This window comes from Rhodopirellula sp. J20-39 (assembly GCF_057365095.1).
In genome coordinates this window covers 115,343-160,000 of sequence record NZ_CP195123.1, presented here as the reverse complement: position 1 = coordinate 160,000, position 44,658 = coordinate 115,343, and the positions used below count along the sequence as shown (strand labels likewise).

Below are 44,658 nucleotides of genomic sequence, written 5' to 3'. Positions count from 1 at the left end.
GTAGAACGCATCCTATTGTTGTGTAGATTAGGGAGTCACGAGCGTCCTCAGTTTGATGCACGCCTCGATTTTTCGCTTTGTTTTACTAGATAGTGGTGGGTTTGTTATGGCTAAGATTCCGGCAAAGTTTGTGCCTGGAAAGTTCTCAATTGCTTCCTGGCCGGCGTGGATCCAGATGATTGTGGCTTGCTTCGCAGGCGCCTTGTTTGGGGGGTGGGCCGCTTCATCAACGGCAATCACCAAACAGGAAGAGATGTTGAATCGACAATTGGTGGTCGATTCGATGGATCACTTCATTCATTTGGGTGGCGAAATTATTCGTCAGCCTGGTGGGGTTTCGCAAGATGGAGTTCCTGTCGTGCGGCGACTTGGGTTTTATGCGATTGACGACCGAGAGGATCTTCAAAAGGCAATTTTTTGCGGGGGCACATTTTCCCATGTCAAAGAAGTTGATTTCGCACCCATCGGAGTGAACTCGGTTGGCCGGGGACTGATGGATGGAACCGTTCTTCGGGTTGTGGCACGAAACTTTCCCGAGCTGGAGTACCTTGATGTCTCGCATTGCCGCGTAGAAAATCTGGCGGCGATTCAGAATATGCCCAATCTGCGGACCCTGAAGATCGCTAATAATCCGCTGGAATATGCCGAGCTTCAGTCGTTTAAGCAGCTAAAGAATGTTTCCGAGTTGTGGTTAGGATGGCCGGATGACAAGCTCGATAAGGACAGTCTTTACCGTAATTCGGAGGTGATGAAAGTAATGCTAAAAGCACTTTCAGAAATGCCGAACCTGAAGAAGCTGCATCTTTACAACGTGCGGGTCCGCGAATCCGAACGGAAGATGCTTGAGGGCATCGAGATCGTTAATGTTCGGATGAGCTGAATAGCTCTCGCTTCATAAGCGGTCATCGCATCTCCATGTGGCTCCGCATATTGGATAGTCGCACGGTCATGAGTCGGTGCACCGTGACTTGAAAACGCAATATGTTGTGGAACGCGTGTCCATCCATTGTGTCGCTTGCGTTACGTCAAATGACCAACTGGCTGGTCGTTCGTTAGTTCACGGTTGGTGATGGGTTGATACTGTAGAGTTTCCATCTGCGCAAAGAAAAACTCGGGCGTTGAAGCCCGAGTTTGATTGTGACGCCGACAGGTGAAGATTCGCCTGAAACTGCTATCTAAGGACGTGGTGCAGATGCGGCGAGTTCGACCAGTTTTTCTTCGCCCACGCGAGTACAGAAAGCACCCAGGCTTTCAGAGTCTTCACGGTGAGCTTTGAAAGCGGCGAAAATTCCGATCATTTCATCTACAACAACCTCGTCTTTGACTTGGTCTTTGTAGATGTATGCCATTCGGTTCCCGAGCCATCCGCCACCTACGAACATGGTGTATTTGCCCACTGCTCGACCGACCAAAGCTAGGTCGGCGTTGTAAGGTCGGGCACATCCGTTGGGGCACCCGGTCATTCGGATGGTGAACCGTTCATTGGATAGACCCAACTTGGCGAGTGGTTCTTCAATTGCATCGATGATGCTCGGCAAACGTCGTTCGCTTTCGGTAATCGCCAGTCCGCATGTGGGGAGTGCCACGCAGGTCATCGACCATCGCCGTGCCGTGCTGGTTTGCTCAGTTGTGGGAATGCCGTGTTCTTTGATGATCGCGATCAGTTGATCTTTTTCGCTCTCCTCAATGTCACAGAAAATGATGCTTTGGTGCCCCGTGAATCGCATTTCCCGGCCAAAAACATCGCAAATCTTGCGGAACGCAGCCTTGAACTGAGTTTTTTCGGTATCCATCAACCGGCCGTTCTCGACATTCAGTCCATACGACCATTTTCCGTCGCCTTGTTCTTGCCAGCCCATGTGATCATCGAACCCATGGACGTCGTCTTCGGTGCAATCGGCGAGTTTTTCACCGAAGACCTTTTCGACTTCTGCGCGGAATTTTTCGATTCCCCAATCGGCAATCAGGTACTTCAGCCGAGCGACTTTTCGGTCACTGCGATTTCCATTGTCCCGTTGGACGATCACAACCGCTTTCGCAACATCGATTGCTTGTTCCGGAGTGACGAATGCCATTCGCACGGCGAGTGCTGGGAAAGTTTTCTTGGCACTTGGGGTACGGCCCATGCCGCCGCCAACGATCACGTTGTAACCGATGATCTTTTCGTCTCGAACAACGGCGATGAAACCCAAATCTTGGGTGTAGATATCGATACAGTTGTCTTCAGGCAGGGCAATGCCGCACTTGAATTTCCGAGGCAAGTAGGTTGGCCCGTACAACGGTTCTTCGATTGGCGATTTGCTGGCCGATTCGGGTTCACCACCACCGACCAAAGATTTCTCTCCCGTTTCGGGGTCGGTTAGCCACAATTCGTGGTAAGCCGTGGTTTGAGGAGCCAAGGCAACAACCAAATCGTCGGTGAATTGCTGCATTTGTGCATGGACGGGACCCACTCGCTTGGCGGGGCAGCACATCACGTTTCGGTTAACGTCACCGCAAGCAGCCAGGGTAGAAAGGCCAATCTTGTTGATGCGATTGATCGATTCGCGGAGATTCTCTTTCAGAATACCGTGCAATTGAAGCGTTTGACGCGTGGTGATCTTGAGGGTGGAGTTCCCCAATTCGTCGCAGATATCTAAATGAGCAACCAATTGCTCAGGCGTGATTCGGCCGCCGGGAATTCGGCAGCGAAGCATCATCGAGTAAGCTTTTCCGCCGCCGGTCTTTTTCAATTCGGCTCGTCGGTCACGATCGTCTTGCTGGTAGGTTCCATGAAACTTCAACAACTGTAGATTGTCGTTATTGAAGTGATCGACGGGATCCACCAGCTCGTCATCGATCGTGCCCATCAAGAAGTCGCTGGCTTGCTTGATTTTTTCGACAGCGCTGAGCTTGATTTCTTTCGGCTTGTTTTCGCCGGCAGGGTTCTTAGCTTCGCCGGCACCAAGGTTGGCGTTGGTCGAATCGGGAGCGTCGGTAGACATCGAGTGAAAAATCCTGTGTATTTGCGTGCGGTTGAACCCTGGCAGCTATGCCTCGGGCGACCGCGTATTGACAGATCGTTGGTTAGTTATACCGATTAAGCGGTATTTTCACTATGTCGAAGCGATCGACCCAGTTTCTTTTCTCACCAAGGACACCCTATGACCGCCAGACGATTGGATGGTAAAGCGATTGCTTTGCAGATTCGTGCGGAAATCACTGAACAAGTCGGTCAATTTGTGGCGGCCGGAAATGCACCTCCAAAATTAGCTGCGGTGCTGGTGGGGGATGATCCGGCCAGTCAGGTTTATGTTCGCAACAAGGAACGGGCCTGCGAAAAGGCGGGGATCGAAAGCTTGCTCGACCGAATGCCAGTGGACACGACCCAGGAAAAGCTCCTTGGTAGAATCGCGGAGCTGAACGCAGATCCGTCCGTGAGTGGCATCCTGGTTCAATTACCGCTGCCGACCAAAGACCAGGGCGGTGCGGGATTGGATGAGCGAGCCGTTTTGGACGCCGTCGATCCGGCGAAGGATGTGGATGCGTTTTCGCCGGTCAATGTCGGTTTGTTGATGCAGGGGCGAGCTCGATTTTTACCCTGTACCCCGCATGGCATCATTCAGCTACTGCATCGATGCGATATCGAGACCAGCGGGAAACATGTCGTGGTCGTTGGACGCAGTGATATCGTCGGCAAGCCGATGGCGATGATGCTGGCACAAAAAGACAGCACTTGTGGACCTCAGACCGCCAACGCGACGGTGACACTGGCTCATAGTCGAACGAAAAATCTTGCCGAAGTGTGTCGATCGGCGGATATTTTGATCGCAGCGGTGGGACGCCCGGAGATGATCCGCGGCGACATGATTCGTGAGGGCGCGGTGGTCATCGATGTTGGAATCAACCGAGTGGAAGATCGTTTGGTCGGCGATGTCGCTTTTGATGAGGCTGAAACGGTAGCTTCCGCAATTACCCCAGTTCCGGGGGGCGTTGGTCCGCTGACCATTGCGATGCTGCTGCACAATACACTGATGGCAGCCAAGTGGCAGACTCAAGGATAAGTTGAAGTCCAGTCTTCGACGTCACACGCGCCGGGCGAAACGACGAATGTTAAATTTGTGGGGAGTGGGTGAGAAACTGAACTCCACAGCTATCTTCGGGGCTATTCTTTCATGGATGGCAATCGGTAGACCGCGTAGGTGTGGTTGTGTTCGTCATCGAGCGGGTAGACCTGAACCAGCGGAAGGTGTGGTCCGACGACTCGGCGGTCCACGACCATCCATTCGACGCCATATCGTTTTCGAAAATGTCTCAGCTTGTCGTAGCGAATGGTGACTCGCATGGTCGACAATTCCGTCGGGAAAATTTCGACGAATCGACGAGCCCATTCGCGTAAGCTTGGCGCATCTTGTGGAATGTCCTTCCAGTTCACGACTTCGGCTCGATGCGCGTACCATTTGAAAGTTTGTTGATGCCGAGGCGTCAACAAGACCGCGTCTTCGCCGGTGTTGGCCCGCACGAATCGGCAAACCTTGATCCAGTCAGATGCCGTTCGCCGCTGTTCGGCATAGTCGGCGTTGGAGTGAAGGCCGAGCAGCCGATTGCTGAGCGAAATTGGGACACCGCCCGAAACGTTTTCCCATGTCGTCAGTCCCACCAAGATCACGGCAAGGGCAGCGATACCACGTGAAATCCAGACTGGATTGAATCGCCTGTTGTGTGACGAGTATTTGCGTCCAGAGTGAAGCCAGCAGGCGACCGCGCAGGCGAGGCCTAGCGGAGTGACCGCGTCGGCAAGCCGAAACCAATAGAAACGCAGAAGTCTCGCACCCCAATCGGGTGAGATCGCGGGCAAAATTCCAACGATTAGTCCGACGGCTGCAATCACGAAGACGCCACAAGCGAAAGCCGCTACCGCACCAACGGGAATCGATTTTCCAGGTTGGCGATTGTTAAGTAACGCAAACAAAAGGGCGGCGGTCGTCAGCGTTAATACTGCGTGGCGGACATACCAATCGAAATGGAACGCCGATGGCAACAGGTGATGCGAGATGCGAAAGTAAGCATAGATCTTGGCAGCCGAAATGGACTCGGCGGAGCTAACGCCTGATGACATCGCCAGCGCCGGAATCAATCCCAACAGCGAGATCGCTCCGCCGGCGAACAACGCAGGCGTGAAAAACTTGGCTTTGGATGAAGACTGGCCAAACGACGTTCTCTCTATAATGACAAACGCAATCGTCCCTGCGACGACGGACCAACCCCCCGTCAAAACATGGAACGCGGAAGCCGTTCCAAAGTAGAGCCATACTCGGTTCCAACGTCGCTGTACCAGTTCCGCGATTCCCATTAGGACCAAACCGTACGCGGGAACTTTCGCTTCGATTCCACCGATCACCCATTCGCCGGCAAGGTTTCCATGGTGAATACCGGCCAGCCAAACAGCGGCAATCACCAGGGTGTAGGCACGCGGGATTTGCAAGCTTTGAGTTAACCGCACCAACCCCCAAGCAATCATGGCCCAGCCTACCAAGCGACCCAACCAAGCGGTCGCCGTCAACGACATGTATTGCGTCGGCCAGCCAAAGACCCAATAGAAAAAAGCGTGTGCTTTTCCCGATCGGACAAATAGGTCTTCGTGGCACCAACTGGGATCCCAGAAGTTCTTGGCTTTGACCAGATAGTGAGCTTCGTTGACACCGGGCGGAGCATCACCGGCGTAGACAAAAAACAGAGAAATCGTTGCCAGCCAGACAATGCCCGGATGATGCCACCACTGATCCGGCACTGGCGATTCGGAGGAGTCGGTAATTTGATGCAAGGGGCGGGCTGTCATGGCTTACTCACCAGTTCGGCTGCCAACTGAATTGCCGCTAAAAGACTGGTGCTCGAAGCAGTGCCTTTCCAGGCCAAGTCCATCGCCGTTCCGTGATCCACACTGGTGCGGACGATCGGAAGTCCGAGCGTCACGTTCACAGCGTCGTCGAATGACAAAGCCTTCAGCGGAATCAGTCCCTGATCGTGATAGAGACAGACGTAAACATCGATTCTCTTTCGCATTGCTGGCGTAAAGGCGGTATCCGGCGGCAATGGACCGATCACTTCCCAGCCATCCGCTTGCGCCGATTCGATGGCGGGGATGACAATCCGTTCCTCTTCGTGATAGCTGAACAAACCATGCTCGCCCGCATGCGGATTCAATCCGCAAACACCGATTCGCGGTGGCCGATCACTGCCGCGCCGGTTGAGCCGCCGTTGCAATGTTTCGCCTGCGAGCCGGATCGTTCTGGAAAGCGATTCGGTATTGAGTAGTTTGGGAACATCGGCCAGCGGTACATGGATGGTTTCCAAGACGCATGCGATCGTGTTGCTGGCGAGCATCATCCGCACATCCGCCGGAGTGGTCTTGCCCAGTTGTTCGCTTGATCGGTGGGCCAAGAGTTCGGTATGGCCGGGAAATGGAATGTTGGCCAGCGACCAGGCTTCCTTTTGGATCGGGCCAGTGACAATCGCATCAACTTGGTTGCGAATCGTTGCGTCAATCGCTTCGCAAACGGTTTGGTAGGAAGCCAATCCGGTTTGCTGAGTGAAACTTCCAGGCGAAATTTGGTCGGCGTCGAGCTTACCGCAATCCACGATCACGCCATTGCCCAGAATCGCCCGATCGTTGAGATCATCGAAGGATCGAACGGGCGGCGACGAAATTCCAAGCTGTTTGGCAACCCGTTGGTAGACGCCTGCGTCCCCCAGAAGAATCGGGATGCACTGGGCTTGTACCTGCGGCTCTTGCCATACGCGGATAGCGAGTTCGGGACCGACGCCGGCCGCATCGCCCATGGTGATCGCCAGTTTCGGTTTGGACGCTGTCATAAGTTGGTGGTCAAGTCAGTCAGAGCTTCACGACGTTTCGGAACGGACGCCCTCGAAGGGGATTGTTTGCGAGGGAAGAATCCAATCGCTTTGAATCGTGATGGAGTTCATCATCCGTCGGGGTACGGATTCGATCGTGAAAACGCGATCTTGTCCAGGCAGCAAGCCCACCAAGGACTCATTCGCTCGCACACCGCCGACGGCGAAATACGCATCACGGTAGATTGGGGCCACGCCATCGTTGGTGGCGGTGATCACAATTTCAGCGGTCTGGCTGTCGGGATGTTTGAGAATTGCCTGAGCACGGATGATTCGAAAGCGGTATCCGATCGCCATTCCCGCCGCTTGGATCCGATCGAGCGACTGATACTTCGGTTGGTCGTTACCGATCATATAAGTGATGTGAAATCGCTTGGCTGCGGTTTCGAATGATTCACCGTGCGGCCCGTCGGGTGACAAAGCAAGCTTTTGGTCTCGATGAGTGTAGTAGCTGAACTCCCCTCCGCCCGGCGTCTGTTTCCATCGATCGATACCCATCGATTTCCAGTTCGCTTCGTTGTACTTCGGATGTTCCTCGCATAGGAACGAATCGTCGAAGACACCAAAGTCGATTTCTAATAGGTCAGGATTCTTTTTCAGCGGCGAGTATTGGGGATCGACCGTATCCACACTGACAGACCAAGGAAGCACATCAAAAGAAGCTTCCATGTGCTTGAAGAATTCAGTCTGGAACTCCTTGTCAGGGAATGTTTTGCTGAGCAATCGAGGACCACTGTAGATGTGGTACTCAGCCCATAACCCAAACCCGGTCTGCAGGTATGCAATTCGTCTATCGCGGTCATACTGTTTTGCGAACCGTCGATAGAATTCCAGTGTGAAGTTTTTAAGGCCTTCGTGACTCCAATCACAAAAGGACGTCGTTTTGCCTTCGCTGAGAGCTACGGTCTCCTGGTAGTTCGGAAGCGATCGAATGGATTGCGGGACCGTTGTCGGTTTACCTGGATAGACAAAGTAAAATCGAAGGACGGCTTGATGGTTTCGAGCGGCAATTTGATCCAAGAGTTGGTCAATGAAGGTGAAGTCATAGGTGCCATCTGGCTGAACGACTTCGTCATAGCCGCAATAGCGAAATTCCAAAGTTACCGCATCAGTTGCGACGTGGGGACTATCGCTCCATAGCACCACACCGCTCATCGGAGCAGTCTTTGTGATGGTTGATTTAACGGGCAACTCCAAAGCGATTTGGCCGTAAGCTTTGTTCGCACGCGAGGTTGCGTTTACAAGCAAAGTTACCAAGCAAACGATTGCCAGAAAGTGGCGAGAATAGAGACGGATCATGGAAATCAATCGGCGAGGTGATAGTCCGCGAATGAATCGTCTTCTGTTGATTCAGCCAAGTTGGACGATGAAAATAGTTAATGACAAAAGCATCTGGTCGATGCTTACTCGCCGACGCCTTCCAAGTGCGCGGACAATTCGAATAGCTTGTTTTGAGCTGATTGGCGTTTCGATGTGGCTTCGTCACGCTGATCTTCAAGCTCGATAAGGCGGGTTTGGTAGCGTTCCCGCAATGCGTTGGGTAACGCGATCCCCTTTTCATTTCGAAGCTGACCGCTGACCCGTTGGATTTCGGTGGTCAAGCGAGTCCGTTCGTCGTTGAGTTCAGTAGACAAGCGAACCAATGCTTGGATCTCCATTTTGTTTCGTTTGAGTTCCTGCAAATGATCGATCACGTCATCATCGAGATCCGATTCGCGTAACCACGCATCAAGCTTGGCAATGGTAACTTCCATATAGTTCTGAACTTCTTTAATTTCAGCTTCCTCATTCACTTCGATGGTGGCTGATTCACCCGCAGCGATCTCTTTCGCCACTCGAATGTTGTTTTGAGTCTCTGAAAACTTGTCCGATCGACCCTTGGAATCTTTCACAGGGACTTTCGTTTCTTCCGCTTTGTCCACCAGCGGAAACTCTGGGAGGATAACCTTCAGTGGAGAAGTCGGCTTGGGATGTTCAATGAAGACCAATCGTTGTTTGATATCTCGATTGTCGATGCGGTAAACGTAGGTTCGTGTCTGTCGTTTTGTTGCCGTGATTCGCCTTGATGCTGGTTCTACATGAATGTGGCTGATGAAGCTTTTTGCCTCTGGCGGGACCGAACTGATTCGAACGCCTTCATCGATGGCGAACGGCACCAGTTGTTGGGAGTTGGGCGCTAGCATGGGCAAGATCGCTTCACCAACGAAGCCGGTGTCTTCGGTGAATACCGAGATAGGGCCCGCGGGAGTCCGGTAGGGGAGTTTGCTTTCAATTTGCATCGCTAGCATCGGGCGGGCGTCGGATTCGCCAGCCTGAAAGACGGTCACCAATTCAATTTCCATTTCCGTCAGAGTGGTATCCAGCAGGACGGCTTGGCCTGATGGGATGCTAACGGATTCGAAGTTGATGAAGATCGCTGCACCTGCTGCACCGGAGTCGGTAGCGTTGGATCGCATGTCCGAAGAAAGTTGAGTGACGTCGAGGTCCGGCATGGCACGACGTTTGGGCTTTTTAGGTTTATGATCGAAATCACCAGGCGCAACGGCACCACCAAAACCGAATCCGAAACCGCCCATTCCACCACCCATCGCGTCGCCGAAAAAGGCACCGCCCATACCTCCTCCTCCACCGCCGCCAAACGGACCGTTGTGCGTCGTATCGCTGGGCAATCCGAATCCACCTGCTAAGGCGGCATGGTGAGGCCAGTGTGTGTCTGATTCTTCGAGGCCCGTCACAACTCCGGCAACAGGTTGTGGACGGCGTAGCCGAGTTCGATCCGCACGCACGATGGAGGCCATGTCTATTTCGAAGACCATCGGATTGCCCGACCCCAAGTTAAGTGTGATGTTTTCCCAATCGTTGGACGTAGTGTTCTCAACCGCTGCACGCAGTCGAATGGCTTTTAAATCCGTGAGGTAAGTTGCTTTCCAGATCGGGACTTCCCTTAACACCCGTAGATGCACTTGGCGTGTTTTTGACTTTCCGAAAACGAATTCAGCTTCCGTGGTTTCGGGGTGGTGAGGATGGGCAATTCGGTCAAGGGTTTCGATTAGCCGCTGGCGAGCTTCGTTGTTCTGTGGGGCGATCTGAATGATGTTTTGCAAAGGAATCATTCGTAATCCTGTATCTGTCAGGATCGTGACCACTTCACGATCGATGGATTGGTCGCCCACAATCTCGGGTCTCATTTCAACAGCGGTCAGTCTGCCGACGAGCGAATGATGATCGGCAAGTGTTCCAGGACGAAGCATCAATGTCACGGGCTGACCACGCCAAGACATTAAGAGGTCACCCATTGTTGATGCGTCGATCCGCGGTGCTCGCGGATGAACGGGATCACGGGCGGCAGGCAGTCGAACGTGTGATTGACGCGCGGGGTCCAAAATCAACGAGGTTCGAATGACATCGCTCTTCTCTTCTTCCCGTATCGGAAGCGAAAAAACACTTTCACCCGAAACCTCGCCGCTGTATGCGAAAGCTCCTTTCCCGGATGAATAAAGCGAAACCTGTTTAAGTTTCAGCTCCGCTTTCTTAGCCCCCGCGTTCGTTTTGGCAGAGGCGGATTCATCGGTTCGACTCAAGGGCGCTTCCGCTAAAGATGCGTTTGCGAGAATCGCTGTTGCCAGCAACCCAATGTAAAGCTGAAGACGGTAAGGGTGGTATTGGAAAGCTCGGGGCATCACGTCAGGGAATGCGGTACGTGTCATGTTGATACCCAGCATGTAGGAGTTGGAACGTTTTTCTGTCCACGGACCAGTATAGAACCTGTATCCTTAGGTGTCCTCTCAATCCCCACCAATGTGAGTTCGTATGATGCGTGCGACTGTTTTGACATTAGTGCTGCCGTCCTGTGTGCGTCTGGCCGTTTTGGCGGGATTCTTCGTAATACCGTCGGTTGTGTCGGCTGAAATCCCGGTCACAGAGGCGTTACCGAAACACTCAAGTCAACCCGGCCAGCCGATTCAAGCTTGGAGTGCCGATCCATTGATGACGGTTGAGCAAGAACAACAAATACTGAGCAAATTGCGAAGCTCGAAGTTAGCATCGAAACCCGCTGGGAATTCTGACATCGCGCTGAATCAATTGGTTGATAAGTGGAGTGATTTTGTGCCGGTGGCGATTGATCGTGTTTCGCTTGAGGAGATCGGTCTGACCGAGGATGTGCCTGTAATGCTGTCTCGCTATGGAGACTTGCCGCTGTTGGCGCAGATGTCGATGGTCCTTCGGGATATCGATCTTACCTTCACGATTCGTGGCGGAATTGTGCTTGTTCAAACAGTTGAAAGGGCGAACTCTGATCTCTGTATTCGTGTCTATGATATTTCGCCGTTGGTGGATGATACCTTTGAACCATTCGACGCACCGCAAGCGTCTCGATCGCTTTCTGATCAGCAACTTCAGTTAGTCAAAACGATCCAAGAAACCGTTTACCCCGATAGTTGGGAAGCATTGGGTGGGACCGGCACGACTGCGCTCCAAACGGTGCACGGAAAACATTTCTTTGTGATCGCTCAACGAACCGAAGTGCATCTTGCCGTCCAGCAATTGCTTGACCGACTCAATGGGGCTGTCATAAGTGAGTTGCAGCAGAAGGTTGTAGGCGAATCACGGGCGGGGAACGGACGTCCTTCCATTCCTCGGTTCTCGGGAGCCAATCGATCGAGCGAATGACGGAAGCATGGTGGCGACAGGATGCCGTTGATAACTCAGTCGGCGTCGTTTTCAGTTTCCGATGAGTCGACTTGTTTAAGTTCAGAGATGATTTGACGTGCTCGTTCGGAATCACGCTCGAACGTTTTCACTTGAACCCAACCGGGGGCTTCGGCTCGAAAACCGGCGGTGAACCCGCCTACAGCCACGGCACGAATTCCGGCGTCGGCGAGTACATTCACCAGGACAGTTGCGGCGATTTCGGTTGAACGTTGTGCGACAACTTCCAAATTCTCGTTGAGTTCGAGATTTTCGTCGTTTGAAGGTGGGGAATTCATGGGCGATCTTGGTGATTGAACTCGTAGGGGGGAATTGAATTGCATTGTAACACTCGCCCGCTTAAGGCGTTTTCTCCACTCGCACGACCGCTAGGAAAGACGATACAATCCAGACATGAGCAGTGAACCCACCATCATTCTTTCGGGGACCGACCCCGACTTGCCGAAATCGGTTCCTCCGGGGCTGAAGCGGTACACCAGTCCGCGTGAGATGGCACGCGGTGGAACAGGCGTGCTACAGTCCGCTTTTGATCCGGTCACCGGTCGAAGTGTGGCGATTAAGAAGTTGCTTCCAGAGATGAAATACGATCGTCGTGAACGACGTCGGTTTCTGCGGGAAGCACGCGTAACAGCCCAGTTGCAGCACCCCAACACAGTTCCCGTCTACGACATTGGCGAAGACGATTTGGAAGGTGTGTACTTCATCATGAAGCGAATCTCAGGAGAGAATCTCTTTGAGATCCTGAAGCGGATTGCTCGGGGAGATGAACAGGCGATTGAGGATTTTCCGATCAGCCGTCGCTTGAGTATTGTGGTCGACGCTTGCCAAGCGTTGGCGTATGCACACGCGCGAGGTGTGATTCACCGCGACGTTAAACCAGAGAACATTTGGGTTGGTAACTTTGGTGAAGTCATCCTTTTGGATTGGGGCGTAGCCAAAGTTTGGGGGCACACGGATGACAACGAACCTATCCGAGAAAGTTCGCTTCCCGTGCGGCCTGAAATTGAATCCACTCAGCTTCAAACGTTGACCGGTGGTGGTCAACGTCCTGGGACACCGCTTTACATGTCGCCGGAGCAGATTGTCGGCAATCGAACCATTGATGAGCGTTCCGACGTGTTCAGTGTTGGCGTTGTGCTGTATGAGGTGATGGCGATTCGTGAACCGTTCCGTGGCAAAACGATTGACGAGACGTTTGAGAACATCCGTCACCGAGAAATACAATTGCCGAGTGAACGGTCGCCTCAATACGACATCCCTAAAGCCGTTGATGATATTGTCGCGAAAGCGCTGCAGAAGCGACCTGAAAAACGTTTTCAATCCATGCGGGATCTAATCGCAGCGATTGAAGATATCTAAGATCGGTACTGTATGAACCAGTATCGAAAAGCACCGGTCCACTATCCGTGCGATATGAGCGGGAGTGGGCTGAAGGAATGCTTCTTTGTCGAAGGCGATAGTGCCGCGAAGTCCGTCAGCCAGGTTCGCGATACGTCGTGTCAGGCTGTGCTGGCGTTGCAAGGCAAGCCGATGAACGTCAATCGTGCAAGTAAGAAAACGGTGGCCGCTAATCTGGTGATGACCCGTGTGGCGGAGGCTCTCATGGATCCAGCTTCGATCGGCGATCATTCGGAATCGTCGTGGCCCGATGTAATCCGAGATTCGAAGCGGTGTGTTTATGACCGCATCGTCTTGTTGATGGATCCCGACGCCGATGGGATTCATTGCGGCGTGTTGATGATGGGGTTTTTTAAGAAATTCGCACCTGGGCTGGTCACTTCGGGGCGAGTGTTTTTGGTCTGCCCACCGATGTTCGTATATCGGTTCTCAAAGTCCGAGCCGAACGAACAGAACTGCGTCGTGGCATCCAGTCCCGAGCATGCGGAAGCCGTTGAATCCGTGCTGAAGAAGCGGGGCATGACGTCGTACTGGAAGACCAAGCACCGAGGTTTGGCTAGTTTGGACGCTCCGATCTTAAGTCGCTTTTGCGTCGATCCTAAAACACGCCAAGCGAATGCATTGACCCCAGCGGAGATTGACGCTGCGGTCAGCATGTTTGGCGGTTCTTGATAACCTCGAACGTTTTCCACCGAGTTTATCCGGTGGCTTTGCGGCATCTAGTCAACCAAGCATCCCGTCAACCAGGCGTTCGGTTGATTAGGCTTCCGGTCAACGAGACACCTCGCTAATGAGGCGCCCAGTTAACTTCACCACTAGATCATTGGTGGCGGAGGAGGCGACGGTTCGGGTTCCGGTTCCGGCTCAGGCTGTGGAGTTGGCTCGGGTTCAGGTTCCGGCTCAGGGGAGGGCGTTGGCTCCGGTTCAGGCTCGGGTTCTGGCGTCGGTTCCGGCTCCGGCGTGGGTTCTGGTTCAGGTTGCGGTGGTGGCGGCGGAGTAGGAATGGTTTGGCTCATCACTAGGGCCGAACGCTCGGTTAGCAGGGTGCTTTGCCCTACCAAGGATCCCAGGAAATGTTTGGGGGTGATCCAGCTATTGCCCGAAACGGGAATCGAAACGGAAACCTCAACTTGTGTTGTCGCTTCAGTGATGGTGGATGGCGTCACGGTTACAGTCGCATTCTTCACACCAATCTTGTCGAGGTGTGCGCCAACACGTTCTTCGACGTCAGCGGTCGTAGCACCCGAAATGATACCCACCCGAGCACCGATGTATGCGGCGTAATCGGCGGAGTGTCTTAACATGCCAACTCGTGACATTTCGATTCCGCCAATCAAGACGACGAACAAAACCGATGAGACGACGGCCATTTCGACGGCCGCTGCGCCCTGCCGCGGACGACACAACAATTTCGATAGGATGGGGTTTGATCGAGTACGCATTAGAGTGTCATCAAAGATGGAAGGCGTTTAGCAATGTCTTGAAATGCTTGTGTCAACTGTGCTGCGTCAACGGCATGGAAGTGGGCACCGCCACAACTTTCAGCAAGATTCCGCATCCGGTTTTGGTCGGCTTCATTACTGAAGGTGATCGCGAACAAGGTAGCGCCGCTGTTTTGCAGCTTGTCCACTGCCGATTCGGGCGACGAGCCATAGTTGTGGATTCCGTCGCTCAACAGGATCATGACTTTGACTGCGTAGGGGCGAGCAACTGAATTATCGTTCAACGCACCCAGTCCCTCTTTCATGCCTTGGCCGATTGCGGTGCCGCCACCATCAAAGTAAGTCGAGATGGTGTTCAAGCCGTCAATGACGTTGGAGTAGTCGTAGGTCAGCTTCTGTTCGGTTGAGGTCACGTGCGAATAGGTTGACAGTGAAAGCTGTTCGATTTGAGGAGAATCGTTGAGGTACTGGTTAAAGCTTTGAACCGAAGCAACTAAGTCGAGCCAACGTGAGTTGGGCGGGACGGGGTCGCCATAATCCCATCCAGGCGGTGCAGCCGCCGGGCTAGCGTACGGATCGGCGATCTCATCGGACGAAAACGCCATGGATCCGCTACGGTCAATCACCAAGGCGACATCCATCGTGCTGCGTGTGCTAATGGCACAGGCGTTTGGGCGGATCTCGATATTGATTCCCATCGTGGGAAAAATGGGTTGAATCAGGTTGGCTGCCGATTCGTTGAGCGAACGGGTAGTTAGCCGTACCGCGTTGCCTGGTTCTCCGTCGGCGACTTGTTTGAACTTGTATCCTTCGTTGATTGATTTGCGTTGGCTAATTCCAAAATCAAGATCGGATGCCGTGATTGGGATGGTTACTCCCGACACCGGGTTGCGACTTGCAGCGTCTTTCGCGGCGGCCAAGGCGGCTGCTTCATCACCGGTTTCCATATAGGCTCGACCGGCAGCCTGGACTGCGACGTCGGTTGCGATCTGAACGTCAGCGTTAACCGCTTCGATGTACGCAATATTGATTGCGTAAGACGAAAGGATAAGCAGCACAGGCAATAGAACCACCAACAAAACGGTCACTGATCCGGTGCGTTGTTGAGGGTGTATTTGTTGAGTCGATAGCGGGGCACGCATGGTGGGTTCTCTGTGGGGCGTCTGAACGATCAGGCTTAAGGTTTTTGGATTGAAACCGATTCGTTGAGTGCGAAAGTGGATAGCATCCAGGCGCCAGTCATGGAGTTCTGGGTGAATGGAGCTTGGATCGATACGGTGCACCAATCGCCTGAATCCAAAGAGGTTGGGTCGCTAGGATTGGCATCGATCGTGTATCCCTTGATGGATTGATCATTGGCAAGTAGCTCGCACTGATAGTCGACGTTTTCGCGTTTCGCTTCCGGCAAAACTGAAACACGAGCACCTTCGTAGGCGATCATCTTGAGTTTTTGGCGAAGACGGATCATGGTGCACATTTCCATGGTGCCCATCCCGAAGAGGAGCAGCACGGGCAGCCCAATCGCCAGTTCAGTGGCGGCGATGCCCCACTTGAGACGACGAACCTGACGCTGCCGGCGACTCGTGGAAATCTCCACACGTCGATTGCGACGCGATAAAGAAATGGACATGGTGTTCACACTGGGAAATGGAAATCGAGAGAGGGTCTACGCTGGAACCGTAGGTCATATGAACACCAATCGATTGCCTTTTTTGGCCAAAACTAACCCGCTGCGCAACCGGGGATCTTAGGGTTTGTTGATTGTGACGGTGTTAGCGATTTCTGCGCCCGTGCCGGCATCGCGTTTCAGCGTCTTGATGAGAGGCCGCCAAAAATGCGGCATTAGGCTCGTGCCAGAGCGATTTGAGACGTCAGCGGACTGGATCCGCCACGGCGCGGCCCCGATTTCAACAGGGCGCGACTTCGATTTATGAAGGCCAGATTCGGATACGGCACGTTCGATGTGTGTGTGTACCCGAATCGCCTTTGAGAAAGCCAGTTTGTCCAGCTTCCTCTTACTTAGCTTCTTCGCTGTCTTTCGATTCGTCTTGCTTCGCAGCCATTTCTTGGAACTGTTCCAACAACTGGGTCATGCGTTCTTTTTGACGACCGGTGGAAGCTTCAATCGCTTTCTTTTGAGCCGCAATGGCTTCATCAAACTTAGTCATCGAAGCGTTGATCTGTGCGATCAAAACGTACATCAGCGGTTTCACTTCGTCATCGGCGGAGTCCACCGATTCGTTCAACGCGGCGATGGTTTCGTCAGCGAGTGCTCCTGGGTCGGTGCCTTGTTGCATCGATGCCATCAAGTTGTAACTGAACTGGGTTAGTTCACGATTATCACTCTTGGCCTCTTTGAGTTGCTCGCGGAAGAATGACATCACCTCTTCAGATTGGTCACCTGAGTCCAAGCGAAGATTGTATTGAAACGAAGTGAGTTGCTTGCGAATCAAAGTGCTACGAGGATCGTCTTCGCCTTCGAGTTCTTCGAGCAGTTTGTCCACTACTTTGAGTGCATCTTCGAACTTACCGCTGCCGGCAAGTTGGTTAACTTTTCGCATCGCGATTTGAAACTGCTCTTGGCGTTTCATTTGCTCTTTGTAAGCTTCGCGATCCCAGCGATCCGCTAGGACTTCGGCGAGTGGTTCGTCGAGTTCCATCGGGTGACCGATCCATTCGATCAAACCGGTTTTGCCAACCAAGAACGAAGATGGGATTCCGTTTTGCTCAGCGGCTCGCATGTAGTCTTCGGACACGGATCCGTCGGGGTCAACTGTTAGCGTGTAAGCGCTGGTGAGTTCGGCGAAAGTTTCTTCGCGACCGGGGTACTCTTGTTCGAGAAGTTCTTCGACCTTCTCGAGGTCTTCGTCGGAGATGCTGATGACGCGAACGCCTTCACCACGATACTTGTTTTGCAGTTCGACTAGATGGGGCATGCTTTGGATGCACGGACCGCACCAAGTGGCCCAGAATTCGACGACGTAGATCTTGCCCTTTTCGAACTCGGTGACCTCGCCGAAACCCTCTTTGCCTTCTTGGATGTAGTGTTCGATATCGAGGGCGGGTGCTTTGTCGCCAATACCGAGGGTGGCTTCACCGCGAGCCCGTTGGCCGCTCATCGAAACAGTGGCGGCAATCACCAGGGCTGCGAAAGCAACACCGCGGCGCAAACCAGCGATACGGGAGAAACAACGGTTCATCTGCAAAACCTGAACGAGAGAGGGGATTTAGGGTTCGTTAGTAGGCTAACGATCGCCCGGGGGGGAGTCGAGATCAGTACGCGACGCCGGGGTAGGGCGTTCGTCGTTAAAATGGACAAAAGACGAAATGGACCGCCTGTTAGGTGGCGGTGGAGTCAGCTTGCTCCGCTTCGGCTTGCCGCAATGCCTCGGCCAAATCCATGATTTGCTGCAAATCGAGTTCCTCAGCTCGGGCGGTCGCGCCGTGATTGAGTTTTTGCAGAATGGCGTCCACCTGCGTTTTCTCCAGTCGCCCCTTCATGGCGCTGATGACGACGCTTCGTAAGAACTTGCGACGGTGGAAGAACAACGCGCGAACGGTGTTATGGAAGTACTTAAGATCGGGAATTGCAGCCCGCCGTTCAGGCTCGAGATCCAACCGAATCACGGCTGATTCGACCTTGGGCCGAGGCCAGAAGACGGTGGGAGGCAAGACTCGAACAATTTCCGCCTTGCACATCGATTGGACCCACACGCTTAGTGCGCCGTAATCCTTTGATCCTGGCTTGGCGATGATTCGCTCGCCGAGTTCTTTTTGAATTGTGACCACGATGCGGTCCGGGGTCGGTGATTCATGCAGCAGGTTGCTGATGATCGGGGTCGCGACATTGTAAGGCAAGTTGGCGACCAGCATGAATCGTCCACCTTCGGGCAGTCGCGCCTTTGCATCACGGATGTTTTCCATGATTTCTTCACGCAATGCATTTTTATTCCGCAGAGCGTCACCGTGGATCATCTTCACATGCGGGAAGACTTCCAGTTCTTCGGCGGCGAGTTGAAACAGGTTTTTGTCAATTTCCACCGTCAGGATGGCGCCGGCTTGTTCTGCCATCAGTGCCGTCAAAGAACCCACGCCGGTACCAATTTCTAGGACCACGTCGTTAGATTGAATTTCAGCCGATCGGGCGATCAATTCCACTAAGTTCAAGTCGATCAAAAAGTTTTGACCGTACTTGGAAACCGGGCGAAGTCCCGCTGCGGTTAACCGTTTTGAAAGGAATGTGGCCGTTTGACGCGATGCACGCCGAGCCCGCTGTCGATCGTCGGGTTGTGGTTGGGCAGATTCGTCACCGGGTTCTGGCGGTGGTTCTGAAATCGTGATCCGCTCTTTTTTGCGAAGGATCAGCGGCGCATCGGGGGTGCTTTCCTCGTAGTCTTCTGTATCGGGCAAGCTTGCCGGCGACGCGTCAACCGGCCGCCGGTGCTTGGCACGGTCGCGGTCGAATTTAACTAGATCGGGGTCGGATTCGTTTTCACTCATGAGTTTGTTTCGCAGTCGCGAAGTTGTAATGAACGCTGCACGTACTTTGCCAGCAAATCGGTTTCGAGATTGACTCGGTCGCCAGGGGCGCGATTGCCGAGGGTCGTGACGTCGAGGGTGTGTGGGATTAGGGCGACGGTGAAGAAATCGTTGCCGACATCGACCACCGTCAAACTGATGCCGTCGATGGCGATGCTTCCTTTGGAGACGACTTGATCGGCAAGCTCAGTGGGAAGCGAGAATTTGAGATTGGCCCAAGGCGGATCATCAATCCGCTCGACCAATTGCCCAACGCCATCGATGTGTCCGGTAACGTAATGCCCCCCCATTCGGTCACCGACGGCCAGAGATCGCTCTAGATTGACCTTGGATTGGCCTGGTTGAAGTTCGCCAAGATTGGTTCGGTTGAGAGTTTCTTCCCCCGCTTGGAAGGCCAAACGATCGCCGTCGATGTCGACAACGGTCAAGCAGCAACCGTTGATTGCGATGCTATCGCCCAGCTTTACGTCGCGATCAGGGTCGGTATCGCGGAATAAGGTCGCTTCGACGACCATGCGGATCCCAGGCGGTTGGTCAATGATCTCGAGGACGGTTCCGAGGGTTTCGACCAATCCGGTGAACATAAAGATTTGAAGAATAGTGAGGTGGGGAAAGCTGCTGCGGACGCAACATTGCCGGGTGTTCAATATCCTTCGCATTGGACAAAATACCAGGCGAAAGCACAACGCCCAACGTTTTTGGGCCAATTGCTGACCGTCTACGAACCTCCCCCCTCAACGCAAACCAACCACAACACCATGTCACTGATCGAATCCATCCACGCTCGTCAAATTCTCGATAGTCGCGGCAACCCCACTGTTGAGTGTGAAGTTCAGCTTATCGACGGTGCGGCAGGCCGCGCTGCTGTTCCTAGTGGTGCCAGCACTGGGATTCACGAAGCTTGGGAACTTCGTGATGGCGACAAGTCCGTATACATGGGCAAGGGTGTGTCGAAGGCGGTTGAGAACGTAAACACTAAGATCGCCGATGCCCTCGAAGGCATGGACGCGACCGATCAAGGTGCCATCGATATGGCGATGATCGGTTTGGACGGAACTGCAAACAAAAAGAACTTGGGCGCCAACGCCATCTTGAGCGTCTCGCTAGCAACCGCTCATGCGGCCGCCGCATCGACCAACCAACCACTCTTCCGTTACCTCGGCGGTTGCGGTGCTCGCATGTTGCCAGCACCGATGATGAACATCATCAACGGTGGTGAGCACGCCGATAACAACGTGGACATCCAAGAATTCATGGTGATGCCACTTGGTTTCGAACGCTTCAGCGATGCACTCCGATGCGGCACGGAAGTCTTTCACAACCTGAAGAAGGTACTGACCGACAAGGGTTACAACACCGCTGTTGGCGACGAAGGTGGTTTTGCACCTGACTTGAAGAGCAACCAAGAAGCTCTTGATGTGATCATGACCGCAATCGAAAAAGCTGGCTACAAACCTGGCGAGCAAGTTTGGATCGCTTTGGATGCCGCTTCGACCGAATTCTATGACGAAAGCAGCAAGCAGTACTCCGTCGATGGCAAGAAACTGTCAGGCGATGCGATGGTCGACTTCTTCGCCGATTGGTGCTCGAAGTACCCTATCTGCAGCATCGAAGATGGATGCAGCGAAGACGACTGGGAAACCTGGAAGACCATGACCGAAAAGTTGGGCGATAAGGTCCAGCTTGTCGGCGACGACTTGTTCGTTACCAACGTCGAACGTCTGCAACGCGGTATCGATGAAGGGATCGCAAACAGCATCCTGATCAAGGTCAACCAAATCGGTACGTTGACCGAAACGATCGATTCGATCCAGTTGGCTCACCGTAACAACTACACTTCGATCTCCAGCCACCGTAGTGGCGAGACTTCCGATAGCACCATCGCTGACTTGGCTGTCGCTTTGTCGACCGGTCAGATCAAGACTGGATCGGCTAGCCGTAGCGATCGTATGGCGAAGTACAACCAATTGCTTCGCATCGAAGAAATGCTGGGCGACACCGCTCAGTACGGTGGACCGATCTTTGCTTCCAAGCTGAAGTAGTTAACTAAGACCAGATCCTAGTGATCTAGTTCATAACGATTCTTAAAAGCCGTAGTCGTCTGCAGAGATGACTGCGGCTTTTTACATAGCCAAGCATTGTCGCTTTGCCGCCTCGCTATGTATTAAGTCTCGCTATGTATTAAACGGTGCAAACCGATCGTCAGTAAGAAGCTTAGCGAGGTGGGTTACTAAGCGAGTTTTGAACGCGAATTCGATTGATGACGAGTCTTCGTGCTCGCTTTCTAACATCCTGATTCTCGCTTTTGGCAGTTTGCACCAAAATGTCCAGCAGATACTCCGGCGGGTCCGTTATGTCTTCTGCGATTCGCAAAGCTGCGATCTGAATTCGAGGATCAGTGGAGGTCAAAGTTTGGCGAAAGAGGGCCTGTTCGGTTTCATTGTCATTCTGACTGCTGGCTTGTTCGCCCAGTCGTGTCGCCAGCCATTCATTGAAATGTCGCATTCCACGGGTGTCGTTAGAGCTGGTCACTTGGTAGCCGCGTTCATCGATTGGGTTTAGGTAGCCTGCTTGCCAGTACTGAAGATTTAGCATGACCCGGTACCCAAACGGTTGATTCGTTGCTTGCGTCCACGGTCCAATCAACATTGAGCATTGATCGACGATGTTCGTAGTCGCAAAGCAACGTTGGCGGAGTTGTTTTTCTGTTGCCGATAACAAATCAACCCCGTCCAGTATGTTCTGCGGCAGGATTTCTCTGTTGAGGACCGACATCAGTGTTGGGATCAAGTCGATGTGTGATGTTGGCGACTGAATCTTCCTTGGTTTTACGCCGGGATGATAAAGCACAGCAGGCGTCATGTTTTGATATTTGGAAAGGCGAGTTCCGTGGGTCTGAGTTCCATCGTCCAAAAACGGTTCACCGTGATCGCCTGCGACGACGACAACACAGTCATCTCGCAAGAGTGGGGCAATGATCCGATCAGTCCAACGCACACTGTTTCGATACCCATTGAACACGCGATCCCGAAATTCTTGATTGTGGGAACCAAGTAAGAACTCGGTGCTGGCCGGTTGATCGACTTGATCCTCGGGATCGCTATACATCGCGACTCGGTGGGTCCCCATCAAGTACACGACCACTGCCCGCGGTTTGCGGAATTTCGACTGGGCTGTTTTTCCCGGTGCCAAAACGTTCGCTTCCACAACGTCTTTGCGTGCTAAAAAGTCTTGAGCCAGTTGGATCGCTTTTAGGTCAGTCTTTGGAACGTCGGTGGGTTCGATTTGGAAATCGTCGTACACGTCTTCGTTCAGGAATTGGTGCATGCCGAATGAAGGAAATGATACATCGCCAGCATAGAAGGCGATCTCGTAGCCTGCTTGGTGAAGGAATCGGTTGAACGTTGGGTCTTGTTTAATCGGACGTTCAAACCAGGTTGCCTCGAGTCCCGTCATCATGCTGAACATCCCCAAGGCGGTCGAGTTTCCGCCGGAGAAATGTTGTTGGCACCAGATGGACTTCTTTGAGTATTCCGCCAAGTGAGGCATTGTCGAATTGGCAATCATTTCGGGACGCAGACTTTCAACGACCACCATGACGATATCTGGCAATGGTTGATGGCTGTCTTCCATAGCGTCGGACTGCAGTTGGATTCTCAGCTTCGAAAGTTGTTTTTCTCGGCGAAAGACGCTGCTGGCCTTGTCGACACCGCGTAGTCGCGAGAGGACAGAGCAATCACTTGTTGGCAGACAACGGCCGATTCCAGTGTGGCCTACCAGTCCGAAGCTGCAGATCGGGTGCCGTGTTGAACATCGTCGCATTTCTTTGGCGGTGCGTTCAAATTGCCAAAGGCCGGGTGAAGCCATCATCAACGCGATTGAACTGAAGACAATCATCACAACCGACGGACGTACTGCGTTGGTATGCGATGACCAGCGACGCGCGACCCAACCGGTGAACTTCCAACTGCCGATGATTGCCGTAATCACTGAGATGGAAACCAATCCGAATGCAATGAATTGAGCGTAGGTGGTGTGGCTCAAGATGCCAGGCAGAAGTGTGGTGCCAATGTTATAGAAGGCTCGAGAACACAACCGCTCACCGATCCATGTGAATGTGATGATGTCGCCGAGCACCCACACTGGAACCGCTACAATCATCGCCAAGGCGAGAAGCTGAGTGGAATCCAATATCCAGCGATTCATTGGCCATCGGTCCGTTGACGTGGTGTCGGTGGCCATGCCTGTTACCGTCGATGCACCGGAGGAACCTGGATCAGTTTGTATCGCCGGGCGACGGAAATGGTTTGCAAACAAACCTAGCGCGACGCCGGGCAACGTCAACAAAAAGGCTTGAGAGGCGATCCATGCATGTGCGGGTGCAAAGGAAAGCGATAGATGGTGGTCCGGGCTCGGGCCGGACGGATAGATGGTTGCTATGCAAAAGGTCGCGATCGTGGCGATTAACGAGAACAAGATGATCCGGTAAGAATGCCAAGACGGACGTGTGTTCATGGTAGGTAGAGCCTTCGTGCTGTCTGGTTGGTCTGCGAAACGTTCATCGCGCCGATCGACAGTCTACCCTGAGAGAGGGGTTCTCCGTCAAGGAATTGTCCAGGCCTTCATCGAACTTTGCTGAGCGCGTCACAACGCGCGCTTACGGTGCATCTGGTGCGCACTAATGATCAATTGGCTGCATAACAAATAGGCAGCCCCCGCCCTCGATTCTATCGCTGTTTTGGCGTTCGATTTCGAAAGGGAAGCGTTGACGCCCTTGCCGGCTCAAAAACCGTGCTCCTGTGACGTGTAAGGGAATTCTTGACAGGGCTTTAAATGCCCGGCACGTGATTTGCCTTTGTACACCTTCGCGTTGTGTTGCTGGGCCGCCGATTGCAATGAGGCGGTGCTTGGAAGAGGCCTGTGCAGCGATGAGTGTTCGACGCGCTCCAATCCTCCCTCTCGATTCATCCAATGACTATTCGCGCCAGACGGGTGCCCTGCACCGAAAAATCACCATGCTCTTGGTTTCGTGTCTGTCCCGGTCAGCCTTATGACCTCACGTTTCAGTTGACCGACTCAACCGGACGCCCGGTTCAGTGGGCGGGGCATCAAGCTCGCTTTCGAGTATTTAGCCAATTCATCGATCGGGCCGTCGTGTTGGAAATCACTGACCCGCAACGATGTGTATTTGAGAGTGATGGGACTTGGCGGTTGCGTTTGACCGCCGATGAGACCGCCTCACTACCTCGTGGTGGAATGCGGTTCACTTTGGAACACCGAGAATTGCAATACGACGACCCAAATCAAGAGGTCGATTACGTGTTTGGAGTACTTGGTGGGGTGAGTTGCAGTGAACCGATTCCACGACCCCACCTCAACAATCGTGTTGAGGCATTGCAGCACTGATCAACTTTTTAAACTCTCAACCGCTAACCTTACTTAAGCAATCACGAGTTGATGATTGCGTCGATGGACGTCAGGTGGTGTTGGTCACCGGTGCGTCAACCGGGCTAGGGTTGGCGATTAGTCGGCGGTTGATTCAAGAACAGGATCGGCACCACTTGCATCTCGTGTTGACCGCACGGGAGGCGTCATTGAGCCGATTTCAGGAACACGGCATCGTCGAAAGCGAAGATCTTTGGATACGTGCTCTCGATGTGACCGACGCTCACCAGCGGGACTCATTGACCGCTGACATTGAATTGAAGTTAGGTGGCGTGGATGTCTTGATCAACAACGCCGGTGTTGCCTATCGGTCATGCGTTGAACACGTGACGGAGCCTGAGCGATTGCATCAGATGAACATCAACTTTCGTTCGCCCGTCGAGCTGACTCGTTGTGTGTTGCCTGGTATGCGAGCGAAGCGTCGAGGAAAGATTATCAACGTGTCGTCCGTAGGCGGCATGATGGCGATGCCAACGATGTCGGTTTATTCGGCATTAAAGTTTGCGCTTGAAGGAGTCAGCGAAGCGTTGTTCTACGAATTGAAACCGTGGAACGTATCGGTGACTTTGATCCAGCCCGGGTTCATGCGATCGGATGCTTTTGAAAAGGTGCCTTATACCATTATGAGTGCCAAAGCATCGGCGGATCCGATTGATCCCTATCATGAACATTATCGTCATATGGAGCGATTCGTCGAAGCTGCGATGCACCGGGCGCCGGCCACGCCTGACTCGGTCGCGGCCAAGATCATCAAGGTCATGCGTCAAAAGTCGCCGCCGCTACGTGTGTACGGCAGCATTGATGCGTTTGCGTTCTCGCTATTGCGGCGAACGCTGCCTCGTCGATTTTACAACTGGTTGTTGTATCGAAACCTGCCCCGGATTTCGGAGTGGGGCAAACGCTAAGGATGGCTTAGGCGGCGCGGCGTTTGGATTGCTTGGCGGAAGGTGCCAACCATTCCTGCATCGCCAATCGAATTTCTTCCCAACCCGTTCCCGTTCGCAAATCACAGAACGTGTGCAGCATGCCATCGACCGTGTCACTGAGTGTGCGCACCGCATCGATACGGTCTTCGGGACCGAAGTCTTCAACGTCATCGTCTAACACAATTTTGGCGCCGCTGATTCCAAACGTTTCCGCTTGCAGCGTCAGGTCAAATTGTTGTCCATCACGGATGATGGTCATCCCGGTCTTACGCGGCAGCTTGCCATGCTGGATCGCTTGCATCGCTTCAGGAAGACTGGTGGGGAATTCGGCTGAGATGGTTTCTTTGCCGTTTTCACCCACGGGGCATTCTAGCGAGAGAGTTTTAGCTAGCATCACGGTGACTTCACCGTCTTCCGGCAGTGCGATCACTTCGGTTTGGGTTTCGAGCATCCACCACAGCCACAGCAAAAACTCGTTGCCTAAAAAGTCGGGAGCCTTGGAGTGCTCGTTTGCCCACGCAACGCTCGAAATGCTTTGCCCTTCAACGAAGCTCGCTGGCATGACGTCATCCATTTCAGCGTAGCGATCTGACGCGAGTGCCCAATCCTGAGCGATCGTGCCGGCGCTGACATGTCCCAGTTCGATCTCAAAGACACGTTCCAGTAGATCCGCACAGTGCCCACTGGCGGTACCCGCGGTGCCACCGAAGTAGAGCATTTCATGGTAGGTATCCCACAGCAACGCGAAAGGTTGGAACTTCCGGTATTTACCCGTTGCGGCTTCGACTTCGCAGCGCTGCTCAACGGCCTCTTTGGCTTCTTTGCGTTGCGACTTGGTGGCAACACCACTGGGGTTGTCGCGGCCCGCCGCAGCTAGTTCCATCGACATCCAAGCGTTCTTAATCGCCGAGGGGATGGAATTGGTGTCGATGCGAATGCCGAAATGGACGGCCTCATTAATCACGTTTTTGTTCAAGTCGAAATCTTGATCAAAAAGGTGTGCTCCACCGAGAAAGCCAGTGTGAACGTTTTCCGTCGAAGAGGTTTCCACGTTGCCCGCGGTGTGTTTGATCATCTTGTCGAGATGTTCTTGATCAAAAGTTTCGGAATCAAACTTGGAAACACGAAATCGTTCGAACGACAGGCTACCGGACAAGAACGGCATGGATGGATCCTCAGGAAGAAACGAAGCACGTCGTGAGCTTATCGACCAGCCAACCGGTATGTCTTGGCGGGTTCGAAAGAGCACGTCCCGAGCGACTTGATCGTCACGACCGGACCCGCGGGAAACCTTTTAATCGAAAGGGGCGGAATGGCCATCATGCCCATAAAGCAAGTCGCTGCTGTTGAGCCCAGTGCTGGCGAATAGATTGCCAGCGAATGGATTGCTAGCTAACGCTTCGCAGGTCGCCAGCGGTCAGCTAAGCCGGCCACCGAGCGTAGACGCCCGGCGAGGAGCTTGTCGTCAAAATTCGTTCAAAGCCATCAATGGCTGGATCGATCGCGTAGTGGTATCCGTAGGCTCGACCGTATTGGCGATGGCTGCCATTGATGTTTCGTTCGAGCACATTGTTTCGCTCGAACACGTCGACGATTACTCGGTCGTAGAGATTGGGATGGCCGGTTTGGTTAGTGCCTTCGATTTCGTCGAGGGCCGCGAGGACACGGTTCATGTCGCCGGGAGCAAATCGCCAGCACTCGCCAGCGACGGGGTCGGTACCGCTTCGCATGGCGGGATAGTCGGCACGGCCGTAGAGCGTGCCGTACGTCCAGGCGTCGATGATGCTAAGCGGTTGGGCGGGCCATAGATGCTCGCGGCACTGACCGCGGCACAGAGTGCCGTAGACGAAAAATGCGTCAATTGGGTCGTTCATCCCGTGGACCACTTGGAAGATGAGTGGGTATTAAAAAAGGAAACCCGAATGTTGGTAATTCGGGTTTCCTTAATCGATATTCGAAATGAACTTGGCAGACTAGAAGGGGCTGTCGCCACCAAACGGGTCCGCACCGGCATCTCCGCCGCCGAATGGGTCGGAACCTGCATCGGAACCACCAAATGGGTCGGCGCCGCCTCCGCCACCGAACGGGTCGCTGGCAGGTTCAGATCCGCCACCAAATGGGTCGCCACCCGCGGCTGGTTCAGCCGCGTTTCCTGCGGCTGGTTCGTCGGCTGCGTTTTCAAGTGCACCCTTGAAGGCGTCCATCGATTCGACTTCGGGGTCTTGGCCCAGGTCGTCTGCGAATGGGTTGTCCTTCGCTGGCGGTGGTGGTGTGGTGACAGAGCGAGGCTGGGGAGCGGCCGGCGTTTGAACGGCGCCCGCTGGGTCGACACCCAGTTCGCCGTAGCGTGCGTTGGAGCGAGCTTGGCCAGTCGCCAGTGCGAGCAGCCGGGCTTTTTCGCGAATGGTTTCTAGTTTGATCCGTAAGGAACCCTGGATGCGGGCCAACGATCGACCGACGATTTCGTGCGATCCGCTGCGGGCTTCCAGTTCGGCCCCTTGTTGGAAATCACCTTCCGCCTCGTAGCTACGACCGCTGGCCGCTGCGGTCAAACCGCGGAAGTAGTAAGCACGTGGATCACGGTAGCCGTTATCAATCGCCATGGTCAGCCACTGCGACGCTTGGTCGTACTGGCCCGAATGGTAGGCATGAACACCCCGGCCGTAGATCTCCGACAGGACAGCGGATTGGGCCGCAGCCTGCTGGGGAGCTGACGTGCTGAACACGCAAAGGCCGAAGAAGAGGATGAGAGTCGAGCGAATTTTCATCGCGAATGGGATCCTTGAGCTGGGAAACTGGGCCGGGCAGCCAGATTAGATTGCAACGCTTCCGATGTGGGAGCTTAATTCAGAAAGAACGCCAAGGCAAACAAATTGCCTTGATTGGGATGCGGTTTTTGCGGGGAATATGAAGGTTTTGCGTGCGTGGTGTCCATTTCCGTGGGTCGAGCGGGCGGACAACTTGGTAAAGTGAATTATTCATTTATCTTTTGATGATGGGCAGTCGCCCGCCAGGCCCGTGACGTATCCCAAAGGCCCGTGATGTATTCAAACACCCAAATGGCATCCCCCCGATCCAGTGGCCTGATTGGTCATTTAGGGATCGTGATCCTCGTATTGATCGTTGGTGCCTGCAATCTGGCGGCGGAACAGTTGCCGGAAACCGCGACGATGCCGGAGCCATCGCCGACCGAAATCAGTCAATTGATCGAGGGATTGGCTTCGGATAGTTACGCGACACGGATTCGTTGTCGTGATCGGTTATCGCGGATCGGATTGGCTGCCTTTGATCAGCTCCGCGAGGCTCGCAACCATCCCGATAGCGAAGTAGCGATCGTCGCACGTCGGTTGACGAGCGGATTGGGGGTGCGGTGGAGCACCGAAGCGGACTCTGCGGCGGTGACCAAATTGCTGAACGAATACGGTGCGCGGGCCGTGGACGAACGCAAGAAGCGAATTGCTCAGTTGGCTGGATTGCCTCGATCCGAATCGTTTGCGGCTCTGCTTCGTTTGGCCAAGTTTGAACCTGAGCCGGCATTGGGGCGTTTGGCTGCATTGGCGTTGATGAACCAGGACGTCAAGTCTTCGGATGTCTTCATGGGATCAACCGCCGACCACCGACAGGAAAAACCAGAAGACCAACAGGAAACGTTGCGACGTCGCTCGGAAGCACAAGCGATCGTTACTCAGCTCTCGGGGCGACTGACGATCGCAAATCGTTGGTTGCTGCAGTACGCCAAAGACTTGCGTGGCGGTGTGGTGGAAGTCGCACGGTGGCAGGAAATTTTTGACCAGCATCGCAACGGGACTCTTGTCGAAGAAGGGTCTGCCGATCTGTTGGATCGACCGCTGTCGACCCAGGGGGTGTTAGCCAGTCGGTTGCCCCAGTCGGGAAGCCAGCTATTGCAGCTCATCTGGATCACCGCCGAACGAGCGATATTCAGTGGCGAACGTGATGCCGCGTTAGCGATGGTGATCCGAAACGTCGATCTAATTCCTTCGCGAACTCGTGACTTGATTCAAACATCGAGTTGGTCGCTTGAGCATTCGCTGTATCCGGCCGTCATCGCCATGCAGAATCAGCATGTTGAGATTTTCCAGAAGTCGCCGATCCTGCTTTACTCAGCGGCTGAAGCTTATAGCCGTACTGGGGAGGAGGCCGAAGCGGGGCGATTGGCTGATGTGGCCTTAGCGATCAATCCACTTCCGATTCCAGAGGTGGAAAATGCTGATGGAAAGCCCACCGATGACGACGCGAAACCGAATCCCATGCATCCGCAAACCATCCAGGTTCATGCGGAGGCGCATGTCCGGATTGCGATGCAGTTGACCCGTCGAGGCTTATTCCGATGGGCTGATCAAGAATACAGTTTGGTAATGGATCGATTGCCCCTGGATAACGCGATTTCAGCATACGCGCGTTCGGAGTCGGCTCGCATGTTTGGTGAGTTGGAAGACCATGCTGCCGTGATCCGAACACTCAAGCCGTTGGCAAAACGGATTGAACAGGATGACGAGTTTAAGAATCGCTTGATAGCGAGCAACTTCACCGCACCGGTGGTCAAGAGTGACCTCGCCTTTCACGAAGGAATGCTGCTGATTGAGCAGGGGAAATCAGACGAGGCTCGTATCAAGTTGCAGGAAGCGTTTCAGGCCAATCACAAGAACATTGACATCTTGATCGCAATGTACCGACTCGATGGCGATGCGAAATGGAAGAACAGTGTGCAGGAAACGCTGAGTCACCACATCGGATTGGCTGAACAAGAGGTTGCCGAAATCAAGAATTCATTTCGAAAGATCGGACCTTTGAGGCCATCTCCTGAACAACTTGCCAAACGTCTTAATGCGTACGCGTGGCTGGTTAGCAACACGACGGGCGATTACGCCAAAGCACTTCGGTACAGCATTGAATCGTTACGGCTGACCCCCAATCAACCGGAGTTGATGGATACTTGTGCGCGATGCTATTTCGCGGTCGGCGATTTCGAATCGGCCGTGGAAATGCAAACCGATGCTTGTCAAAGAATGCCTCACTCACCACCGCTGCAGCGACAGCTCGAAGAGTTTCGACGTGCTTTGAAGCAATCACGCGAGGAGTCGTGATGTCTCTTCAGACGACACCTGACTCTTCCGGTTCGTCGCCTGCTCAACATCGCTATCCTGTTCTGGCAACAACCGGAATCGCGGTCTTGTTGGGTGCGGTGTTAGCCGCCATGGGTCGGCGGTTTTGGTGCGAGTGCGGCGGTGCATCGCCATGGTCTTGGGATATTTGGTCGAAACACAATTCGCAACACTTACTCGACCCTTATTTCTTCAGCCATGTGCTGCATGGGTTGCTGTTCTATGCAGCTTTAACTTGGGCCAGTTCGCGTTGGACCCCCTGGATTAAGCCAGCGAATCGATTCCTGATCGCTGTCATCATCGAGTCGGCCTGGGAAATTCTCGAAAACTCACCGTTGATCATTAACCGCTATCGCGAGGCGACGATGGCGATCGGTTATACGGGCGATTCGATTGCCAATTCCCTCTTCGACCTGTTTGCCTGCATTCTCGGCTATGTGATCGCGTCGCGGGTGCCCTGGCGGGTTTCGGTGGCGTTGTTTGTGGTGACGGAATTAGTGCTTTTAGCAGCAATTCGCGATAATTTGGTGTTGAACGTGGTGATGTTGGTTTACCCGATACCCGCTCTTCAGGAATGGCAAATGGTTCGTTAATCGCGAGCCAAGCTCTGTCGAGAATCGTTGGGATTCGGCGGGTTTTGCAAATTTGGAGACGAGGCTGTCTCGCTGCGCAGACCAAGATTCGACCTAAGAGTTGAATTCACCCCCCGGTGGGGTATTCTGGAGTTCGGTGGAAGAAGTAGAGCTGACTGGGAAATTTGGATTTGTTGTCCGATGGGCCGCTGAATTCCTTATCTACTAAACGGACACCGGAGCTGGCATCGTTCGAATGACCGGCCGTCTTAAATAGTGTGCGCTGAACTCATGAATGACCACCTCGCTCGTTATCGATATATCCAAACACGTCTTCGATGGTATTGGGTCGTCACTTCCCTAATCATCGGGATTGCGGGAACCGGTCACGCAGGTGCAAGTGACACCACAGAACCGGCAAGTGGGGAAGTCGCGAAGTCAGCCATTCAAATATTGCGGGACCGTTGTCACCGATGCCACGGGGTTGATTTCAAGATTGAGAACATGAATGTTCTGGATCGAGACACTCTCGTTCATGCGGTCAAGAAACGTGGCGAAAACGCGGACCTTGGTGTGGTCGTGCCGGGTAATGCCGAAGAGTCATTATTGTGGCAGGTCATTTCCGATGACCAGATGCCGCCTAAGAAACCGCTTGCCGATGAAGAGAAGCAGTTAATCCGCAACTGGATTGAATCGGGGGCACCTTGGGAAGTCGCGGAGCAAAGGAAGTTCATTTCCGACGTCGACGTGCTTAAGCAAATCGCTCGCCACTTGTTTGATATTCGCAAAGACGAAAGGCAATTTCAACGTTACCTCACGTTGAACCATATCTACAACAACCCCGTTGTGACCGAGCGTGACCTGACGATTTATCGCGCGGCCTTATCCAAGGCGGTCAACAGTATGTCTAGCCAGGCAACGATTACGTTGCCAAAGCCGATAGATGACGAGAAGACGATTTTTAACATCGACTTGCGCCACTACGGTTGGCAGGAATTCGGGACCTGGGAAGCGGTTCTGAAAGAATATCCGTTCGGCGTTAAGCCACAATCGAGTATCGAGTCGCTGGAGATCTACGAGAAGATTGAAGAGCTTTATGGAACGGCTAACTTTGACGGGGTAACCTCCATCCGCGCAGATTGGTTCGTTGCGAAAGCCACACGCCCACCGCTGTACCACAAGTTGACCAATATCCCCGATCACCTCGATGAGTTGCTCGAGCGAGCGGGTGTGGATGTGGAAGAGAATTTCCGTTTGAGTACTTCACGCCGTGCTGGACTATTTGAAAGTGGCGTGTCGGGCCAGAACCGCTTGATTGAATATCATTCGTCAACCAACGGAACGTTGTGGATCAGTTACGACTTCGCTCGGAACGAGGGACGCGGCAATCTGGCAAGATTTCCGTTGGGACCCGTTTTCGATGACAATCCCTTCGCCAACGAAGCATTCACGCACGCGGGTGGCGAGATCATCTTCAACCTGCCCAATGGTCTTCATGCTTACATGTTGGTGGATGGAGAAGGCAATCGGATCGACGAAGGTCCGGTGAACATTGTTTGGGACTCTCTGAACATTTCAGGCAGTCCGCTGATCGTGAACGGATTGTCCTGCATCAGTTGTCACAAGCACGGCATGCTGAACTTAACGGACTTTGTCCGAGAGGGAACAGCGGTACAAACACCACAAGCTCGACGGAAAGTCCGAGAACTTTTTCCGCCTCAAGAACAGCTTGATCAAGCCTTAGAGTCATCCCGCCAAAAGTACTTACAACAATTGTGGCGAACGGTGTCGGACGAGTTGGGAATTGGCGATCAAGACCGAGACGCTTTGTTGCGTTTTGAAGAACCGATCAGCCGAGTCACTCAGCTTTACGCCAAGAATCTCGATCTTCGCGCTGCGGCCTGTGAATTGGGGATCGAGGATCCGGCATTGTTGAAGAATCAAGTCTTCACCGGGCGTCTGGTTGAACTTGGACTGGGGCCACTGGCACTTCCTGGTGGTACGATCAAACGCGCCTTTTGGGATTCAGCCGAAACCACATCGTCGGTGTATCAGGAAGCGGCATCATCGCTGCGGATCGGCACTCCGATATCAAATTAGTTTTCTGCAAATATATCAGTAACAACCACCTCTTTTTAACGCTTAGCTCGCTGTCACTTCTGTGCAAAATTCGATCGACGATAGGGTCAAAACAATGAACCACATTCAATTTTCCGCAAGTCGAATCACACCGCGGTTAAAGGTGCGGACGCTGTTGATGGGCCTCTTGTTGCTAGCCCTGGCGGCGGGGGCGGCGCCGCAGGCTTCGCATGCCACAACGCTGGATGATGCCATCGCCAGTTTGGCGACGAACGTTTCGGATTATCTGAAGGAGAAGGGCCGAAATGAAGTCATGTTGGGAAACTTCGAGGGACCGGGAGCGGCGACGGCCGGCCGCGCGATTCGCGCAGCCTTGAAGGAACAGCTGGCAGCGAAAGGAACCAAAGTAGTGCCGTTGGGAGCATCGTGGACCGTACGAGGTTCGTTCGTATTCCAGAAGGTTCAGTCCGATGCGATTGTTCTGATCAAAGCGGACTTGTTCGATAAGACGGGCAAAGAGCTTTCAGGCTTTCGTGAAAAGGTCAAGGTTCAAGAGGTCAGTAGCATCGAAGATATTAGCCGGTTGCTCGGTTTGACGGTTGATCTGGACAAGGAACAAGATGCCGTCGCGGAGGTCACGAAGGCGAGTGATCAGTCGTCGGCCCGTGATCTTGCTAATCAACTAATTAGTAAACAGTCCAAAGTAACGAATAAGCTTGCAGCCAGTGTTTCGGATCCAACGTTTGCATTCCGAGGCGATTCCAAGACTGAAATTTCGCCCAGTGCTTCAAGCAAGTTTCGCATGGAAGTTCTTGTCCGTCGCAATGGATCGGCGCAATTCGATCCGATTGCGATCGAAGATGCTGGCGGGTTTCCCTTCGCGCCGTTGCAAGCGAATGACACCTACAAGCTCCGTGTTCACAATGATGCTGACCACGCCGTGGGTGTGAAATTGTCGATCGATGGAATCAATTCGTTCTGCCTCTGTCGTGATGACGCAACGAAGTCTATTGGAACCTGGTTTGTGCCTGCCAAATCGGTTGGTGTGATATCCGGTTGGTATGTTTCTCCAACTTTGCTGAAGGAGTTTGTCGTGACCGCCAAAGGCGAATCGTTAGGGTTGCCAGACGCGGCCGATATCGGGACCGTGACGGCACAATTCTTTCATGCCTGGAAAGAGGGTGAACAGCCACCCGCGGTGGAATTGTTGGCTACCAATCGTGGTCAGTTGCGAACCGGGATCGGTCGTGACATCACTCGCCAAGCACGCTCGCAACGATCATTCTTTGGTCAAACACTGCTGACATCGGTGAGTATCCGATACAGCAACCCTGACGACTTACCGCTTCAATGATTCGTCTTTCTTCCGGGACGATCCGACGACTACGAGCGGATCGGAGTATTCATCTTGCAGTCGCTGTTCTTCTGGGCTGCTTGGCAGTCCAGTGGGCGGCTCTCTCGGTCGGGGCATCCGTCGCAACTGCTCAAGAGATTCCTCCGCGTGTCGTGTTGAATACGGGGGGACCTACTTCTCAAATCCGGCAGTTGCTGTTTTCGACCGATTCCCAGCGACTTTACGTTGCTGGCTTAGACAAGGTGATCTACACCTACGAAGTGGGCTGGGATAACCGTGGTCCTGATAGCCCGCCGGCCGTCACTCTCGCCGCACCTATCCACTGGGAACAGGCACGCGGAAACCGAGGCAGCGTTTATGCGGCTGCGATGAGCCGGACTCGATCGGAAATGGTGATCGGTGGCGTGAGTGCTCGGCAGCAAACTGGTGACATTGCGGTCATCGATGTCGGGCAAGCTGCTTTGACAGGAAGCTTGCCTTCACCCGCTGAGCGAACGCGAGCGGCGGAAGCGAAACAAATTGGTACTGAAGGGCATCAATTCGCAGTCGTTTCACTCGACTATTCCACTCGTGGCGACGCTGTTGTATCCCGAGACGAAGCCGGTGGGATGTTCCTGTGGGAACGGAATGCACAGGGCAATTACTCTTCGAAGATGTTGCAGGCTGCTGCTCCTAATCCGCTTAGGCATCAGCCGTGGGCGATCTTTGTCGATGAACGCAACATCGTGTTCTCTAAGGAAGAAAATGGCGGACCAGTCCGGCTAATCATTCAATCGCTCACCACAGGGAATCAAGCCGCGTTCAGTGAGGACTATCACGGTCGTGTTGCTGCCTTGGCCCACGACCCCAACGGGAGATATTGGGCGTCGTCCGATGCTCAGGGTGCGATCTACTTGTCTGATAGTTCCGATTCGTCGAAACGTTATCGGATCCAATCCGGTTTTCCAAACGTGACTGCAATCGCATTGGGAGGTGTTAGCGATCAAGGCGGTGCATCGCCCGATTCCCAGACGATGGCTGTGTTGAGCAGTGAGTTCATTGACGGGCGTTCGGGAGAGTCGATCATTGAAATCTTTGATGTCGCTTCACGTCAACGACTCCAGCGACGTGTGATCTCGGAACATGATCCCTGCTTGGGCGTGGCGATTTCGCCCGATGGACGCTTTTTGGCGGTCAGCCATGAGTCGCCGCGAAGTGTTTCCGTCCTTCGTCTTGTCGATGAAACGGGCGAACGAATCGCGAATCCATTCAAGCAAACTACTACAGCGAAATTGGAAGCCAATGTGCGGCGATGTGGCTTTCTTGCGTTGTCACCGGATGAGTCCGTATTGGGGTTCGGTTCTGCACCCAAACAGTTTGATTCCGCTTGGGACCTGCGCTATGGTGAGTTGGTTGATCAGCCGCAAGTGGATGTCGATTGGAGGTTGCCGAGCGACCAGCCACCGGGATGGCGAATCGAGAAAAATGGGCGGCCTGTCGATCAGTTGGTCTTAACCGACGGCAGCAGAACCCGTTGGCAGATTGATTTAGATTTCAGCCGTCAGGGTGCGTACGTTTGTCATTGCTTTTTGTTTGCAAAAGACGAACTCGAACCGGTTGGGATCGCGATCGGTACCGAGAACATAAACAGCATCTTCGTCTATCGCTTTGATAAGGCTGCTCAATCGGGGACAACGGTTCGTCGTCCTCGGTTGGTGCGTTGGTTTCGCGATCATACGGGGACCGTTACATCGTTGATTGCTAATGAAGCTGGCACGGTTTTGTACAGCGGATCGCTAGACCATACGATCAAACAGTGGCGATTGGCGGGGCTATTGGATGCCAATCCATCGAACTCGTTTCCCAACGCAAGTCACTGGGGTTGTGACTTCATGATCGAGCAAGGAAACGTGGTCGTCAAAAATGTGGATCCAGCTGGGATCGCATTTGCCCGAAGTTTACGTAACGGTGATCGAATCCAACGGATTCAAGGCTTCCTAGCGGAAGACCCAGCGAAGATTCTAGACGCAGTTTCGGGACGCGAATCCGCTGAACAAATCTTGGACACGTTGAGCCGTGTTTCGGTTTTGAACCAGAACCTGATCCATGCGTTGCCGGAACCGAATGCGGATCAACCAGATTTGGTTAAGCCGAAGAAGTTCATTATCCGTCCAGCCTGGCTTCCGTTTTTGACAGCGTTTGCCAATCAACGTGGTGAATGGGTGATATGGCATCCAGACGGCGTTTTCGACGCATCGGCTGCCGAGGGCGGCACGCTCTTTGACTGGATGATCCTACGTGGCCCCGACAAATCGCCACGCATGCTAAAGGCGGGTTTCTTGGCCAAGGAATTCGAACGGCCTGAGACGATTCGCAGATTGCTGAATGGAGAAATGTTGAATGACGTGGCCCTGCAAAGTGTTTCCGGGAACGCGTTAGCGAACGTCATTGCGTCAACACCAGAGGTGCGAATCGTAACGCCTGTTGTTGGTGAGCAGCTAGTTTCCGAAGCGGAAAATCAAATTATCGCCGAGATTGATTTTGGCGACGCGAACGCAGACAGTTATCAGGTCAGTGGCAATATTGATGCGACTCGTTTAGAAGTTCCCCGACGCACGCAGATTGGCCCCAATCAATACCAATATGCTTGGGATGCGGTCGCTTCGGGACGACTAAATCAAATCGAGGTGATTGCTCAAGAATCTGGTGGTGCACTTGCAAGTCTATATGCTGCGGATGTTGCCTATCGCCGTGGACAGACTGGCAACCCGACTCCGTACCAGCTGCATGTTTTGTCACTAGCATCGGAAAACTATCTTGGACCGATTGCCAATCAACGCGGTGGGTTCGGCGAGTTGGCGTTTCCTCTTGACGATGTCGAGGCGATTATCGCAATGCTCAGTCACAAGCAGTCGTCTGGACTCAGTCGGTATCGATTGGGAACCGTGCGTCAACTCAATGACGAACAGATCACGAAATCGACTGTGGCACGCGCGATCGATGACATCAACAAACAGATTGCTGGAAAGTCGGATCACCAAATCTTAATTGTCTATCTTTCGGGGCACGGTACCACGGTTGAGGGACAGTACTATTACGTCACGACATCCACACAATCTCCGACGCCGCAAAAGCTGAAAGAGACCTCGCTGCCTTGGTCGTTGATCCAAAGGGCAGGCGTGCCTGGTTGTCGTGTGATTTACATGATCGACACTTGTCATAGCGGTTCGGTAATCGATGCGAAAAGTAGCATCCGAGAACCGCTGCGCGGTGGCGGGATGGTGATAGCTGCGGCGAGTGGCCGTGGTGCAGCTCAGGAACTAGCGCCGCTCCGGCATGGTTGCTTTACCTTTTCGGTCTTATCGGCTTTAGATGGGGAAGCTGATGGTGCCCTTTCAAGCGACAACGCCACCGATCCCGCGAAATCAACCCTGCCCGACGGCGTGGTTGATTTAGAAGAATTGGTGGCGTTCGTGCGAAGCGATGTTCGAAAGTTGACCGGTGGTCAGCAGAAGCCAACCACCACGCCATCGCGTTTGGCTCGGACTTTGAAAATCGACCTTGTTGCAACTCCGGAGTAAGTTGCTTGAACCGATCGGACCGCGATTTACCTATTCAGAGAATGTCAATGTAGTTTGAACGAGTGGTTGCGTTCCAAATCGCTCAATTGCGAGAAAGCAGTTTAGTGCCAGAACGCAAAGTGCTGCCTTGGCGGCATGACGTATGGCTAACCCACACGTTTAAACATCATTCATCTTTCAAGGACGTTCATTAGAACGATCGGTTGACTTGAAGTTGGAACTCCGTGTCATAGAACTGATCGTCTGTTAGTGGAACACTGCCACCCACTCGGAAGTAGGTCTTTCCGGTTTGGACGACCAGACCACTGGTCAGGTTCACGACGTCAAGGTTGTCAGTTGCTGTCAGCGTGTTGCCACCGAAGGTCACTAAGTCGGCATCGTTGAGTGCCGAGGTGTAGTGGAATTCGAGCATGCCGGCGATTCCGTTCAAGCATGAACTGGCACATTCATCACGATACAACCAGTGCCCGGCTGAAAGACTGGCGTAGATCAAGTTTTGATCTTGGTAAGTGCCAGCAACGGCTCCGCCACCATCTAAGACAGTATCGCCACCGAGTACGATGTCGGTTTGCAAGAAGCCTTGAAAGAATGTGTTCTTAGTCGGCTTACTAACGAACCCGATGAACGGTGCTAAGAAGACGGTTTCGTTTTCAATCGTACCGACCCCTACCAACACGCTATCGTCGGCGGTGGGAACGGACAGAGTCAAACCACCACCGATCGCCAAATCGTCGCTGCTGTACAACAGGCTCTTCAACGCAAACTGAAGGTCACCGAACTCTGTTCCACGTTCACGTGCAGCGGTTTGTTGAGAGTCGAAACCATCGGAAACAACGCAGCGAATTTCGAAAGAGAATAATCCGTCGATGAACGTTTTTTCGCCACCGAACATGTATCGGTCTAGATACGTGTTGTCAGTCGCGTTCGCCTGCAACGCGTCATCGAAATGGTTGTAGTTGAAGAAGACGCGGTCCTGTGGAATAGGACTGACGTTCTCGGTCACTTTGAATCGGCGGATACCCGCGGTTGGCAATGAGTAAGGAACGCCAACGACGGTGACAGTGGCTCCGTATCCCGGGGAGTCACCAAGCATGTTTGGAGCGTCAAGACCGCCTCGGCTTCCGGTGTTACTGGCCAACGATGTTGCGGCAATGTTATTTGCTGCGGCGCTGTTAAATGAAGAGGGGACGCTGGTCGATGGTGCAAACGATTCGGCACTCTCGAAAGCGTCGGTCTCGTTAGATCCCGAGTTCGAAGGTGCTACCGATTCGGAGGTAGCGGCTTGGTCGACTGGTGCCGGTGCATACTGCGGGGCGCACGGATCACATGGATTCATCGGCGGGCTTACCGGGCCACAGTAGTCTTGCACAACGGTGGATACGAGCTTCGTATTGGACGTCTCCGCCATAGCATATGGTGTCATCGTCGTGATGGCGGCGACGGAGAGCATGGAGACAGTCGCCTTTTTCATGCTTCCGGAGAGAATCCATTCGCTCAGTCTTCGATACTTCTCACTGAGTCTTCGGTTTGTGGGTGTGCCGGTCATCGCCTACTTCCGTGTAAAGATGTATAGGGGCCGGGGGGGCTTGCTGTTTGATTGCCCCCCAACTGGTTCGTGTGTATTTTGGAATCGGATCAAAGATGTCGAAGACACAAGCGACTTGTGTTCAATTTGTGAAAGAAAAGCTTCGGCGACCGAATGCAACTCAGTTTGGCGAAAGATTGAGGGTTACGGTGTCTGTTTGGGTAGTTGGTGAACGTATGAAGTGGGGATGAAGTTGCCATTAAGCGAAGTACGTTAAGTGGGAATTTGTGAAAGCTGCGTATTTTGGCTGGTAGTTGTTATGATAAAGACGACAATTCCAACGGGGGGCGGGGACGGAGTGTCCCTTTTTACTGGCAAAGATGTCATCAGATGAGCGGCAATGGACCAAGAATCAATTCAACTTATCGATCAGTGCCGTCAGGGGGACCAAATTGCCTCGCAAGAGTTGTTTGATCGATATGTCTCCCGTTTGATCGCAATGGTGCATCGCCGGATGAGCAGCCGATTGAATCGGCGAGTCGATGCCGAAGACATTGTCCAATCGGCATTCCGTAGTTTTTTTGCTGGTGTGGATCGCGACAAATTCACGTTTGAGCAGTCCGGGGATCTGTGGCGTTTGTTGGTTGTCATCTCGCTTAACAAGCTCCGGCGGCGGGTTGCCTATCACCGGGCCGCCAAACGCGGAATGGATAACGAGCAGTCCGTGGCGATCTCCAATGATCAGTCTCGTCAGGCATTTTGTTTCGAAGCCGCTGCGACCGAACCACTGCCTGAAGCGGCGGTCCTTGTCATGGACGAATTTGACCAACTGACGGCGGATCTTGACCCGATTCAGATTGAAATCTTGAAACTCCGCATGCATGGCTACGAAATGACCGAAATAGCTGAACGGGTGGAGCGAAGTGAACGCACCGTTCGACGCGTTTTGGAAAAGGTTCGCAATCGCTGGAGCGAACGATTGGAAGACCTTGAGTTGTGAATCTAGATATGCTCGACGATGAATGGTTGCTCGACGAGTTTGAGTCGGCGTGGCGGTCATCGAGTGAACCGTCAATTGAAGAATATTTGCAACGCGGTGTTGATAAGGGATTGCCCGAACAGCAAACGCTCAGCGAGTTGGTGCGGATCGATATGGAATATCGTTTCTCGCACGCGGACGCTTCGGGGCGTGGAGTCGCTGAGTATCACGAGCAATTTCAACAGCGGCTGCCGCTAACGGCTGAACTATTTGTCGACGAGTTGCGTCTGCGCCGCCGGTTCGGGATCGAGATTGATTTCGATACGCTGCGCCGAGAGTATTCGTCTGATCAGTTCTTAGATGCGGATCAATACAACCAATTTTTAGCGTTATTAGATAGCGGTGCGACTGCGGACGAACCCGAACCAATCACCCAGTTGAGTGAGAATGACACCAATAGGACTGGCGTTGGTTCCGATCCCGATGAAACGCATGTTAAAGATGGCTTCGACAGCGATCGCGGTGCGGAAGACGTATGGGGAGATCTCGACAAACGATACGAACGCCGACGGTTGCTCGGTAAAGGCAGCTTCGGCGTTGTTTGGGAGGCCTTCGATCGACAATTGCAACGTCGAGTTGCAATCAAGGTTTTGCGTAGCCGCGGTCCCATGTCCGAAATGGATTTGCAACTGTTCGTGCAAGAAGCACGGTCGGCGGCAAGTTTGCAGCACCCTCATCTATTGACGATTCACGATGTGATTGTGCACGACCAGTTCGTCGCGCTCGTGACTCAATTGATCGACGGAGTGACATTGGATCGATGGTGGGAAAAGAAGCAGGAGCACAGCGGGAGTGTTTTGGAGCTTGCCCGGATCTTGCGAGACATCTCCGATGCAGTGCACCACGCGCACTTGGCGGGGCTAATTCACTGTGATTTAAAACCGCGGAATATTCTGGTCAGCGACAACGGTAAGGCGACCATCCTGGATTTTGGATTGGCGATTCGTCGCGATGGCGATCAACCGGTCACCAGCGTGATCGCGGGGACACCCACCTTCATGTCGCCCGAACAAACTTGGGGTGAAACTCATCACCTTGATGGACGCACGGACGTGTGGAGTCTTGGTGCGATCATTTATCAATTGTTGACTGGCAAGGCGCCTTTCGTTGCCGCCACCACCGAAGCTTTGTTCGAAATGATTCAATCACGTGATCTGGTACCGATGGGCCAAATTCGTGAAAGCATTCCGTTGCGATTGCAGCAGATCAGTCAACGTTGTTTGATGAAGCGGATTTCCGATCGGTATGAAACGGCGGGCCAACTGGCGCAGGAAATCGGCGACTTTATCGCTGAGCAACAAGCGGAATCGGACGACCCCAATTCCACCAAAGCGACCTTTCGTGAGTCACGTTTTCGGAGGCTTTCCAGCCGAATAGTTTCATTGCCATGGCGTCCGATCGAGCTGTTTGGAAGAGAAGAAACGATTCAATCGGTGGAGGCGATGTTTGATACATCGCGTGAGCGACTGGTGACCTTAACCGGCGTGGGCGGTGTCGGTAAAACGGAAACCGCGATCGCGATTGCACACCGTTTGAGCGACTCGTTTGACGGCGATGTCGTCTGGGTGGATCTAGCGGCGGTACAGGACGAAGAACAATTCGCCGCGGCGGTGCTTTCAGCGATGCAGGTGATTTCGACTGCGAACATGTCGAGCATGCACTTAGCTATCCAAGCGTTAACTGTGCGTGGGCCAATTGTGTTGATTCTCGACAACTTGGAACAGGCCGTCGAAGTCGCATCGCCGTTGGTGGTTGAATGGTTGGCGCAGTGCCATGATTTGGCTTTGCTGGTCACTAGCCAATTACCGCTACGTGTCCGCGGTGAGCGAGTGGTGATGTTGGATTCGCTGAGCGTCGAGGAAGTGGATGGTGGGGCGATCGAGCTTTTCGTTCAGAGAGCCAAGGTCGCCAATCGACGATTCGTATGCGATGAGAAGAATCGAAACCTGGTCGTCAGTTTGTGCCGGCTTGTCGATGGAAACCCGTTGGCAATTGAGCTAGCCGCCGCACGCATGGGATTGATGACGCTGAGAGATTTGCACGGGCGGTTGCTGCAGTCTTTCAATATATTGCGTAGTTCGTCTGGCAATCGTCCGGCACGTCATCAAACGCTACAGGACGTGGTTCGGTGGAGTTTCAATCTGCTTGATAACGATGAGCGAACTGCTGCGATGCGGATGGCAATCTGGCCATCGCCGCTGTCGAGTGATCTCGCCGAACGAATGTTGACGGATCTAAACGTTGATCCGTTTCTGGTTCTGGAGGAACTGCGGCAGCGACAGTTAATCCGTGTTGCGGAAAGCAATGAACGGGTTCTGTTTAGCGTCTCGACCGTTGTGCAGAGGTTCGTGGTTGAGACGATTGACGATGCACAGCGTGGGCGGGCTTGCCATTGTCTCATTGAAAACGTGTTGGATTCGGACTCCGCTAGCCGCCAAGGTAATCCTGCCTTGGCAACAAACCTGTGGTCTGCGATCGAGTTCTTCTTGGACCATCCTAAGATGGTCTGTTCTCCCGCGCAGACGCCTGGTGCTGAAGACGCGAGTACGAGTGTCTTTTCTGGCGAACGTTTAGCTGAAGCGATGCTCTGCGCGGATTCGCTCGCAGGGAACGATTGGGGGCTCCCCGTTCGGATTCAACGTTTGCGACGGTGTGAACCGTTGGGGACTCCGGTGCAACGTTGTGAAATTCAGGTGTGTTTGGCTGACTCCTTGCGACGAGTCGGACAAACCGAACAAGCCGAGTCCTTGTGCGTCGAAGTGCTGGAATCACTAGCCGAACTTTCGTCGGAATCGACAGCTTCGATTCGCAATCGGGCCAATCGTTTATTGGCTTTGATCTCGTTCCGAAAAGGTCGGCCTCAGCAAGCGATTGACCTTTTAAATGAAAGCCTGCAGTCGCTGAACTCGTTTGATAACCCCGACGAGACTCTTGACACCCTTTTGGAACTTGCCGAGTTCCATCGCCGGATGGGGCATTTTGAGATCACGCGATCGATGTTGACTCGATCGAAGGCATTGTTGCCTGCGGAATCGAATTTTCTGGAAGGATCCGAGGAAGGTGAGCCATCGGATTCTGAACAGATGGCGAGGATGCTTCGGTGGACGATCGAAAGTGGCAAGTTAGCTTTGCAAAGTGGCCGGATCGACGAGGCACTGAACAAATTCAGTCAAGCGGTTTGCCAAGCTGACACCGTACCGCTCCTGCCTTGGATCGGCCAAGCGTTATTGGGACGGGCTGCCGCTCGGGCTGAATCGGGGGACATTGAAGGTGCCGAAAAGGATTATGCTCGCAGCGAAAAGCTGAGCCGTCGGTTGGGTGATTTGCCTACCTTGGCTCAGTCGATCAATAATCGCGCGATCGCCTATGACGATATGGGCGAAGCACAGCGGTGTGTCGAAACGCTGGACGAGGCACTGTCTCTTTACCAACGACTTGCCGATTCGATAGGAATCGCGATCGCCACCGCTGCTAAGGGAGCGGCACTTTTGCAGTTGGGTCGACTGAAGGAAACGATCCGGTTATTGGAATCCGAAGTGGTCGCGTCAACGATATCACCCGATTCGATTCACCAGGCAATCCGCTTGGGCGATTTGGCCGCGGCTCGCTTCATGCTGGGCGATCAAGATCAGGCTGTCGAAATGTGCCGCCAATCGTTGCATATCCTGGATGAGTTAGGCGTGGGCGATTCAGCGGAACGACTGATTTACACTGTTTTGTACAGTGAGATTCTGGCCTCGCTTGAAGATCCTGAATTGAGCGTTGCGAAGCAGGAGGCCGCACGGCTGGTCGGTTTGTATCAAGATCCTGGCGAATCCGGCACGCAGACGAACGCTCGTTGCCGGGTGTTATCGGCTCTGAAAAAGTTCACATCTGGAAAATAAGACCGATTCGACGATTGAAAAAGCCACCCGTTTGGGGAGAATGGGCAGTTAGTTCAGGTGGGCATCTTTTTTCGGAAATTCGTGTCCGATGCGATGCGGTTTTCGGCATGTACCGTGTAGAGCCGGTCGAGTGACCGCCCACCAATCACAACTTTGCCCTATGAGACTGTA

The 44,658-nt window shown here is 53.4% G+C and carries 32 protein-coding genes; 15 read left to right on the top strand and 17 right to left on the bottom strand.

The features are described from left to right. Nucleotides 1-106: 106 nt before the first annotated feature. Nucleotides 107-880, top strand: coding sequence for a leucine-rich repeat domain-containing protein (locus tag ACR3ZL_RS00520; protein WP_473649823.1), 774 nt, complete (start codon nucleotides 107-109; stop codon nucleotides 878-880). A gap of 295 nt (nucleotides 881-1,175) precedes the next feature. Here the strand turns inward: ACR3ZL_RS00520 and ACR3ZL_RS00515 are convergent, their stop codons facing one another. Further along, nucleotides 1,176-2,984 carry an NADPH-dependent assimilatory sulfite reductase hemoprotein subunit gene (locus ACR3ZL_RS00515; RefSeq protein ID WP_473649824.1) on the bottom strand — a complete coding sequence of 603 codons (1,809 nt, stop codon included), beginning with the start codon at nucleotides 2,982-2,984 and terminating at the stop codon, nucleotides 1,176-1,178. A 159-nt stretch (nucleotides 2,985-3,143) separates the two neighbouring features. Here ACR3ZL_RS00515 and folD point away from each other — a divergent pair, with 159 nt between their 5' ends. Then, the gene (gene folD, locus ACR3ZL_RS00510; RefSeq protein WP_473649825.1) at nucleotides 3,144-4,043 is read left to right on the top strand and encodes a bifunctional methylenetetrahydrofolate dehydrogenase/methenyltetrahydrofolate cyclohydrolase FolD; all 900 of its coding nucleotides are present in this window, start codon (nucleotides 3,144-3,146) and stop codon (nucleotides 4,041-4,043) included. Between the two features lie 101 nt (nucleotides 4,044-4,144). Here the strand turns inward: folD and ACR3ZL_RS00505 are convergent, their stop codons facing one another. From ACR3ZL_RS00505 to ACR3ZL_RS00490, 4 genes are all read right to left on the bottom strand, one after another. Next, nucleotides 4,145-5,818 carry a DUF6798 domain-containing protein gene (locus ACR3ZL_RS00505; protein WP_473649826.1) on the bottom strand — a complete coding sequence of 558 codons (1,674 nt, stop codon included), beginning with the start codon at nucleotides 5,816-5,818 and terminating at the stop codon, nucleotides 4,145-4,147. Next, a complete protein-coding gene (gene pdxA, locus ACR3ZL_RS00500) occupies nucleotides 5,815-6,852 on the bottom strand; it encodes a 4-hydroxythreonine-4-phosphate dehydrogenase PdxA (protein WP_473649827.1) in 1,038 nt (345 codons plus the stop codon). The genes ACR3ZL_RS00505 and pdxA overlap by 4 nt, the downstream gene beginning before the upstream one ends. 27 nt (nucleotides 6,853-6,879) lie before the next feature. Beyond that, a complete protein-coding gene (locus ACR3ZL_RS00495; protein WP_473649828.1) occupies nucleotides 6,880-8,190 on the bottom strand; it encodes a DUF4832 domain-containing protein in 1,311 nt (436 codons plus the stop codon). 104 nt (nucleotides 8,191-8,294) lie between these two features. Next, nucleotides 8,295-10,598, bottom strand: coding sequence for a hypothetical protein (locus ACR3ZL_RS00490; protein WP_486173133.1), 2,304 nt, complete (start codon nucleotides 10,596-10,598; stop codon nucleotides 8,295-8,297). 103 nt (nucleotides 10,599-10,701) lie between these two features. Between ACR3ZL_RS00490 and ACR3ZL_RS00485 the strand changes: the two genes are divergently transcribed. Further along, on the top strand, nucleotides 10,702-11,562 hold the full coding sequence (locus tag ACR3ZL_RS00485) for a hypothetical protein (RefSeq protein WP_473649831.1): 861 nt from the start codon (nucleotides 10,702-10,704) through the stop codon (nucleotides 11,560-11,562). Between the two features lie 35 nt (nucleotides 11,563-11,597). Here ACR3ZL_RS00485 and ACR3ZL_RS00480 read toward each other — a convergent pair whose 3' ends face one another. Next, nucleotides 11,598-11,879, bottom strand: a complete 282-nt coding sequence (locus ACR3ZL_RS00480) for a putative signal transducing protein (RefSeq protein ID WP_473649832.1) — start codon at nucleotides 11,877-11,879, stop codon at nucleotides 11,598-11,600. A 115-nt stretch (nucleotides 11,880-11,994) separates the two neighbouring features. Between ACR3ZL_RS00480 and ACR3ZL_RS00475 the strand changes: the two genes are divergently transcribed. Both ACR3ZL_RS00475 and ACR3ZL_RS00470 read left to right on the top strand, forming a co-directional pair. Next, on the top strand, nucleotides 11,995-12,960 hold the full coding sequence (locus ACR3ZL_RS00475) for a serine/threonine protein kinase (protein ID WP_473649833.1): 966 nt from the start codon (nucleotides 11,995-11,997) through the stop codon (nucleotides 12,958-12,960). A 12-nt stretch (nucleotides 12,961-12,972) separates the two neighbouring features. Beyond that, the gene (locus tag ACR3ZL_RS00470; protein WP_473649834.1) at nucleotides 12,973-13,671 is read left to right on the top strand and encodes a toprim domain-containing protein; all 699 of its coding nucleotides are present in this window, start codon (nucleotides 12,973-12,975) and stop codon (nucleotides 13,669-13,671) included. A gap of 143 nt (nucleotides 13,672-13,814) precedes the next feature. On the opposite strand, the gene ACR3ZL_RS00465 is transcribed toward ACR3ZL_RS00470, so the two are convergent. The 6 genes from ACR3ZL_RS00465 to ACR3ZL_RS00440 all read right to left on the bottom strand — a co-directional run bounded on the left by ACR3ZL_RS00465 (nucleotide 13,815) and on the right by ACR3ZL_RS00440 (nucleotide 19,564). Then, nucleotides 13,815-14,441, bottom strand: coding sequence for a TadE/TadG family type IV pilus assembly protein (locus ACR3ZL_RS00465; RefSeq protein ID WP_473649835.1), 627 nt, complete (start codon nucleotides 14,439-14,441; stop codon nucleotides 13,815-13,817). Then, nucleotides 14,441-15,583 carry a vWA domain-containing protein gene (locus tag ACR3ZL_RS00460; RefSeq protein WP_473649836.1) on the bottom strand — a complete coding sequence of 381 codons (1,143 nt, stop codon included), beginning with the start codon at nucleotides 15,581-15,583 and terminating at the stop codon, nucleotides 14,441-14,443. Before ACR3ZL_RS00460 ends, ACR3ZL_RS00465 begins: the two co-directional genes overlap by 1 nt. Nucleotides 15,584-15,618: 35 nt before the next feature. After that, nucleotides 15,619-16,071: a TadE/TadG family type IV pilus assembly protein gene (locus tag ACR3ZL_RS00455; protein ID WP_473649837.1), complete on the bottom strand. Its 453-nt coding sequence runs from the start codon at nucleotides 16,069-16,071 to the stop codon at nucleotides 15,619-15,621. A gap of 385 nt (nucleotides 16,072-16,456) precedes the next feature. Further along, nucleotides 16,457-17,641 carry a TlpA disulfide reductase family protein gene (locus tag ACR3ZL_RS00450; protein ID WP_473649838.1) on the bottom strand — a complete coding sequence of 395 codons (1,185 nt, stop codon included), beginning with the start codon at nucleotides 17,639-17,641 and terminating at the stop codon, nucleotides 16,457-16,459. A 139-nt stretch (nucleotides 17,642-17,780) separates the two neighbouring features. Next, the gene (gene rsmA / locus ACR3ZL_RS00445) at nucleotides 17,781-18,941 is read right to left on the bottom strand and encodes a 16S rRNA (adenine(1518)-N(6)/adenine(1519)-N(6))-dimethyltransferase RsmA (RefSeq protein ID WP_473649839.1); all 1,161 of its coding nucleotides are present in this window, start codon (nucleotides 18,939-18,941) and stop codon (nucleotides 17,781-17,783) included. After that, nucleotides 18,938-19,564 carry a riboflavin synthase gene (locus ACR3ZL_RS00440; RefSeq protein WP_473649840.1) on the bottom strand — a complete coding sequence of 209 codons (627 nt, stop codon included), beginning with the start codon at nucleotides 19,562-19,564 and terminating at the stop codon, nucleotides 18,938-18,940. Before ACR3ZL_RS00440 ends, rsmA begins: the two co-directional genes overlap by 4 nt. Before the next feature lie 174 nt (nucleotides 19,565-19,738). Here ACR3ZL_RS00440 and eno point away from each other — a divergent pair, with 174 nt between their 5' ends. After that, nucleotides 19,739-21,022 carry a phosphopyruvate hydratase gene (gene eno / locus ACR3ZL_RS00435; protein ID WP_473649841.1) on the top strand — a complete coding sequence of 428 codons (1,284 nt, stop codon included), beginning with the start codon at nucleotides 19,739-19,741 and terminating at the stop codon, nucleotides 21,020-21,022. Nucleotides 21,023-21,194: 172 nt separating this feature from the next. Here eno and ACR3ZL_RS00430 read toward each other — a convergent pair whose 3' ends face one another. Continuing rightward, entirely contained in the window at nucleotides 21,195-23,495 is a 2,301-nt protein-coding gene (locus tag ACR3ZL_RS00430; protein WP_473649842.1) for a sulfatase-like hydrolase/transferase, read from the bottom strand. Nucleotides 23,496-23,951: 456 nt separating this feature from the next. On the opposite strand from ACR3ZL_RS00430, the gene ACR3ZL_RS00425 reads away from it, so the two are divergent. Next, on the top strand, nucleotides 23,952-24,386 hold the full coding sequence (locus ACR3ZL_RS00425) for a hypothetical protein (protein ID WP_473649843.1): 435 nt from the start codon (nucleotides 23,952-23,954) through the stop codon (nucleotides 24,384-24,386). A 77-nt stretch (nucleotides 24,387-24,463) separates the two neighbouring features. Continuing rightward, nucleotides 24,464-25,330 (top strand): SDR family NAD(P)-dependent oxidoreductase, encoded by an 867-nt coding sequence (locus ACR3ZL_RS00420; protein WP_473649844.1) that lies wholly within the window; start codon nucleotides 24,464-24,466, stop codon nucleotides 25,328-25,330. A 7-nt stretch (nucleotides 25,331-25,337) separates the two neighbouring features. Here ACR3ZL_RS00420 and ACR3ZL_RS00415 read toward each other — a convergent pair whose 3' ends face one another. The 3 genes from ACR3ZL_RS00415 to ACR3ZL_RS00405 form a co-directional block, all read right to left on the bottom strand. Beyond that, nucleotides 25,338-26,516 (bottom strand): hypothetical protein, encoded by a 1,179-nt coding sequence (locus tag ACR3ZL_RS00415; protein WP_473649845.1) that lies wholly within the window; start codon nucleotides 26,514-26,516, stop codon nucleotides 25,338-25,340. Nucleotides 26,517-26,772: 256 nt separating this feature from the next. Next, nucleotides 26,773-27,225, bottom strand: a complete 453-nt coding sequence (locus tag ACR3ZL_RS00410; protein ID WP_473649846.1) for a gamma-glutamylcyclotransferase family protein — start codon at nucleotides 27,223-27,225, stop codon at nucleotides 26,773-26,775. Nucleotides 27,226-27,324: 99 nt separating this feature from the next. Beyond that, nucleotides 27,325-28,119: a tetratricopeptide repeat protein gene (locus ACR3ZL_RS00405; protein WP_473649847.1), complete on the bottom strand. Its 795-nt coding sequence runs from the start codon at nucleotides 28,117-28,119 to the stop codon at nucleotides 27,325-27,327. 291 nt (nucleotides 28,120-28,410) lie between these two features. On the opposite strand from ACR3ZL_RS00405, the gene ACR3ZL_RS00400 reads away from it, so the two are divergent. The 5 genes from ACR3ZL_RS00400 (at nucleotide 28,411) to ACR3ZL_RS00380 (ending at nucleotide 38,039) form a co-directional block, all read left to right on the top strand. Next, nucleotides 28,411-30,456: a tetratricopeptide repeat protein gene (locus ACR3ZL_RS00400; RefSeq protein WP_473649848.1), complete on the top strand. Its 2,046-nt coding sequence runs from the start codon at nucleotides 28,411-28,413 to the stop codon at nucleotides 30,454-30,456. Beyond that, nucleotides 30,456-31,067, top strand: coding sequence for a DUF2585 family protein (locus tag ACR3ZL_RS00395; protein WP_473649849.1), 612 nt, complete (start codon nucleotides 30,456-30,458; stop codon nucleotides 31,065-31,067). The genes ACR3ZL_RS00400 and ACR3ZL_RS00395 overlap by 1 nt, the downstream gene beginning before the upstream one ends. Before the next feature lie 270 nt (nucleotides 31,068-31,337). After that, complete coding sequence (locus ACR3ZL_RS00390) at nucleotides 31,338-33,146, top strand: c-type cytochrome domain-containing protein (protein WP_486173132.1); 1,809 nt, start codon at nucleotides 31,338-31,340, stop codon at nucleotides 33,144-33,146. Nucleotides 33,147-33,240: 94 nt separating this feature from the next. After that, nucleotides 33,241-34,479, top strand: coding sequence for a hypothetical protein (locus ACR3ZL_RS00385; protein WP_473649852.1), 1,239 nt, complete (start codon nucleotides 33,241-33,243; stop codon nucleotides 34,477-34,479). Then, the gene (locus tag ACR3ZL_RS00380; RefSeq protein WP_473649853.1) at nucleotides 34,476-38,039 is read left to right on the top strand and encodes a caspase family protein; all 3,564 of its coding nucleotides are present in this window, start codon (nucleotides 34,476-34,478) and stop codon (nucleotides 38,037-38,039) included. Before ACR3ZL_RS00385 ends, ACR3ZL_RS00380 begins: the two co-directional genes overlap by 4 nt. Before the next feature lie 190 nt (nucleotides 38,040-38,229). Here the strand turns inward: ACR3ZL_RS00380 and ACR3ZL_RS00375 are convergent, their stop codons facing one another. Further along, on the bottom strand, nucleotides 38,230-39,585 hold the full coding sequence (locus ACR3ZL_RS00375) for a hypothetical protein (protein WP_473649854.1): 1,356 nt from the start codon (nucleotides 39,583-39,585) through the stop codon (nucleotides 38,230-38,232). A 379-nt stretch (nucleotides 39,586-39,964) separates the two neighbouring features. Between ACR3ZL_RS00375 and ACR3ZL_RS00370 the strand changes: the two genes are divergently transcribed. Both ACR3ZL_RS00370 and ACR3ZL_RS00365 read left to right on the top strand, forming a co-directional pair. Then, nucleotides 39,965-40,564, top strand: coding sequence for an ECF-type sigma factor (locus ACR3ZL_RS00370; RefSeq protein ID WP_473649855.1), 600 nt, complete (start codon nucleotides 39,965-39,967; stop codon nucleotides 40,562-40,564). Then, complete coding sequence (locus ACR3ZL_RS00365; protein WP_473649856.1) at nucleotides 40,561-44,487, top strand: protein kinase domain-containing protein; 3,927 nt, start codon at nucleotides 40,561-40,563, stop codon at nucleotides 44,485-44,487. Before ACR3ZL_RS00370 ends, ACR3ZL_RS00365 begins: the two co-directional genes overlap by 4 nt. Nucleotides 44,488-44,658: the final 171 nt, after the last annotated feature.

Coding starts and splice junctions, on each gene's coding strand:
- ACR3ZL_RS00520 (WP_473649823.1), top strand. CDS start 107: ATGGCTAAGATTCCGGCAAAGTTTGTGCCTGGAAAGTTCTCAATTGCT.
- ACR3ZL_RS00515 (WP_473649824.1), bottom strand. CDS start 2,984: ATGTCTACCGACGCTCCCGATTCGACCAACGCCAACCTTGGTGCCGGC.
- folD (WP_473649825.1), top strand. CDS start 3,144: ATGACCGCCAGACGATTGGATGGTAAAGCGATTGCTTTGCAGATTCGT.
- ACR3ZL_RS00505 (WP_473649826.1), bottom strand. CDS start 5,818: ATGACAGCCCGCCCCTTGCATCAAATTACCGACTCCTCCGAATCGCCA.
- pdxA (WP_473649827.1), bottom strand. CDS start 6,852: ATGACAGCGTCCAAACCGAAACTGGCGATCACCATGGGCGATGCGGCC.
- ACR3ZL_RS00495 (WP_473649828.1), bottom strand. CDS start 8,190: ATGATCCGTCTCTATTCTCGCCACTTTCTGGCAATCGTTTGCTTGGTA.
- ACR3ZL_RS00490 (WP_486173133.1), bottom strand. CDS start 10,598: ATGACACGTACCGCATTCCCTGACGTGATGCCCCGAGCTTTCCAATAC.
- ACR3ZL_RS00485 (WP_473649831.1), top strand. CDS start 10,702: ATGATGCGTGCGACTGTTTTGACATTAGTGCTGCCGTCCTGTGTGCGT.
- ACR3ZL_RS00480 (WP_473649832.1), bottom strand. CDS start 11,879: ATGAATTCCCCACCTTCAAACGACGAAAATCTCGAACTCAACGAGAAT.
- ACR3ZL_RS00475 (WP_473649833.1), top strand. CDS start 11,995: ATGAGCAGTGAACCCACCATCATTCTTTCGGGGACCGACCCCGACTTG.
- ACR3ZL_RS00470 (WP_473649834.1), top strand. CDS start 12,973: ATGAACCAGTATCGAAAAGCACCGGTCCACTATCCGTGCGATATGAGC.
- ACR3ZL_RS00465 (WP_473649835.1), bottom strand. CDS start 14,441: ATGCGTACTCGATCAAACCCCATCCTATCGAAATTGTTGTGTCGTCCG.
- ACR3ZL_RS00460 (WP_473649836.1), bottom strand. CDS start 15,583: ATGCGTGCCCCGCTATCGACTCAACAAATACACCCTCAACAACGCACC.
- ACR3ZL_RS00455 (WP_473649837.1), bottom strand. CDS start 16,071: ATGTCCATTTCTTTATCGCGTCGCAATCGACGTGTGGAGATTTCCACG.
- ACR3ZL_RS00450 (WP_473649838.1), bottom strand. CDS start 17,641: ATGAACCGTTGTTTCTCCCGTATCGCTGGTTTGCGCCGCGGTGTTGCT.
- rsmA (WP_473649839.1), bottom strand. CDS start 18,941: ATGAGTGAAAACGAATCCGACCCCGATCTAGTTAAATTCGACCGCGAC.
- ACR3ZL_RS00440 (WP_473649840.1), bottom strand. CDS start 19,564: ATGTTCACCGGATTGGTCGAAACCCTCGGAACCGTCCTCGAGATCATT.
- eno (WP_473649841.1), top strand. CDS start 19,739: ATGTCACTGATCGAATCCATCCACGCTCGTCAAATTCTCGATAGTCGC.
- ACR3ZL_RS00430 (WP_473649842.1), bottom strand. CDS start 23,495: ATGAACACACGTCCGTCTTGGCATTCTTACCGGATCATCTTGTTCTCG.
- ACR3ZL_RS00425 (WP_473649843.1), top strand. CDS start 23,952: ATGACTATTCGCGCCAGACGGGTGCCCTGCACCGAAAAATCACCATGC.
- ACR3ZL_RS00415 (WP_473649845.1), bottom strand. CDS start 26,516: ATGCCGTTCTTGTCCGGTAGCCTGTCGTTCGAACGATTTCGTGTTTCC.
- ACR3ZL_RS00410 (WP_473649846.1), bottom strand. CDS start 27,225: ATGAACGACCCAATTGACGCATTTTTCGTCTACGGCACTCTGTGCCGC.
- ACR3ZL_RS00405 (WP_473649847.1), bottom strand. CDS start 28,119: ATGAAAATTCGCTCGACTCTCATCCTCTTCTTCGGCCTTTGCGTGTTC.
- ACR3ZL_RS00400 (WP_473649848.1), top strand. CDS start 28,411: ATGGCATCCCCCCGATCCAGTGGCCTGATTGGTCATTTAGGGATCGTG.
- ACR3ZL_RS00395 (WP_473649849.1), top strand. CDS start 30,456: ATGTCTCTTCAGACGACACCTGACTCTTCCGGTTCGTCGCCTGCTCAA.
- ACR3ZL_RS00390 (WP_486173132.1), top strand. CDS start 31,338: ATGAATGACCACCTCGCTCGTTATCGATATATCCAAACACGTCTTCGA.
- ACR3ZL_RS00385 (WP_473649852.1), top strand. CDS start 33,241: ATGAACCACATTCAATTTTCCGCAAGTCGAATCACACCGCGGTTAAAG.
- ACR3ZL_RS00380 (WP_473649853.1), top strand. CDS start 34,476: ATGATTCGTCTTTCTTCCGGGACGATCCGACGACTACGAGCGGATCGG.
- ACR3ZL_RS00375 (WP_473649854.1), bottom strand. CDS start 39,585: ATGACCGGCACACCCACAAACCGAAGACTCAGTGAGAAGTATCGAAGA.
- ACR3ZL_RS00370 (WP_473649855.1), top strand. CDS start 39,965: ATGGACCAAGAATCAATTCAACTTATCGATCAGTGCCGTCAGGGGGAC.